Genomic DNA, 57,671 nt, shown 5'->3' with positions numbered 1-57,671 from the left:
GCTCGGGCGGGTCACGAACGACAACGCGGCCGGCGAATATTATCTGCCCGATATCGTCATGCTCGCAGGCGCGGACGGCCGGGCCTCGGCCGTGATCGAAACCGCGGCCGAAGAGGTTGCTGGCATCAACAGCCGCGCGGAACTGGCAGAGCAGGAACGTGCCTGGCAACAGCGCCGGCGCACCCAGGCGATGGCCGACGGTGCGACGCTGATCGAGCCCGAGACGGTCTGGTTCTCTTACGATACGAAGCTCGGCCGTGACGTGACGGTCGAGCCGAACGTCTGGTTCGGGCCCGGCGTGACGATCGAGGACGGCGTCACCATCCACGGCTTCAGCCATTTGGAAGGCGCGTATGTCGCGTCCGGTGCGGAGGTGGGGCCCTATGCGCGGCTGCGTCCCGGTGCGGAGCTTGGTCGCAAGTCGAAGGTCGGCAATTTCGTTGAGGTGAAGAAGGCGCGGCTGGGCGAAGGCGCCAAGGCCAACCACCTGACCTATCTCGGCGACGCGGAGATTGGCGCCGGTGCGAACATCGGGGCGGGCACCATCACTTGCAACTATGACGGATTCTTCAAATATCGGACCGAGATCGGCGAGGGCGCCTTCATCGGCTCCAACTCGGCGCTGGTGGCGCCGGTGAAGATCGGCGGCGGCGCGATCGTCGGCGCCGGGTCGGTGATCACGGGCGACGTCGAGCCCGACGCTCTCGCGCTCGGTCGCGGTGACCAGAAGGCGAAATCCGGCTGGGCCGCCAAATTCCGCGCGATGATGCAGGCCCGCAAGAAGGCTGGTTGAAATCTGATATCATGATGCGATATCATGATATCATGCGCACGATCGTCGACATTCCCGAGGAGGATATCCGCTGGCTGGACCAGAAGGCTGCCGAGACCGGCAAATCGCGGACGGCTCTCGTTCGGGAGGCCGTTTCGTTCTATCGTGCGGAGAAGCCGAAGGACTGGATCGGGCGCGGCCGCGGATATTGGAAGGATCGCGACGATATCGGCGACGGCGTCGATTATCAGCGTCGAATCCGCGAAGACCGCGGTTTCGACTGACCGCGCATGTCAGATCCGATCTTTGACACCAACATCGTGATCGACTGGCTGCGCGACCGGCCTGGAGCCGAGAGTGAGTTGTCGCGTTATCGACGGCACCGAATCAGCCGCGTCACCTGGACGGAGATTCTCGCTGGCGAGCCGCTTGAGACACGGGCTCATGTTCAAAGCCTCATCGCGCCATTCGAGGTCCTGGAAATCGACAGTCGAATCTGCATGGCCGCGGCAGACATTCGCTTTCGCACCCGGATGAAGCTGCTCGACGCGATCATTCTTGCGACCGCTCAAGTGAACGGCGCCATCCTGGTCACCCGTAACACCAAGGATTTTCCGGCCAACATGCCGGGCATCCGCGTTCCATACACACTCTGAACGAAGGCAAGTCTGATGTGCGGCATTATCGGCATTCTGGGCATGGACGATGTGGCGGAGCGGCTGGTCGAGGGACTGCGGCGCCTGGAATATCGCGGCTATGACTCGGCTGGCGTCGCGACGGTCCATGACGGCCGGATCGAGCGGCAGCGCGCCGAAGGCAAGCTCAACAACCTCGCCCGCAAGCTGGGGCAGGAGCATTTGCCCGGCCATAGCGGCATTGCCCATACCCGCTGGGCAACGCACGGCGCGCCGACCGAGGACAATGCCCATCCGCACATCGTCGGCGACGTGGTGCTGGTCCACAACGGCATCATCGAGAATTTCAAGCCGCTCCGCGACGAGCTGATCGCCGAGGGACGCACCTTCAAAAGCCAGACCGACACCGAAGTCGTCGGCCATCTGGTCGCGCGCGAGGTTGAGCGCGGCGCGTCGCCGGAAGATGCCGTCAAGGCCGTGCTGCCGCGCCTGCACGGCGCCTTTGCGCTGGCGATCATGTTCAAGAGCGATCCGGACCTGATCATCGGCGCCCGGCTCGGCGCGCCGCTGGTCGTCGGCTATGGCGAGAACGAGAATTATCTCGGGTCCGATGCGATCGCGCTCGCGCCACTGACGCAGCGCATCGCCTATCTGGACGAAGGCGATTGGGCGGTCGTGCGCCGCTCCGGCGTCCAGATCTTCGACAAGGACAATAATCCCGTCGAGCGGCCGATCACCATGTCCGGCATCACCGGCGCCCTTATCGACAAGGGCAATCACCGCCATTTCATGCAGAAGGAGATTTACGAGCAGCCGGTCGTCGTCGCGCAGACGCTGAGTTCGTATCTCCGCACGCTCGAAGCCAAGGTCGCGCTGCCCGACATGGAGTTCGACCTGGGTTCCGTCGAGCGCGTCGCGATCGTCGCCTGCGGCACCGCCTCGTACGTCGGTGCGATCGGCAAATACTGGATCGAGCAGCTCGCGCGCGTGCCCGTCGAGGTCGATGTCGCGTCGGAGTTCCGTTATCGCGAGCCGGTGCTGGGCGCGAACACGCTGGGCCTCGTGATCTCGCAATCGGGCGAGACCGCCGATACGCTCGCCGCATTGCGCCACATGAAGGCGTGCGGGGTCACGACCGCCGGCATCATCAACGTGCCGACCTCGTCGATGGCGCGCGAAGTCGACCTGCTGCTGCCGACGCATGCGGGCCCCGAAATCGGCGTCGCCTCGACCAAGGCCTTCACCTGCCAGCTCGCGGTGATGGCGGCGCTCTCCGCCAATCTCGCGCGCGCCAAAGGGCGCCTGAGCGAAGCAGAAGAAGCGGAGTTGGTCAGCCAGTTGACTGAAGTGCCCGCTGCGATGAACGCGGCGCTCGCTCATGACGCCGAGATCGAGGGCATGGCGCACACCATCGCCGGCGCGCGCGACGTGCTGTATCTCGGCCGTGGTCCCGACTATCCGCTGGCGCTGGAGGGGGCGCTGAAGCTCAAGGAAATCAGCTACATCCATGCCGAAGGCTATGCCGCGGGCGAGATGAAGCACGGCCCGATCGCGCTGATCGACGAAAGCGTGCCGGTGATCGTGATCGCGCCCTCGGGCCCGCTGTTCGACAAGACCGTGTCGAACATGCAGGAAGTCCAGGCCCGGGGCGGCAAGGTCGTGCTGATCTCCGACGCCGAAGGGCTGGCCCAGGCCGGCGAAGGCGCGCTCGCGACGATCGAGATGCCCAAGGTCCACCCGCTGATCGCGCCGCTGGTCTATGCCGTGCCGGTGCAGCTGCTCGCCTATCACGTGGCAGTGGTGAAGGGCACGGACGTCGACCAGCCACGCAATCTCGCGAAGAGCGTGACCGTCGAGTAAATCCGGCGGCATGGCCGTGCCGCTGCCCCGCAAGATCATCCATATCGACATGGACGCCTTCTACGCCTCGGTCGAGCAGCGCGATGACCCGGCTCTGAAGGGGCGGCCGGTTGCGGTGGGAAGTGCGCAGGTGCGGGGCGTCGTCGCTGCGGCGAGTTATGAAGCGCGGAAATTCGGCGTGCGCTCGGCGATGCCATCCTCGACGGCGCTGCGGCGCTGCCCGGAACTGGTGTTCGTTTGGCCGCGCTTCGACGTCTATCGCGCCGTGTCCAACCAGATCCGCGCGATCCTGCTCGATTATACCGATCTGGTCGAGCCGCTGTCGCTCGACGAAGCCTATCTCGACGTGACCGAGGATCGCCGCGGGCTCGGCTCGGCACGAGCAACAGCCGAGGAAATCCGCGCCCGCATCCGCGATATCACCGGCCTGACCGCATCCGCGGGCGTTTCGTACAACAAATTCGTCGCCAAGCTCGCATCGGACCAGAATAAGCCCGACGGCATGTGCGTGATCCCGCCGCACAAGGGGCCGGACTTCGTCGCGGGACTGCCGGTCAGCCGGTTCCACGGGGTCGGCCCGGTCACGGCGGCGAAGATGGAGCGGCTGGGCATCCGCACCGGTGCGGACCTGCGCGCGTGCGATCTTGCCTTCCTTCAGCAGCATTTCCGCAGCAGCGCCGACTATCTGTACGGGGCCGCGCGCGGCGAGGATCATCGCCCGGTCTGCCCGGACCGGCCGCTCAAGTCGGTCGGGGCGGAGCGCACTTTCGATACCGATTTGAAAGGCGAGGGCGAGCTAAGGGAAGCGCTCGACAGGGTGGCCGATGCGGCGTGGATGCGGATCGAGCGGCACGGCGCGCGTGGCCGGACTCTGACGCTCAAGCTCCGCTATGCCGATTTCCGCACGATCACGCGCGCGCGGACGCTGGCCTCCGTCTTCGCCGAGCGGACGAGCTTTGGCGAGGAAGGGTGGGCGCTGCTGGCTGCGCTGATGCCGGTCGAGCAGGGGATCCGGTTGCTGGGCCTGACCTTGTCAGGACTGCAGGGTGAGGACGCGGAAGCGGAGCGCCAGCCGGCGCTGCCGCTGGGCTAGGCCTTTACGACGGCCCCTCGCGCACCTAATTTCCCCGCATGGCACTTCTTCCGATTATCGAGACGCCGGACCCGCGGCTGCGTCAGATTTCCACGCCGGTCGAGACGGTCGGCGCCGAACTCGACAAGCTGATCGACGACATGTTCGAGACGATGTACGCGGCGCCCGGCATCGGCCTCGCCGCGATTCAGGTCGGGGTGCCGAAGCGGCTGCTCGTGATCGACCTGCAGGAAGAGCAGGACCCAGAGGGCAAGCCGGTCAAGGACCCTAAGGTCTTCATCAACCCGGAAATCCTGGAAACCTCGGACGAGCTGCAGGTCTATAGCGAAGGCTGCCTGTCGATCCCGGACCAGTATGCCGATGTCGAACGGCCGGCCGTGATCCGCGCCCGCTGGCAGGAGCGCGACGGCACCGTGCGCGAAGAACAGCTCGAGGGGCTGCTGGCGGTCTGCCTCCAGCACGAAATGGATCACCTGGAAGGGATCCTGTTCATCGACCATCTGTCGCGCCTGAAGCGCGAGATGGTTCTGAAAAAGCTGATGAAGGCCCGTCAGAAGGCGGCTTGATCCATTTTCGCGCGAATGGCGGTTGTGGGGTGGATTAAGCCCCGCTAAGTTCCCTCTCTGTTCCGGGAGGGAAATGTGGACCCGTTGCTGATCGTTGCCGTGTTGGCCCTGGCTTTTGCCGGGTTTGCGCTCTTCTTTGCCTTCCGCCTCTCCGGCCAGCTTCGCTCAGCGGAGACGAAGCTGGCCGGCGCAGACGAGCGGGCTTCGCAGGGCGACCTTGTCCGTATGCAGCTGAGCGAAGTCCTGCGCGAACGGGATGGCGCGCGTGAGGAAGCGGCGGCGCTGCGGCCACTCGCCGAGCGCTGTCCAAAGCTGGAAGACGAGCTCGCCGCATTGCGCGCAGAAAAGGAAGCGCTCGCTGCTGCCAAGGCCGCTTATGAGCGCGGTGAGGCGGAGCGGGCGGATGCCTTCGACAAGCAATTGGCGCAGGTGAAGGAGCTCGAAGCGAAGCTTGAGGCGCGCTTCGGCGACCTGGCCGGCCAGGCGCTCAAGTCCGCGCACGATGATTTCCTAAAACGCGCGGCCGAGCAGTTCGTGCAAGAAGGTCAGAAGTCGGAGCTGAAGCTTAAGGCGCTGATCGAGCCGGTCGAGACGACGCTCAAGCGCTACGAGCAGAAGCTGAACGATGTCGAGAAGGAGCGCGTCGACCATTATGCCGGGCTGCGCGAAGTCGTGCAGCAGCTTCAGGTCAGCCATTTGGGCGTGAAGGAAGAAACCGCACGGCTGGTCAACGCGCTGCGGTCAAGCCCTAAGGCGCGCGGGCGGTGGGGCGAGCAGAGCCTCAAGAACGTGCTGCTGCAGGCCGGGCTCGCCGAGGGCATCGATTTCGAGATGGAAGTCTCGGTGAATACCGAGGAGGGGCGGCTGCGGCCCGACGTTGTCGTCAGCCTGCCGGGCGGACGCAAGCTGATCATCGACGCGAAATGTTCGCTGAATGCCTATCTGGACGCGTCCGAGCAGGTCGATGACGAGCAGCGCAAATCGCACCTGAAAGCGCACGCCGCCTCGATCCGGAATCATGCCCAGCAGCTCGGCTCGAAAGCCTATTGGGCCCAGTTCGGCGATGCGGCCGACTATGTCGTCATGTACATTCCCGGCGAACATTTCCTGACAGCCGCGCTGGAGCAGGACGACGGGCTGTGGGAGTGGGCGTTCGAGCGAAAGGTGCTGCTGGCCACCCCTACCAACCTCGTTGCGATTGCGCGCACCGTCGCGTCGGTCTGGCGGCAGGAAAAGCTGGCGGAGCAAGCGGCCGAGATCGCGGCGCTCGGCAAGGAATTGCACGCGCGGCTGGCCACGATGGGCGGCCATGTGGCGCGGCTCGGCCGCAATCTCGAGCTGGCGAACGGCGCCTATAACAGCTTCGTCGGCAGCCTGGAGAGCCAGGTGATGAGCCAGGCCAAGCGTTTCGAGGCGCTTGAGGTCTCCGGGGCCAAGGAGATCGAAGCGCTGCCGGTGATCGAATCGTCGCCGCGGCCGCTGACGAAACTGGTTACCGGCGCGTCAGAGGAGGCAGCATGAGTTGCCTTTCGGCAACAGAGGTGCGCTTCTCTGTGGATAAGCCTCCATTTACGAGAGGAAAGCTGTTTCCTTTTGGTGCGGACTGACCCAAATCAGGGTTCCTCAAAGGGAGGGAATCGAATGCTTGAACCGAAATCCGCCAAGCCGAAGCGCGCCAACAACGCGCTCAGCAAGCCCGTTCAGCCATCGGCCGATCTCGCCGCCATCGTGGGCTCGGCCCCGATCGCGCGCAGCGACGTCGTGTCCAAGGTGTGGGACCACATCAAGAAGAACAACCTCCAGAATCCCGCCAACAAGCGCGAGATCCTGGCCGACGACAAGCTGAAGAAGGTGTTCGGCGGCAAGGACAAGGTGTCGATGTTCGAGATGAACAAGCACCTGTCCAACCACCTGAAATAAGCCGGCCGGCCGCAAGGCCTGCCTGGTCAATAGCAAAGCCCGGCCGTTGTGCCGGGCTTTGTCGTTCCTGGGCCGAGAGGCAGGCGCGAGTCTCGATTTGGCACTGGCTGCCCTTCCGGCGACGGCCAAGTTCCCGCTTGGGATATGGTTGACAAGACGTTATTGTCCCCGAGTCGCAAAAGCTTTCAGTCGACCGAAGAAGTCGGCGTATGCTCCCTTATGGGAGCGCTCTTGTACGAAGGGGTGATGTTATGAGGATGTACCTGATTGCGGGCGCGGTGTCGCTCGCGGCCATTGCTGCGCCAGGCGCGGCAACGGTCGTTATCTCGAACGTCATGTCCAGCGCCGGCAGCCCGGCTACCGATCCGGGCTTTGCGTCGCTTGGCCAGACGCTGATCTACGATTTCGACACCGTTTCGCCGGCGGCCGGCGCGCTGACGGGCGATTATCAGATCGCAACTGCACCCGGCACGCCCGGCGTGAGCGCGGCCCCGTCCGGCACCGCAGCGGGCACCCACTATCTGACCGTGCCGATCGCCGCGTCGAGCGGCAACGCGACGCTCGATCTGGGGGGCGAGTTCAAGAACGTCAGCCTCTATTGGGGATCTGTCGACACCTACAACACGATCACGCTGTACCAGGCCGATGGCACGCACACCGACATCACGGGCAGCATGATCGGCTTCGGCGTCGACCCCAACGGAAACCAGACCAACAACAACAGCAACGTGCGCGTGAACTTCACGGCGCTCGGCCGCGGGATCACGTCGATCGGCTTCGACTCGACCCAATTCGCGTTCGAGACCGACACGTTCGCCGGCACGGCTGTTCCGGAACCCGCGACCTGGGCGATGATGCTCGGCGGTTTCGGCCTGCTCGGCTTCGCCGCCCGTCGCCGCTCGGCGGTCAAGGTGGTCGCAGCCTAAACCTTTCGCGACGCTCAAATGCGCCGTCGGCTTTTCGGAGCCGGCGGCGCATTTTTGTCAGGCGTTGCCTTTGGCGCCTTTCGTCGCTAGATGCGCCAACGCATTCCGTAGGCACGGTAACGCATAGGGCTCTCGGGGAGAGCCAACGCTGGTCGGCGAGGTTTCGCCCGCCGGCGTTTTTCGCGTTTCGCGGCCCGACGGATTTGGAGTGACGTGATGTTCGAGAGTCTGAGCGAAAGGCTGGGCGGCGTTTTCGACCGCCTTCGCGGCCGCGGCGCGCTGAGCGAGAGCGATGTGCGTGCGGCGATGCGCGAAGTCCGCATCGCGCTGCTCGAAGCGGACGTCGCACTGCCGGTGGTTCGCGATTTCGTCGATAAGGTCACCGAACAGGCGGTCGGCGCGCAGGTGCTGCGCTCGGTCACACCGGGCCAGCAAGTCGTCAAGATCGTCCATGACGCGCTAGTCGATATGCTGGGCGCCGATGCCAGCGCGCTCGAACTGGACGTCACGCCGCCCGCCATCGTGATGCTGGTCGGCCTCCAGGGCTCGGGCAAGACCACGACCACTGCCAAGCTCGCCAAGCGCCTGTCGGAGCGCGACCGCAAGAAAGTGCTGATGGCCTCGCTGGACGTGAACCGTCCGGCCGCACAGCAGCAGCTTGCGACCTTGGGCGAGCAGGTGAAGGTTGCGACCTTGCCGATCGTCCAGGGCCAGCCTCCGGTCGAGATTGCCCGGCGCGCGCTGAATGCCGCGAAGCTGCAGGGCTTTGACGTGCTGATGCTCGACACCGCCGGCCGGCTGCACGTCGACCAGGCGCTGATGGACGAGATGAAGGCCGTCGCGGATGTCGCGCGGCCGCAGGAAATCCTGCTCGTCGTCGACAGTCTGACCGGCCAGGACGCGGTGAACGTCGCGCAGAGCTTTTCGGCCCAGGTTCCGCTCACCGGCGTGATCCTGACCCGGATGGACGGCGATGCGCGCGGCGGCGCGGCGCTGTCGATGCGCGCGGTCACGCAAAAGCCGATCAAGTTCGCCGGCACCGGCGAAAAGATGGACGGCCTGGAAGCCTTCCATCCGCAGCGCGTCGCCGGCCGCATCCTCGGCATGGGCGACGTCGTCAGCCTGGTCGAGAAAGCGGCGGAAAGCATCCAGGTCGAGGATGCCGAGCGCATGGCCGCGAAAATGGCCAAGGGTCAGTTCGACATGAACGACCTGCGCGCCCAGCTCGCCCAGATGCGGCGGATGGGCGGACTCGGCGCGCTGGCTGGCATGATCCCGGGCATGAAGGCGGCCAAGCAAGCAATGGCTTCGGGTGCCGTCGACGAGAAGATACTGCTCCGCATGGATGCCATGATCGGATCGATGACGCCGAAGGAGCGCGCCAAGCCCGAACTGATCAACGCCAAGCGCAAGATTCGTGTCGCCAACGGCTCCGGCACCACCGTGCAGGACGTCAACAAGCTCCTGAAGATGCACCAGGAAATGGCGAATGCCATGAAGAAGATCAAGAAAATGGGGGGGCTGAAGGGCCTGGCCGCAATGTTCGGCAAGGGCGGCGCGGGCGCAGCGGGCTTGCCCGGCGGCATGGGCGACATGCTGAAGGGGCCTCCGGGCGGCATGCCCGGTCTTGGCGGAGCAATGCCGCCGATCCCCGGCAATCTCCCGCCCGGTTTCGAGAATTTCCTGAAGAAAAAGTGATTTAGACGAAAGGACTGAAGACTATGGCACTTTCCCTCCGGTTGTCGCGTGGCGGCTCCAAGAAGCGGCCCTATTACCGCATCGTCGTGGCGGACGCGCGTTCGCCCCGTGATGGCCGCTTCATCGAGAAGATCGGCACCTACAACCCGCTGCTGGCGAAGGATTCGCCGGAGCGCGTGAAGCTCGACGCGGACCGCGCCAAGCATTGGCTGAGCGTCGGCGCGCAGCCAACCGATCGCGTCCTTCGCTTCCTCGACGCCGCCGGCGTCAAGGAGCGCGCCGCGCGCAACAACCCGAAGAAGGCCGAGCCGGGTGAGAAGGCCAAGGAGCGCGCCGAGGAGCGTGCGACGAAGGCTGCCGAGGCGGCCGAAGCTGCTGCCGCGGCGAGCGCTGCTCCGGCTCCGGCTGAAGAGGACGCGACCAACGAGGGCGTGTCGAGCGAGCAGCCGGCCGAAGGCGATGCCGAAGCGCCGACCGGCGCTGACGAGCCGCAGTCGGCCGACCAGCCGGCGGAAGGCTGAGGCTCTTAGCGGGTAAAATGACCCATTCGTTTCGAGCGAAGTCGAGAAACGCGTGCTCCGGCGCGGCCGCTTCTCGACTGCGCTCGAAGCGAACGGAGTCTCTTATTCCGCTGTTTTGCGAATGAAGCGCGTCACTCTCGCCGCGATCACGGGCGCGCACGGGCTGAAGGGCGAGGTGCGCCTCAAGCTGTTCACCGACAGTGCCGACAGCCTGAAACATTACGCTAGTTTCGACGCCGACGGACGCACGCTGACGCTCGTGTCCGTCCGACAAGCCGGGGCAGGGGCGATCGCGCGGTTCAAGGAAGTCGCGGATCGCACCGCCGCCGAAGCGCTGCGCGGCGTGGCCCTGACCGTCCCGCGCGAGGCGCTGCCGCCGCTCGAAGACGGCGAATATTACCACGCGGACCTGATCGGTCTGCCGGTCGTCACCGAGGCAGGTGATTCGGTCGGCACCGTCGTCGCGGTCGAAAATTTCGGCGCCGGCGACGTGCTCGATATCCAAAAGCCGGACGGCAAGAGCTTCATGGCACCGATGCATGCCGTAGCGGTCGAACCCTCCGCCCTGGTCATCGACGCTCTCTTCGTTGTCTGACCCGCGTTGACAAGCGGCGCGGCGCTCCCGCACTGTTGCAGTGCACAATATGGGAGGTGCCGCGTGGTCGATCGGGTCGAGCGTTCCGGGCTGCAGGTCGCGCGCGTGCTGGCCGAGTTCGTCGAGCAACAGGCGCTGCCCGCCACCGGCCATGATCCGGAAAACTTCTGGGCCGGCGTTGCCGAAATCTTCGCCCGCTATGTGCCCGAAAACACCATGCTGCTCGCCAAGCGGGACGCGATCCAGGCACAGCTCGACGACTGGCACGAAACGCGACGCGGGCAGCCGATCGAGCAAGGCGAATACCAGGCATTCCTGCACAAGATCGGCTATCTCGCCCCCGAACCGGCGCCGTTCGCGGTCGGCACGGACAATGTGGATGACGAGATCGCGCGGACGGCGGGTCCGCAGTTGGTAGTCCCGTCGCTCAATGCCCGTTTCCTGCTGAACGCGGCGAACGCGCGCTGGGGCAGCCTCTATGACGCGCTCTACGGGACGGACGTGCTGCCCGGCAGCCCGAAACCGGGCGGTTATGATCCCGAGCGCGGCGCACAAGTCATCGCGCGGGCGCGCGCTTTTCTCGACGACACGCTGCCCGGTTGGGAGGCGGCGCTGGGTGGCGGCACGCACGAGCTGCTGGTCGGCCGTCGCGGGGAATCGCTGCTGTTCCGCCATAACGGGCTGCACATCGAGCTGCTGATCGACCGCAGCCACCCGATCGGCCGCGACGATCCGCATGGCCTGGCCGATGTGATCCTGGAAGCTGCGCTCACTACGATCGTCGATCTGGAGGACTCGGTCGCAGCGGTCGACGCCGACGATAAGGTCGCGGCCTATGCGAATTGGCTGGGCGTGCTGCGCGGGGACCTGGAGGAGACGTTCGAGAAGAACGGCCGTCCGATGACGCGCCGCCTCAATCCCGACCGGACTTATGACGTGCCGGACGGGACCAGCTTCACGCTCCCGGGCCGCAGCCTGTTGTTCGTGCGCAATGTCGGACATCTGATGACCACGCCCGCGGTGATCCTGCCCGACGGGACCGAAGCGCCCGAAGGCATTCTCGACGCGATCATGACCAGCCTGTGCGGGGTGCATGACCTGAAGGGACTTGGAAGGTTCCGCAACAGCCGCGCCGGCTCGATCTATATCGTGAAGCCCAAGATGCACGGGCCCGACGAAGCCGCTTTCACCAACCGGCTGTTCGATGCGGTCGAAGACCTGCTCGGGCTCGCGCGCCACACGATCAAGGTCGGCGTGATGGACGAGGAGCGGCGGACCTCCGCCAACCTGGCCGCCTGCATCCACGCCGTGCGCGATCGCATCGTCTTCATCAACACCGGCTTCCTCGATCGCACCGGCGACGAGATCCACACCTCGATGCAGGCCGGCCCGATGATCCCGAAAGGCGAGATGAAGGCCAGCGCCTGGATCAAAGCCTATGAGGACCGCAATGTCCGTATCGGCCTCGCCTGCGGCCTGTCGGGCAAGGCGCAGATCGGCAAGGGGATGTGGGCGGCGCCCGACAAGATGGCCGACATGCTGGAGCAGAAGATCGGCCATCCGAAAAGCGGGGCCAACACTGCCTGGGTGCCGAGCCCGACCGCGGCGACGCTCCACGCGCTCCACTATCACCAGGTGGACGTGTTCGCGGCGCAGGAGGCGCTGAGGGGCGAGGCGCCGCCGCCGCTCGACGCGCTGCTGACGCTCCCGCTCGCGCTCGGGCGCAATTGGACCGAGGAGGAAGTCCGGCGCGAGCTCGACAACAATGCCCAGGGCATTCTCGGCTATGTGGTGCGCTGGATCGATCAGGGCGTCGGCTGCTCGAAAGTACCCGACATCAACGATGTGGGCCTGATGGAAGATCGCGCAACCCTGCGCATTTCCAGCCAGGCGATCGCGAACTGGCTGCTCCACGGCGTCTGCACGGCGGAGCAGGTCGATGCGGCGCTGCTTCGGATGGCGGCAAAGGTCGACGCGCAGAATGCGGGCGATCCGGCCTATGTGCCGATGGCGCCCGACCCGGAGGGAAGCCGCGCTTTCCAGGCCGCACGCGCGCTGGTGTTCGAAGGCCTCGTCCAGCCCAACGGCTATACCGAGCCGTTGCTGCACAGGTTCCGGGCCGAGGTGAAGGGACGTCATTAGCCGTCATTCCCGCGTTCGGGGGAATGACGATTGGGGGAGGCGGGCGTGAACGACTGGACGCACGGCTACAATATCGAGCAGGGCTATACCTATGGCGTCTATCGCGAGCTGGCGCCGGACTGGATCGACGTGTGTGCGATGCTCGCGGGCTTCGTCGCGCCGTCGGAGGCAGGGCAGGGGCGGCTGCGCTACCTGGAGCTGGGCTGCGGCCAGGGCTTCGGACTCGCGCTGATCGCATCGGCTTATCCCGACATCGAGTTTGTCGGCGTCGATTTCAGTCCCGAGCACATCGCCCACGCCCGCGGTCTCGCCCGCGCGGCCGGGCTCGACAATGTACGCTTCGTCGAGGCCGATTTTCTCGACCTGGCGCGGGCGTGGCCGCCCGAACTCGGCCGCTTCGACTATGCGGTGCTGCACGGCATCTACAGCTGGGTTCCGGCCGACCTTCGCCATGCGATCGTCGGCTGTCTGGGCGAAGCGCTCGTCTCCGGCGGCCTCGCCTATGTCTCTTACAACTCCATGCCGGGCTGGGCCGTGATGCAGCCGTTCCAGCACGTCGCCGCGCGGTTGCAGGCCCGGTCGGCGCTGCCGGGCGCGCAGGTGCTGAACCAGGCGGTGTCGCTGTTCCAGCGGCTGAGATCGGGCAATGCTGCATTGTTCGAGGCGCTTCCCGGCCTTGGCGGCCGGCTCGACGGACTGAAGGAACTCAGTTCGGCCTATCTGGTGCAGGAATATCTGCACGAGAATTGGCATCCGCTCTGGTTCAGCGAGGTGGCCGACGAAATGCGCGGGGCGAAGCTCGACTTCGTCGCCTCGGCGACCCTTCCCGAAAACCTGCTGCCGGCGATGCTGCCCGAGCCGGTCCGCGCGGTCATCACCGAGATTGCCGATCCGCTCGCGCAGGCCGACGTGATCGATTGCGCGATCAACCAGAGCTTCCGCCGCGACTTGCTGGCGCGGGGGCGCAGGCGGCGTTTTTCGGCCGCGCCCGGCGCCGCCGATCTGCTGGTCGAAGCGCTTGCCCGTCCCGCCGGCGCGACCGTCGCGATCAAGACCAGCTTTGGCGAGTTCACGCTGAAGGACCAGATCTACGGGCCGGTGTTCGACGCGCTCGAAAGCGGGCCGAAGCGGATTTCGGACCTGCTCGCGCGGCAAGGCGGCCAGTCCAATGTCCTGCAGGGCTTGATCCTGCTCGCGCATGGCGGGCATCTCGCAATCCTGAAGGAAGGACACCGGGATTTCGCTCCGGGCCAGCGGTTCAACCAGGCTTGCGCGGCAGCAGTGTTGACCGGCGCGCCCTACAATCATGTCGCTGCGCCGGCGATCGGCTCCGCGCTCGCGCTGCGCGATGTCGACCTGATGCTCCTCGCGCTCCGCGGTCAGGGCACGGCGCAGAACGAGCTCGCGCCGAAATTGCTCGAATCGCTGGGGCGGCTTGGGCGCAAGCTGCTGCGCGACGGCAAGCCGGTCGATGGCGACGAGGCGCAGCGGCTTGCCGACGAACTGATCGACGAGGTGGTCGCGAACCGCCTGCCGGTCTGGCAAAGGCTGGGTGTGGTTCCATAAACACTGGAACCTCGGGTCGAATTTCCTTAGCGGAGCGCAGATGGGTGTTGGGCGTACCGGATTGGGACGGATCGCGGCGTTGGCGCTCGCCGGTGCGTCGACGCTCGTTTGCGCCCAGACCTATGGACCGGCGGCCGATCCTGCGACTGCGGCACATGGTCCGTCGGTCGTCCCGGCCGGCGTCGCCCCGGAGCTTGCGGCCATCACCGAGCGTGCGATCGACGCGAACCCGGCGATGCGCGCCGCGCGGTTGAACACGCATGCCGCCGCTGTCGATGTAAGCGCAGCGAGATGGCAGCGGGCACCGAGCGTTTCGGTGGGCGCCTTTGCCTTTGCCGGCGGCAGCCAGATCGTGCGCGGCCAGAACGTCACCGCGAATCTGACCGTCGACCAGCCGATCTACGCCGGTGGCCAGATCGCAGGCGGGATCGAGCGCGCCAAGGCGTCGGTGCGCCAGAGCGAGGCAGTGACCGACGAGACCGCGCAGGACATCGCGTTGCGCGTGACCAACGCCTATTTCGATTACCTGCTTGCGACCCGCCGCATCCAGGCGCTCGAGCAGGGGCTGACGGAGCATCGCGCCCTGGTCGGCTCGATCGAACGGCGAGTCGAGCAGGAAGTCAGCCCTCAAGTCGACCTCGAGCTCGCCCGCTCGCGCACCGCGCAGCTGATGGAGCAGCAGACGACCGCGAATGCGCAGTCGGCCTCCAGCCTTGAGCAATTGCGCGTGCTGCTGAACGATCCTGGCTTCACGCCCGCGGCGCCGCCGCGATACGATCCGGCCGTGTATTATCCGAGCGACGCTCAGGCGGTCGAGGAAGCGACCACCTGCTCGCCGACCCGCCGGCGGCTGCAAGCAGCAGCGCTGGTCGCGCGTGCCGACCAGAAGCTCGCCACCTCTCAATATCTGCCGCGGCTGTCGGCGCAGTTCTCCAGCAACGAGGTCACCGGCGAGCGGGTCGGCCTTTCGCTCACTCAATCGCTCAATGGCGGTCTGGCGCCGATCGAGTCCGCGCGGGCCGCGCGCAGCCGGCGCCAGGCGGCCGAGGTGCAAGTCGGGGCGGCCGCGCAGGACGTGCAGACGCAGCTTGCCGCGGATTTCGCCGAGAACCGTGCTGCCGGCGCGCGTGTGGAAAGCAGTCACACGGCCGCAGCCGCCGCGCGCGGCGTCACCGATTCTTACCAGCGCCTGTTCGTCGTCGGCCGCCGCAGCTGGCTCGACGTGATGAACGCGGCGCTTGAATCCATCCAGGCCGACCTGGCGGTGCAGGACGCCGAAGTGAGCGCAATGGCTTCGGCCGCGCGCATTCAGCTTCGCACCTGCCGCTGGCAGCCCGAACCGCAGGTCAGCCGCCCATGAGTGCACCGCTTCCCGTACTGATTGAGCGCATTGCCCACGAGCGTGGCGCGGACCTTCCGCCCGATTGGATGGGGGCGCCGCTCGATCCGGCCACGCTGGGCGGTGAAGACGGCCTTGCGATCCTCGCCGGAAACGCCGGCTGGGACATGCCGCGTCGCGTGAGCGGCCGCGCGCGCGCCAATCGCTTTCCGCTGCTCGCCTTTTCGCCGGAGCTGGGCTGGCTGGTCGCCGAGCAGATCGAGGGCCATGCCCGCTTGCGCGTCTGGGACGGGACAGCGCACTCGATCCCGCTGAATCCCGAGATCGTGCTTTATGACGTGACCCTGCCGGAAGGCGCCGTCGCACGAACGCATAACTCGGCTTTCGACGTGTTCTGGCGGGCGCTGCTGGCCCGCAAGGACGTGCTGGTCGCGGCGACGGTGGCGACGATCGTCGCGAATATCATCACGCTCGCGACCTCGCTCTATTCGATGCAGATTTACGACCGCGTGATTCCTCGCGCCGGCTATTCGACGCTCTGGGTGCTGACGGTCGGCGTGATCGTCGCGCTGATGATCGATTTCTCGCTGCGCACAACGCGCTCGCTGATGATCGAGCGCGAATCCGCGCGGATCGATCACGACGTCTCCGAATATTTCTTCGCGCGCGCGCAGGCGGTGCGGCTCGATGCCCGGACCGGCGGCGTCGGCACGATGGCCGCGCAATTGCGCGGACTCGAACAGGTCCGGGCGATGATGTCGTCGGGCTCGCTGTTCCTGCTCGCGGACCTACCGTTCGCACTGTTTTTCGTGCTGGTGATTTTCGGCTTGGGCGGAGTGCTGGCGCTGGTGCCGCTGATCAGCCTTCCGATCGCGCTCGGCGTCGCGTGGGGGCTTGCCCGGATGATCCGCAAGGACACCGACCGCGCCCAGATCAGCGGCAATCTGAAGAACGGCCTGCTGGTCGAATCGATCGACGCGGCGGAAACCATCAAGGCCAATCGCGGCGGGTGGCAGCTGCTTGCACGCTGGAACCGCCTGATCGAGGAAATTCACGCATCGGAAGACCCGGTCAAGCGCTGGACCTCGACCGCGGGATCGATCTTCTCGACGCTGCAACAGGTCGCCTATGTCGCGCTGATTGCGTTCGGCGCGATCGAAGTGACGCACGGCAAGATGACGATGGGCGCGCTGATCGCCTGCGCGATCATTGCCGGCCGGGTCAACGGGCCGCTGGTCAGCCAGTTGCCCAGCCTGATCGTGCAATGGGGCTATTCACGGTCCTCGCTCCGCATGCTCGACAATATCCTGGCCCTGCCCGCCGACGAAGACCCGGACGTGCAGGGACTGCGGCCAAGCGCGCTGTCCGGCAGCCTCAAGCTGGAAGGCGTGCGCTTCTCCTATCCGGGCGCGCGCGAGGGCATCGATGTTGCGCAGCTGGAGATTCGGGAAGGCGAGCGCGTTGCGATCGTCGGCGGGATCGGCTCCGGCAAGACGACGCTGCTGCGGCTGCTGGCCGGTCTCTATCGCGCCCAGGCCGGGCGGGTGATGATCGGCAGCCTCGATTCCGCCCAGATCGCACCTGACATCCTGCGCCAGCACATCGGCTATCTGGCGCAGGACTATCGGCTGGTGAACGGCACGCTGCGCGAGAACCTGCTGCTGGGCTTGTCCAATCCGGGCGACGACGCGGTGATGCAGGCGGTCGGGCAGAGCGGGCTGATGCAACTGGTCAGCAGCCATCCGCGCGGGCTGGACCTGCCGATCTTCGAAGGCGGCCGGGGACTTTCGGGCGGCCAGCGGACGCTGGTCGGGCTCACGCGGCTGCTGCTCGCGAAACCGTCGGTGCTGCTGCTCGATGAGCCGACCGCCAATCTCGACGATCAGGTCGAAGGTCAGGCCCTGGGCGCGATCGCAAGCCAGCTCGGGCCATCGAACACCCTGGTCGTCGTCACGCACAAGCTGCGGCTGCTGTCGCTGGTCAATCGCGTGATCGTAATGACGAACGGCAAGGTGGTGCTGGACGGGGCGACCGCGGATGTCGTCAAGGCATTGCAGGCGCCGCCCGTGCGGCCCAAGGTCGAGGCAGGCGCATGACCCGGACCCGCAGCTCCCTTGTCGTCATCGCGCTGGCGACGCTTGCGGTGGTCGGCTTCCTCGTCTGGTCTGCCTGGGCGGAGCTGGACCAGATCACGCGCGCGCGCGGCCAAGTCATCCCGACCGGCCGCGTGCAGAGCGTCCAGGCCGCGACCGAAGGCACCGTCAATGCGATCCTGGTCAAGGAAGGGGACGAAGTAGCCAAGAACCAGCTGCTGGTCACCCTCGACAAGGTCAGCGTGGGCGCGGCGGTCGAGGAAGGGAAGGCGCGCGTCGCCGCCCTCAAGGCGACGATGGCCCGGATCGAGGCGGAACTGTTCAACAGGCCGCTCGCCTTCCCGCCCGAAGTGCTTGCATTTCCGGAGCTGGCCAACAACCAGCGGATGCTGCTCCAGTCGCGACGGGCCGCGCTCAATGCCGACATTTCGGCACTCGGCTCGCAATTGGCGCTGGCCCGGCAGGAGCTCAATCTCAATCGGCCGCTGGTCAAGTCCGGCGATATCGCCCGGGCGGAGCTGTTGCGGCTGCAGCGCAGCGTGTCCGACCTGTCGGGGCAGATCGCGAGCCGCCGGAGCCGGTATCTGGAGGATCTGCAGGCCGAATATGCGAAGACACAGGAAGAGCTGACCACGGCCGAGCAGGCGCTGACCCAGCGTGCCGACCAGCTCGCCAATGCCGAGCTACGCGCGCCGGTGGCGGGCGTGGTCAGCAATCTTCGCATCTCGACCGTCGGCGCCGTGCTGCGGCCCGGCGACGAGGTAATGCAGATCATCCCCGCCGGCGCGCGGCTGATCGTGGAGGCGCATCTGTCGCCGTCCGAGATCGCCTTTATCCACCCGGGCCAGGAGGCATCGCTGAAGTTCGATGCCTATGATTCGTCGATCTATGGCAGCGCGAAGGGCAAGGTGATCTTCGTCAGCCCCGACACCACCACGGTCGCCAAGCCCGATGGATCGGGGCAGGAAAGCTATTACCGTGTCCAGCTGGCCGTCGACACCAGCAGCATGCACCCCAAAACCGAAGGCGAGCGGATCACGATCCAGCCGGGCATGACCGCGACGGCAGAGATCAAGACCGGCCGCACGACCGTGTTCCGCTACCTCACCAAACCGATCCTGAAAACCGCGTCGGAATCGATGGGCGAGCGCTGACGCCGATTTCATCGAAGCTTAATGATATTTCGCCAAAGGAACGATGTGCGCCGCCCTGTTCCCAATGCAAGTTCAACGGGTTCGGGGACGCATGTTCGGACTTGTGTTCCAAGCTGGAACGGTTTTAGTCTTGTCTTGCCTGCGGAGAAATGCCAAAGGCGGCATGCGGACCATGATTAAAAAAGGGAGTGTCCTGATGAGTTTCCGTAAAGCAGCGACGTCGATCGTCGCGGCGATGACGATGATGGCTCTGCCGTCGATGGCGGCGGCGCAGACCGCTTCCGCTTCGAAATTGTCGGTTATCTCGTCGAAGCGCGCGAGCGCCGATTCGAAGGGCGACAAACTTGCCGGTGGCAGCCTGATCATCGCCGTCCTCGCGGCCGCTGCGGTCGTCGGGGGTATCATCGCCGCGGCTGACAGCGGCAGCAATAACCCGACCAGCGCGTAAGGGCTTGGAATTTCGGGGAAGAGGGCGGCTTTGGCCGCCCTTTTTTTTGGATCAGCCTTGCTTGGCAAATCGGTTCAGGGCCTTTAGAGCCCATCCCGGAAATCAAGTGGATCCCCCTTTGTCCTTCATGGTGAAATCGGCGACGTCGGTTTGCGTCGCTATACTCTTATCCTCCTGCGCTACCGGTCCCCTTCTGGAGTCGCGCCCGAGCCTGGTCGTTCTACCCGGCACCGAACTTCCGCCGCCCACCAACGTTCAGCTGGCGGGCGGCGCGCGCCCGTCGATCCTCGGGCCGGGCGACAAGTTGATCATCGACGTCTTCGGCATCGAAGAGCTGAGTAAAAAGAAGCTCCAGGTGGACGCGGGCGGCGCTATTTCGTTTCCGCTCGTCGGCTCTGTCGAAGTTGCCGGCAAGTCGCCGGCCGAAGCGGCGCAGATCATAGAAAGCGGTTTGGCCCGGTACGTTCGAGATCCCCACGTGGCAGTCAATCTGGAAGAGACGAACAGTCAGGTTGTGACTGTGGAAGGGGAGGTCAAGGAGCCTGGGCGGTATCCGGTGCTTGGTCATCTTACTCTGCTGGGCGCGGTCGCTTCGGCGAAGGGAACGACCGAGTTCTCGAGACTCAGTCAGGTGATCGTCTATCGTACCGTCGGAAATCAGCAGCTGGCGGCACTCTACGATCTGAAGGCAATTCGCACCGGGCGCTATGAGGACCCGGACATCTATGCGAACGATATAGTGGTTGTCGGTGAGTCGCAGGCGCGGCGCGTTTTCAAAGACGTGCTGCAGGCTGTTCCGCTCGTGACCACGCCAATCGTCGCTGCTATCACCTACAGGCGCTGATAAGCGGCAGCTTATCGAAGGAAATGTGAATGAACGACCTTTCTATAGGTCGGGATGTGGGTAGCGCGGCTCGAATTGCGGCCGTTCAACCATTCCGGCCCGATGCTCCGGCCAAGGATGCCGGGGGAGATCGAATCCCGCTGCTGACGCGCTACTTGCGCATTATCCTTCGCTGGCGCTGGGTTATTCTGGGCATCATCGCGGCGACGCTTGTCGTCGGCCTTGTCGCCACTCTGCTGATGACGCCGTATTATCGTGCGACGGTGCGTGTCGAAATCGCGCGTGAATCCAACAAGGTCGTGAATATCCAGGGCGTTTCTCCGGAATCCAGCCCGGTCGATCTCGAGTTTTTTCAAACCCAATATGGCCTGTTAAAGTCCCGGTCGCTCGCGGAAAAGGTCGCCCGACAGCTGAACCTGGCTGACAATCGTCAGTTTTTCACCATGTTCGGGGAGGAGCGCGCATACGAGCAGGCCAATAACAGCCGCGACTCTCGTGTGGTTCGCCCGACGCGACTGCGCAAGGCGGGCGAAATTCTGCTCGAGCATGTTGATATTGCGCCGATCCGCGGTTCCAGTCTCGTTGACGTGGATTTCACCAGCCCGGATCCGGTGCTCTCGCAGCAGATCGCCAATGCGTGGGCGGAAAATTTCATCCGGGTGAATCTTGAGCGTCGGTTCGACGCGAGCAGCTACGCGCGCCGGTTCCTGGAGCAACGGCTTGAGCAATTGCGGACAAAGCTCGAGGAGTCGGAACGTAACCTCGTAGCCTATGCGGGACGGCAGCGGATCATCAATCTCCCCGCGCAAGGGGGTGCAACCGGCAGCGCGTCGGCCGAGCGCTCGCTCGTTGCCGACGATTTGGCTTCGCTGAACCTAGAGCTGGCCAAGGCCACTGCTGATCGAGTGCGCGCGCAAAGCCAGCTCACCCGAACCCAGAACGGCGGCGCGACTGATCAAGGGCTGGAAAATCTCGCCATTTCGGGAATCCGCCAAAAGCGGGCCGAACTTGCGGGCGAATATTCGCGCATGTTGTCTCAATTCAAACCCGATTATCCGCCCGCGGTTGCGATCGCTTCTCAAATTCGAGACCTTGACCGCAGCATTGCCCGAGAGGAATCGCGGGTCGGCCAGACGCTTCGTACGAATTATGAGGCAAGTGTCGCGCGTGAAAGCGCATTGCAGGACCAGGTCGCGAAGCTCGAGGGCAAGCTGCTCGATCTGAAGCGGCGCAGTATCCAGTACAATATCTATCAGCGCGACGTGGATACCAATCGACAACTCTATGACGGGCTGCTGCAGCGCTACAAGGAAATCGGCGTCGCTGCCGGCGTCGGTACTAACAATATCGCGATCGTCGACCGGGCCGAAGTTCCGGAGCGTCCGGCCAGTCCGCGCCTCGTCCTGAACCTCGCAGTGGCGCTCCTTGCCGGCCTTGCGATGGCGGGTGGAACGGCTTTCGCACTGGAGCATATCGACGAAACGATCACCAATCCGGGCGATGTCGCAGACGAGCTAGACCTGCCGCTGCTGGGCACCATCCCCCGCCTGGCAGGGGGCGAAGATCCCATGCAGACGCTCCAGGATCGCAAGTCGGCGCTCGTGGATGCCTATCTGGCGGTGCAAACATATCTCGAGCTGTCGACCGAGCATGGCGTGCCGGCGAGCCTCTCGGTTGCGTCCACGCGGCCTGCCGAAGGTAAGTCCACGACGGCCTATGCGGTAGCTCTCCTGCTCGCCCGCGGGCACAAACGCGTGCTGCTCATTGACGGTGATATGCGGTCGCCTTCGGTTCACAGCATCATCGGCATTCGCAACACGGCCGGGTTGAGCAACTATCTTGCCGGGTCGGATGATTATCGTCCGAATATCCACGCGACTGCCAATGACGGTTTGTTCGCGATGAGCGCGGGCCCGACTCCGCCCAACGCTGCGGAGTTGTTGGGCGGCGGGCGGCTGCAGAGTCTGCTGGACGTCCTGTCAAAGGAATTCGACCACGTCGTCATCGACTCTCCGCCTGTGATGGGACTTGCAGACGCACTTTTGATCGCCAGCAGGGTCGACGGTACCGTTTTTGCTGTTGAGTCGCATGGGATCAGGGCGGGCCTGGTACGTGTCGCGATCGACCGCCTGCGGGGCGCCCATGCCCGCTTGCTGGGCGTCGTACTAACCAAGTTCGAGGCTAATCGCGCCCATTTTGGCTACGGATACGATTATGGCTACGGCTATGGTCGGGAGCGACCCGAAGCTCTGGCCGAATAGTACATGGCGGGGTTTGCAATGCGAAAGGACAGCGGGGCGGTTGCCCGAGTGGTGGGAGCCTCCCTGTTTCTGGTGTTGGGCCTCTGGTTAGTGCTTGCGGTCGGGGTGGCAGGCGTGTTGCGAGACGTACAACCCCGGCTCGCTTTGACATGGGCTCCCTGGGACGCGCGCGCCAAGGCCAAGATGGCAGAGGGCGTGATGGCGGGGAAACGCGATGGCGCGTCCCTGACGCGCGCGCGGTCTTTGTCGGAATCGGCTTTGGCCCGGGACCCGATGAGCATCGTCGCGCTTCGTAACATCGGGCTTATCGATGGTCTTACCGGCCATATCGCGGAAGCTCGAAGGACGCTTACGCTGGCGAACAAGTTGTCCAAGCGCGATCTGGGTGTTCACCTGTGGCTGATCGAGGACGCGGTCAGCCGCAACAATATCGACCAGGCGCTGCTGCAGTATGACGAGGCGCTCAGAACATCGTCGTCAGCCCGTGACCTGCTCATTCCGATCTTGGTCAAAGCGACCGATGATCCGGCTATTTCGGAACCTCTTCGACGCTTCGTGGCGCGACGCCCGTCCTGGGCCCCGGATTTCTTTTCGAGGCTTGCGGATAATGGTCCCTCGTCAGCTCCGATATCTGCCTTCGCGCAGAGCTGGGGTGCGTATCGGGAACGCGACAATTGGGGCGTGGTTCAAAAGCTGATCAATCGGCTTTACCGAGACCGGCGCTTCGGTGAGGCGCACGGGTTGTTTTTGGCGACGGTCGGGATCCCGCCTGCGCGAGCGCCTTTGGTTTACAACGGCGATTTCGAAACGACACCCTATTTTTCGCCTTTCGACTGGCAGCTCATCAACGATGAGGTCAGCAATGCCAGCATCGATCGAATGGAAGGGCACGGGGCTCTATTTAGCACGATTCAGGGCAGCCGCGCGAATGCAGCGACGATTACCTTAGTGCTTTCCCCAGGGTCCTATGCGATCACCTCGACTGCTCGTTCTCTCGACTCTTCCCAGGGCGCGAACGGCCGCTGGCTAATCCGCTGCGAGGATGCTGTGCGGGACGAGTTGGTTTCGGCCCCGTTTGAGAGTTCCAACCTGTCCGGTGATCTTGGTGCGTCTGCTCGCTTCAAGGTGCCGCCGCAAGGATGCAGGGCTCAGACTCTCGTCCTTGAACGAAGCACCGCGAATGGCAGTGAGGATCCAGGGCTGGCCGTCAAGGCCGTCTCGATCCGCCGACTTGGATCATAGCGGCGTTCATCGCTTCGTAGCAGGCAAGCATCTCGTCGACGCACTTGCCCCATTCATAGTGCGCCTGGACGTGGTCGCGACCGGCGCGGCCCATTCTGGCCCGGAGATCCTTATCGTCGACCAGCCGGCTAATTGCATCGGCTAAAGCAGCGGGGTCTTCCCGTGGGACGATAAGCCCGGTCGTGCCGTCTTGCACCACTTCCGGGAGACCACCTGCATCCGAGACGATCACTGGTACGCCGCACGCGCTCGCCTCGATGACGGCGACGCCGAAGCTTTCGCTGTCCAGTCGGCTTGCGGCCACGTAAATGTCGAATGTTCCAAGCGTGCGCGGAACTTCGCTGTGCGGCACAAATCCGCTGAACTCGACCTGGTGATCGATGTCCAGGTCGCGGGCGAGCCGCTGATAGGTCTCCAGATACTCTCCACGTCCGACAATCCTGAGCTGCAGACCTGCCTTGTGAAGGTCGGGCCGTATCCGGCTCAGCAGCGCGAATGCTTCGATCAGCGTGTCGATCCCGTATTTTGGGTGAAGCGTCTTGACCGTGCCGATCACGATCTTGCCGGCGACGGGCCGAGGTTCTGGGACGAAGAGAGTGGTGTCGACGCCGAATGGCACCACACGGATCGGCCTGCCCACGCCAAGAGCGCGCGTCTGTCGCGCCATGACTTCGCTTGTCGAACTTATCAGCCGAGCTCGCTGGAGGATCGCGCGCACCAGCCAGCGATGAATTGGGGACCGTTCGGGCACGTCATAGACATCAGCTCCCCAGACGGACATCATCACCGGCTCCACGCCGGACAGGAGCGCGGTCAATCCATAGCCGCCGACATAATGAACATGCAGGAAATCTGCGCCGCTTGAGGTGAAGGCGCGGCGGACCGCAGCCGCGTTTCGCGCATAGCCGAGCATGCCGGCATATGGCAGAAGATGGACCTCCACCTTCTCGCCGGCCAGTTCCGGCGCCGGGGGGTGTTGCGAGAAAAGACTGACCCGTACGCCCCGACGCGCAATTGCTGTTGCCCAGCGGACAGTGTGGATATTGGCAGCGCTGGCCAGCATCGCGACGTTCATGCGTCAGGTCGCCGTAAGCGTCTGGCGCGGCGCGAATATACGCTTGGCCTGCAACAATCCTAACGAGAACAGGATCGGGATGAGCATAATGACGACGCCGATAAATACATTCCCGCGCACCACGTAAATAAGGCCAGGTGCTCCAACGGCCGCCGACATTCGTCCCAGGAAGCGATCCGGGCGCGCCATGATCAGCCGCTCCAACCCAATGAGCAGAGCCGCAAACAAGGCCGGCCAGATCAGGCAGCCCAACCATCCTGCATTCAACAGCGCATCTCCCCACAAAATGGGGTGCAGCGAACCATTCTGGCCGAGAGAATAGGATTCCACCAAGCTTCTGAAGTAGAGGTCCTGGTCGAAATATCCGGACTCGATCCCATAGCGCCAAAGCCGGTAAGTGATGTCGTCGGGTTTGAATGGAACCACGGTAGAAGGCAGAGGCAGCAGCAGAAGCCGGGTGATCGTCGCCAGGGGAGCCGTCACAATCGCTTGATCCCGCACTCCCTGCATGGCGAGTACAAATCCTTCGCCTATCGAGCCATCTCCGCCAGTCAGATCCTGCGAATCCGCGAGCGCCTCGGCGATAGGCGTGAAATCGCCGTTCAGCAGGCTGAGAAGGCTGACGCTGCGCAGCACGCGAGTCACGACGTGCAGCGCGATGAAGCCAATTCCCGCAAGGCCGCCGAAGACAATGATCTGTCGCCGGCTCAGCTTTCGCAGAGAGAACAGCCAGAATGCTCCGAAGAGCACCATGAAAATGACTCGGGCGCCCGTTGATAAGAATATCAGGGCGAGGACCGGAAGGAGGACTACTCGCAAGGAGATTCTCTTCAGGATCGTCCATAGCCCAAAAATCAAGAATCCGCAGTAGGATATGATCGGGCCATAGAGACTGAAATAATTCTCTTCACGTCTGGCCCAAGTATTTTCATCCAAATCCAGGCCGCTCTGATTCACGACATAGAGAACGAGGCCGACAAGTGCGAACAGGAGCAATACAGTCGCTGTCTGGCTTATATCGAGGCCAGGCCTATATGGAACCGGAGCTGGCATCCGGTATTCAACAGACAGCAGGATGATCGTAAGTACGGAATTGCAGCATAGAATATATAGTACGCTGGCATAAATGTCTGATTCGATAAAAATCGACATATTTCCAAGCATTAGAGGAACTTGGACGCAATAGTAAAGTAAGACTAAAAGAAACGGGAAGTAATATCGGCGCTTCCTGAAGGCGACGATACAAGCCGGAGCCAGCGATAACACGGTCAGTATGGTGAGCAGTACAATCATGCTTTACTCGCGTGGACTGGCGGCCTGCCGTTTTCCGGCGCTCTGTGACGTATGTGCGCTCCGCCGATCCACGCGGCGCCGGCGATTTCAACCGCCGCGAACGCGATCGAGGCCGCGATCAAGACGGGGGCTCCCGACTGGCAGAGGAGCCATAGGGCAGGAGCAAGCAGCAGCACTCGAAGAAGGGATGAACCGGTCACGGGCGCTGGTCGTCCCGCAGCGAAAAGAGCGGGTATGATCAACCGCGAATAAAGAATGGCCGGCAAGGCAGCGCAAAGCACCAGCGCAGGGATCTTGACCTCTGCCGCAAGGCGCACATTCAACTCTATCGCGCCGAACAACGCGAGGCTGGTCAATGCTGCAAGCGCAGCCGCACCCAGTAGTGATGTGAGCGCGATTTGTGCGCTCAACTGGCCGAGCCGCCCCGAATGGTCCTGTTTGCTCCAGCGGTTGTAAAGCACGGGCGAAATCATTGTACACAGGACGTTCACCGCGCTGACGACTAGCAGGGCGACGCTCATCAAGCCAACCTGGGCAAGGTCGGCGCCAAGATATCGCATTGTCGCATACAGCACGACGATCTGGGCCGATCCGAGCACGGACACGATGAAGCTATGGACGGACTGCCGGACAATGCTCCGCCAAATGTCGCGTGATATCTCCCCATCGCGTGCAAAGCCGATCCGGCTTGCGGAGAATGCGGCGACGATCGCCACTCCGGCGGAGGAAAGCATGAAAATGGAATAGAAATTCGGAAGCGACCCGATTCTCGCGGCCACGCTCAGTGCCAGCAGGAGCGCGGGAGCAATGCTGAAAAGCGAGAAGGCGAGGCCGTCATTTTGGGTGAGCAGAATGCTCCGGATCAACCCATGATAGGTGTAACTTACCAGCGAAAATGCGAGTATCCCCGCGCTCAGAATCGGTTGTGCATCCGGCGCATATCCCAGCCAAACTGTGACCCCCGCGCCGAACACCGCGAACGGAAAGCTCAGCAGGCAGTAGGTCAAGGAGAACCGGCTCAGGGCCGAGGCCGAGGCGCTATGCCGGTTGATCGCGAATACATATCCCTGCGGCAGCCCGGCAAGGGCGACCAACGAGCCGAATTCAACCCAACTTTTTATAAGAGCAAACTGCCCCTGCGCGGGAGCGCCCCAAAGAAACGTGATTCCAAGCGCCAGCAGAAAGGAAAGCGCTGCGCCAAACGATTGGACGACAACGTTTATTCCTAATGAATCTCGGAACGAAGAGGCCATTTCAACAGCGGCTCAGGTAACTTCGCTTCAGGCTCTCTTGTACAGGAACAAGTCGCAAAACGAAGTCTCTTCATGATCACCGTTGAAAGGAAACGGATTTGAGATGCGGCTTTCAAGAACAAACTCAGGAGCGTTCTTTCCTACCCAGCGCTTGAAATCTCGATTCTTCACGTGCGCGCCAAACTCTCCCGAGTCGTCGAAATCGCTCGAATAGATTAGAACGTACTTATCGGACGCGGAAAATAAGTTTGCCATATATTTATGGAATACGTCATCTTCCACTAGATGAAAGATGACGTCCAAACTCATCGACAGATCGAATTTCTCGCCGCTGTAGCTAGATGCGTGTCGAAAAGAGAAATTCTTCTTCTCCTTGAATTTTACTCTGCAGCTCTGCAGAACAGTCTCACTTACATCGAAGCCGACATAAGACGGGTAGTCAGCCAAAAGGAGCTGATTGCCGTCTCCGCATCCAAACTCGGCGACCGTCCGAATACCTTTCTCGGCAACAATCGCATTAATCTTTCGAGCCTTGAACTCTGCGAGCCTGCCATAGGAGCCGGGCCCGGAGTTTCCGCCGGTCCGATACCGCTCTTCCCAATAGTCCTCGGAAGTATCAAACTTCTTCGCATCTAACCACCGGTTGAGGTGGCTAAGAGACGGACCGACGATCGGCGTCTGACGAATGAGCTTCTTGATCGCGCGCATGATGATGTTCCGTTACTGACGCGTTGCCTGAGCCGCACCGAACCGTCGGCTATTCGGCTCGCTTATGCAGCTCAAAGGTGAAGATCCACGCCATCCAGTTGACGCCCGGTACTTTTTCGAAGAGGCGATCCAGCCGGTCCAGTAAACTGGCGACAGCGGTCAGCTTACCCCCGGCATAGCCGACGACGTGCCAATATCTGACATTGCGGACATCGAAGAATCGACGCGCAAAGCGCAAGTCCTTGAAGCCAAGAATATGTGCCTTTTCATAGTCGGTACGCATGTCCGGCGTCAGCATCCGATACAGTTTGATGGCCGGATTATACTCCAGGGATTCCAGGCAGAGGATCTTGCCGCCTGGCTTCAGGATGCGGCGCAATTCGGGAAAGGCGTAGGAAAGATCCAAGTGATGCAGCATGCCCGAGCACATGATCGCGTCGACCGAGTTATCGGGAAGCTTCGTGTTTTCGGCATCCGCCTGAAAGAAACGCGTGTTGCTCAGGCCCTGTTCGGCCGCGAAGCGCCGGCAATTCTGGACGGAAACATCGCTGACGTCGAGTCCGAGTGCGAGCTTCGCACCCGATCGTGCCGCATGGAGGGCATTGTGGCCATTGCCACAGGCGTAGTCCAGAAACACCTTTCCACGCGCATTCTCGGCGATCCAGTTGTCAACATACGCTTTCGACCGTTTGATCGTGTCGTAATATTTCTTGTTTCCGTAAAACCTTTCGAACGAGTCTTCGGATTCCGCCGCTTTGGCGCGGAACTCGGGGTCACGGTCGCGGTTGTGAAATTCGAGCTCAGCAATTTTGCGTTGATTGAGCTCGCCCAACCATGCCTTGTTTTCGATCAGGTCGATCTCGTCGATGCGTTCAAGCAACGCGTCGATGTTATCGCTCGCCATCAATGTGCTCCGTTCAAACAATTCTTCAGGATCAGGTCAATGTGATCCGCATAGGATCGGTAAACCATTTCGGACGAGTAACTATTCTCGAATAAGCGTCCGCTGTTAAGCGCCTTCTGTCGGCGCAAACGTTGGTCTGCTGCCGCGTCCGCCAGGACCGACCGCAGCTGATTGCCATCTTCCGCGGCATAGTTCCAGCCGATATCTGCAGTCTGGACAAGTTCCGATGCCTCGCCAGGAATGCTGTTGAGCACCGGCAGGCCGAAGCTCATATATTCAAACAGCTTGTTGGGCAGGGCGACGTGTGACCCGGCCTTGTAGCAGACCAGTCCAACGTCGGCGAGAGCGGCCTTTTCACGGATTGTAGCGGCGTCGACCCATCCTGCGAATTCGATCCGGCGATCGCCCGCCGCAAGCGCACGCCAGCTCTCGCTGTATTCGCCGTCACCGCAGATGATCGCGCGGAGCTCAGGGCGATCGACGCTTCGGAAGGCGCGAATAAACGTGGGCAGGTCAACGCTGTTGTTGAAGCTGCCCGAAAACAGGAATGTCACCTCGGACTTTTCGCCATCCGCAAACCGCCCCGCGCGCATGGCGGCCGAGCCGGGGTGGTCCGGATAACCGAGCGGGATCTCCTGGTCGCGGTCGTCGTTCGGGCGGCCGGCCTTGGCCGCTGCCCAAATCAAATATTGCCGCGAGACGCCCACAAGCGACCGGGCCGACGCGAACGAGCGGGAGACGGACCGTTCCATCATCGCGATCGCCGGAGCTGCCGCGGGCGCGAGCATCGACGGGATGCGCGATCGAAGCTCGTCCGGCCAGAGGTCCCTTACGTCCACGATCAGAGGAGCGCCGATCCGATCGGCGAAACGGGCGACGGCTGCGGACAATTCGATCGGCGGAAAGGAGCAGACGATCGCTGCCGGTCTATCCTGCGTGCGGGCCTTGCGCTCGAAGTCTCGGGCGATCTGCCAGTGATTGAGCTGGCGTGCGAACGAGAGATTCCGGCGATACCCGACGCCATCAAGGAAACCGAGGGTATAGCCTTCGCCAGTGTCGACGAAGTCGGCCGGTTCCTCGTGGTGGCGCTTGGCGAAGTGATCGAAGCGTGACGTCCACCAAACCACTCGGTGACCACGCTGCGCGAGTTCGCGCGCGAGCAGTCGCGTCCGCAATGCTCTGCTGCCGTTCTCGATCGGCAAAGGCTCGCCGATCGTCACCAGCCAGATTGTGGTCGGAGCGTGCATTGCCGGCTTGTGCAGATTCAGGCGTGCGCTTCGCGCGCATACACGGCGAGATCGCGGTCCCTGCGGCAAATTTCGACAAGCCGGTCAGGGGCGCCGAGCTCCTGCACAATCGGGACGATGCGGCGCAGCGCGCCCGGCTTGTCGACAATCGCCACTATCGTCAGCCAAATCAGCTTAAGATCGAGCACGAGACCGGCATGCCGCACATACAGCAATCCGAGCTCGCTCTTCCAGGGACGGATCAGTCGATCATAGGCCGCGTCGGGATCGGTGGAATCCTTGATGATCTCCCCTTCATCCGAAAACACTATTGACGACAAATCCGTGATCCCGGGCCTGGTGGCCAAGAGCCCGCGTTCGGCCTCGCTGTAGCTCGCAACGGCCTTCATCGTGTTGGGCCGAGGCCCTACCAAGCTCATGTCGCCGACGAGCACATTCCAGAGCTGCGGAAGCTCGTCGAGCTTGTAGCGCCGCACGAATGCTCCGAGGGGCGTTATCCGGGCATCGTCAGCACCGGTGGATTCAACGCCCGTTCGATCGGCGTTCACCACCATCGACCGGACCTTCACCATGCGGAACGGGCGGTCGTCACGCCCTGCGCGTTCGCCGAAGTAAAGTGGGGATTTGCGGTCCTGCCCCCACACCAGAGCCAAAATTACGGCCAGCGGCAGGGCAAATATGGCCAGTCCGATCGCAGCCGCCAGGACGTCGAGAGCACGTTTCGTCATGTGCTCTTCTTGACGATGTCCAGGGCGGCTGCGGCGACGCTGTCGGCGGTCGGGTAATAAGCAGCCTCGAGCGGCTTGCTGGTGGGAGCAGGCGCATGAGGAAGCGTGACTCGACTGGGCATCGCGCGCCACTCATCAGGCCTCGTGCCCTCGACAGCGCTTGCGATCAGCTCGCCCGCGAAGCCGCAATTGCTCCAACTGCCGTCAATGGCGAGAAGGCGCCCGGTCTTGCGCACCGAGCGGCGAAGCGCGGCCGGGTCGAGGGGATTGAGGATGCGCATGTCGACGACATCGCACGTCACTCCGTGTGTTTGCAGGATCTCCGCGGCATCCAGCGCCAGCTTCACCGAATAGCTCGCGCCGGCCAGCGTGATTGCGTCGCCCTCACGTCGGAGGACGCCGCCAACCGACTCCAAATCAACATCGGCCGCTGGCGCCATCTCTTCTTCCCACTCGTAGAGCCAGCGATCGTCGATGTAGAGAACGGGGTCGGGCGATTGCGTCGCCGCAATGAGCAGGTCGCGCGCATCGGTCGGTGTCGCGGGCATCACCACGCGCAGGCCCGGTATATGCGCGTACCAGCTATGCAGTGCCTGGCTATGCTGAGCGCCCTGTTCGCCGCCGCGATTGACGATTCCCCGAATCACCATGGCGGGGGAGCAGTGGCCGCCAAGCATATGCCGCCACTTTGCGGCTTGGTTCACGATTTGGTCGGTCGCCAGGATCATGAAATCCATCCGCGGATGGATGACAATAGGCTTATAGCCGTGCAGGGCTGCACCGACGGCGATGCCCGTCGTGGCGCCTTCCGACACAGGCGTGTCGATCACGCGTTCCTTGCCGAAGCGGCGGTCAAGACCGTCCATCGACCGTCCTACGTACCATGGGCTCCACAGGCCCTGGCCGATCGCCAGGCACTTGGGATCGGATTCCATGACGAACCCGAATCCCTGGCGGATGGCATCGCAATAAGCGACCGAACTCATGACGTCTGCCCCCCGTTGGCATAGACCATGTCGAGAAGTGCCGCCTCCGGCGGATATGGCGCTGCACGGGCGGCCTCAACGGCATCCCGCAGCTCGGTCCGAATTTCTTCCTCGATCAGCGTGAAGCTGTCGGGGGCGACACGTTTGGCATTGATCAGCGCCGATCGAAGCCTGCCGATCGGGTCCCGCCCTTTCCATGCGGCCAGTTCATCGGGGCTTCTTCGCACACCCACGTCGATATCCTCGTTAGGGCCGACATGGCCTCGCCAACGGAAGGTCACGGCTTCGATGAACCCAGGCCCGCGGCCCTCTCGACTGGCGCGAACCAAACGCTCGGCCGCCCGGGCAACTTCGACCACATCGTTGCCGTCCACCAACTCGGCTTCGACCCCGTTCGCGCGCGCGAACCGTGCGACTGAGTCGAGCGGCTGGCGCAGCTTGATGTCCAGATGACTTGAATAAAGGTTGTTTTCGGCGACGAACAACACCGGCAGGCGCATCACCGATGCCATGTTCAAGGTTTCGTGGAGAATGCCCTCTTCGCACGCCCCGTCACCGAAGTAGGCGACTGCCACATCCCCACGACCGTCCATCTTGGCGGCCAGAGCGGCGCCCGCGGCGATTGGTATCGTGGCGCCGACGATCGGAACCGAACCGTGGAAGCCGACCTCGGGAGCATAGAGATGCATGGATCCGCCCATGCCCGCCGAAGCACCTGTCCCCTTGCCGAAGATCTCGGCAATCATGGCCGCGGGGTTTCCGCCGACGGCCAGATAGTGGGAGTGGCTGCGGTGGCCGCCATATACCCGGTCGGTCGGGCGCAAAGCGGAAGACACGCCGACCGCGACCGCCTCCTGGCCAATTCCGAGATGGCATGGGCACCGCACTTCGCCAGCCACATACAGATCGGCCACCACTTCTTCGGCGAGCCGGATCTTGAGCATGGATCGATAATAGCCGAGCAGCGCATCCGTTGCGCCATTGCCCAGGTCGAGCGGCTCATTGAACAGCTGAGGGTCAGCAAGCGGCCCGAGCCGCATGTCCGAAGTGGTGCTATGCACAAAAACTCCTGACGCTCTGAATTACATGCGCAACCTGCTCGTCCGAAAGCACATGATTCATCGGCAAGAGCAGCGATTCTTTGAAAAAGCGATCTGTGATCGGCAGGTCTTGATTAAATCCAAGCCCCCGCAGCTGGTGAATGCCGAATCCTCCCCACTGGACTATGGTCCCGACGCCCTGTTCGGAGAGGTGGGCACGCAATTCATCTCGCCGGTCACAGCAAAGCTCGTAGTTTTGAAAGACGTCGAAATATCGGCCGTCTTCCGGCGGGGGAGGGAGACGCAGTCCGTCCAGCTCGGCAAAGGCCTCATCATATTGTCGCGCGATTTCGCGCCTGCGCTCGATGGCTTCCGCATAGTAGGTGAGCTTGTATACGAGAATCGCCGCTTGCACATTATCCAGGCGGCTGTTCGTGCCCCAGATGGTGACGTCGCGTGGGATCACCTTGTCGCGATTGGCTCCATGATTGCGCATTGCCCGCACGCGTTCGGCGATTTCGTCGTCGTTCGTGACGAGCGCGCCTCCATCGCCAAAACAGCCGAGAGTTTTGGACGGATAAAAGCTGTAGGTTCCCCACCGGCCGATCGCACCCGCGGGCTTGTTGTCGAGGCGCGCGCCCGCGGCCTGAGCCGAATCTTCGAACACCTCGAGGCCATGACGGGCCGCGATGTCCATGATCGCGTCCATCTGGCACGTTCGCCCGTTCACGTGGACTGGCATGATGGCGCGTGTCTTGGGTGTAATCGCCGCCTCGATTGCCTCCGGCGATACCAGCCAATCACTTTCATCCAGCTCAACCGGGATGACAGTTCCGCCCGCATGGTGCACGGACTGGGCAGCGGCGATGAACGAGTGGGACGGAAGAATAACCTCGTCGCCTGGGCGCAAGCCACTGGCGCGCAGGCCCAGCAGGATCGCGTTCGTGCCATCGGCAACGGCAATGACGTGCTTCACTCCGATGAAGCGGGCCAGCGCGGCCTCGAATTCGTCGACATCCTTTTGCAGGATGAACCGGCCCGCACCGGCAGTTTCAGTCAAGATTCGGGCAAACTCGTCGGCGCGCTCGTTGAAATAGGCGGCCCAATCAAAAAATGGTACTTTCATGTTGAACCTGGGATTTCCTGATTGAAGCTGGTGGCGATGCAGTAGATCACTTTGTGACGTGTGTCGGCACGGCCAGCTTCGACCGGGACCGGTGGGGTCAGTCTATGCTGCACCGTATCCAGCGCCGGCGGCATGGGGATGAGTTTGCCGAACACCAGGCGCTTGAGCCAGGCCTTTCCCGCCATGCTCTTGGGAATTAGGCCGAACTTTGCGGCGACAAATTTGAGCGGGCGCAAAATTCGTTGGCGGGCGCTCACCGCCTCTACATTGTGTGAGGCGGAGAATGACGGGCTGAACCCGTGCTTGGCAAGCATTTGCGTCAGTTCGCCGACTCCCAGATAACCGTGCGAAAAGGGGCTGGGATTGAAATCGTACAAATCCTTGTTCGCCGTCACGATCAGCAACCGTCCGCCGGGACGCAGCACACGCTTGGCCTCGCTCAGGAACCGATCTTTGTCGGCGATGTAATAAATCGCCTCGAACAAGAGGACGTGGTCGAAGCTCGCATCGGGAAACGGGATGCGCTCGGCCCCAAACACCTCCAGGTGGACATCGTCCGCCGCGATATCGCGCGCCGCCGACAAGACTTCCGGCGAGATGTCGCCTGCGGCCAAGGACCGCGCGGCCGCGCGCAAGATGCCAAGCCCCTGGCCGGCTCCGCAGCCGACTTCGAGAACATCCGTTCCACGGACGAGCTCCGCAGCCCAGTGATACCGGTCACAGGTCCGTTGCAGTTGCTCTGTAGAGATCATCTGCCCGCCCATTTCCGTCACGTCGACAAAGTGGCGGGTCATGGCGAAACCATATCGAGAGGCGGGACGAGCAAACACATTCTCCGCGCGTCAGCACGTTAGGTTGGACAACAGGACCGAAATCCAGGCCAGCGCGGCCCCCGGCCGTCGCGCTCTAGGTCGGCGATGTGCGGTTTACAACCCTGTTTGGCGCTTGGACTGGGGATGAAGGCTCTGCTAGAACGCGGACAACCACGTGTTTTCATTGCAGTTCGGGACGGTAGGGATGCGGCTTGGTCGGGGGCGGACATGATCGGCTGGCTGCTGGCATTGCCGAGATTGTTCAAACGCTTGATCGTGCTGAGCGTCGACGTCTGCCTCTGCGTTCTCACGGTCTGGCTCGCCTTCTACTTAAGGCTCGGGGAATGGGTGAGCCTCGCTGGCGGCCCGTGGATTGCGGCTGTGGCGTCGATGCTGATCAGCATTCCGCTATTCGTTTCATTTGGCCTGTACCGGGAGGTTTTTCGGCATGTCGGCTGGTCCGCGCTGGCGTCGACGGCACAGGCTTGCCTCATCTATGCGATCTGCTTTGGGACGATATTCACGGCATGGTCGATCCCAGATGTTCCCCGCACCATCGGGTTGGCCCAGCCCGTGCTGCTGTTCGTCGCGGTCAGCGCAGCCAGACTGCTTGCAAAATATTGGCTGGGCGGCGCCTACCGACACGGACTTGGTCGAAAGCAACGCCGGAATGTTTTGATTTTCGGCGCGGGTGCCGCCGGCCGTCAGCTGGCGACGGCCCTGGCCAACAGCGACCAGTTCAGGGCGGTCGGCTATATCGACGACGACACCAGCATGCATGGCAGCATGCTGGACGGTATAAGGGTGTGGGGGCGCAACAGAGTCGAGTGGGTCGTTTCCGACTTTAACGTCACTGATGTCTTTCTTGCGATTCCGTCCGCCTCGAAGCGGCGGCGGAATGAAGTTGTGGATTTTCTGCAGCCTTTTTCGGTCTCAATCCGAACAGTGCCCGGCCTGATGGATTTGGCCCATGGCCGAGTCCAGGTGACCGATCTTCGCCCCCTCGCAATCGAGGATCTGCTCGGTCGCGATCCGGTTTCGCCGCATCCGCTGCTGCTTGGACGGAATATCACCGGGAAGACTGTCCTGGTCACTGGGGCGGGGGGATCGATCGGGAGCGAACTGTGCCGTCAGGCAGTCCAGCTGGAGCCCGTTCGTCTCGTGCTGGTGGATGCAAGCGAGTACGCTCTCTATTCGATTCATCGGGAATTGAATGCTCTCGACGGCGCGCAATCGGCGGAAATCGTTCCATTGATCGCGTCGGTTCAAAATCGCGAGCTGATGCGGCAGGTGTTCGAAGCATGGCGGCCGAACACCATCTACCACGCCGCGGCGTACAAGCATGTTCCGCTCGTCGAACAGAATGTCTGCGAAGGCGTTCTGAACAACGTTTCGGGCACGATGATCTGCGCATCGGCTGCCGAGGCAGCGGGGGTGTCCGATTTCGTACTGATCAGCACTGACAAGGCGGTCCGTCCGACGAATGTGATGGGGGCAAGCAAAAGGCTTGCAGAGATCTGCCTGCAGGCCTTGGCGGAACGCAGTTCGACACGATTTTCAATGGTACGTTTCGGTAACGTGCTTGGATCCAGCGGTTCGGTCGTGCCGCTGTTCAGGGAGCAGATCGCCAGCGGCGGGCCCATCACTCTCACCCACCAGGACATTACCCGCTATTTCATGACCATTCCCGAAGCGTCGCAGCTTGTGATTCAGGCGGGAGCGATGGCCACCGGCGGCGAAGTTTTCGTATTGGACATGGGCAATCCGGTCCGCATTCTCGATTTGGCCCGACGCATGGTCGAGCTCTCGGGCATGACCGTGAAGGACGCGGAAAATCCCGATGGCGATATCGAGATCACGTTTGTCGGGCTAAGGCCGGGTGAAAAACTCTATGAGGAGCTGCTGATCGGCGACAATCCGCAGCCGACGATGCACCCGCTGATCATGAAGGCAAACGAGGCGTTTCTTCCCTGGCATGTTTTGAAGGGTGAGGTTGAAGCGATCGAAGCCTTCGCGCGGGCTGGGAACGCGGAGCAGGTCCGGACACGTCTTACCAGCGTCGTTTCCGGCTTCACGCCCGACGCGCGCATGGTCGACGCAACCTACAACCGGCAACGTGCGCGGGCCTGATCAGTCGGTCTTCTGGGTTCGCCCTGTCGGTTCGAGGTGCATCCAGCAGGCAGCGACGAAGAAAATGCAGCCCAGCAGCGGGGTTCGCAGCGGATAGTCGACCAGGCTCGCTACGAACAGGATGCCGATGACCACGGATCCGAGCCGCCCAAATCGACGCGCAGAGCTGTCCCGCGACATGTCGCGCCAATAATGAGCGGCACGCGTCGCCCACCAGCCGAGCAGGACGGTCAGCACGATAAAGCCGAAAGCGCCAGCCTCGATCGCCAACTCCAGCGCGTCATTGTGAGCGTGATTGAAGTAAGTTCGTAAGAGCGCTTCGCTCGGCTCATAGCTGCGGAACACCGAATCAAACGAACCGAACCCCGATCCGACGGGGAAAAAATCTGCCGTCATATGGGTCATCTGGGGAATGAACTGGAAGCGCTGATCTTCGGCAGTAGTGGCGCTTGAAATTCGCGTAATTGCGTCATTTCGCGAATAAAGCGCAGCCGCACCGACAAGGACTACCCCCGCAAGCGCGGCCGCTCCGGCACTGAGACGCCAAGCGCGCGAACGGGTCAGGGACGACCATGCGCCCTGATGGCCCGCGTAGAGGATCAGCCCAGCTGCAAGGCCAGCAATGGCCAATCCCAATCCGGCTCGCGATCCGTTCGCTAGTACAAAGGGGAGCAGCGCAATCGCAGCGACCGCGGCGAATGCCGCCTGTAGCTTGGCACCCGCGCGAGCCCCTTGGCGCAAGCCGGCAAAGACGCCCAGCATCGGCAGCATGCAAGCAACCAGCGCGGCCTGGTGGTTGCGATTGGCGAAGACGCCTACCGGATAGCCGGGATTGGTGATGCGGAAGAAATAGAGGTCGCGGCTGGTGATCTGGACCAGGCCGATGACCACGCTGACGCCGCCGCCGACAAGGATTACAGAGAGCAGCCGCATCCGATCTTCGCGTGCGATCGATGCTATGCCGACAAGAATAGCCGCAGGCGGCAGCAGCGACAGCAGCGTGTTGAGTGTGAGATCCGGCGTAAGCGAAATCGGCCGCCACGGCTGCGTCGATCCGATGACGTCAGCGACGGTTCGAACGGAGCTCCGGCCGGGCAGCGAGGTCCAAAGCGCCGGCGGCAGCGGGATGAGCTGCAGGGCCACGACTGCTGCTGCAGCCGCAAGGAGAAGCGCTGGCACGCGAACCGCGGACCAGTCCTTTGGGGCGCCTGTTCCGATGGATGCCGCGATGAGCAGGACTGCGGCCGATCGAACGAGCATGGGTTGGAAAACGTCCACCCTGGAAGAGCCGCCGAAGGCAAAGCAGCAGGCAAGGAACCCTACAAGGACCCAGAACATGAATCGCTGGCGAGGAGAACGATCGGCATTTGGAAACACGAGGGGCATTATCCCGACAGGAAACGGAAGCCTCAGCATTCGCGCGCGACCTATTGTCGCAGGCGTCGGCTTGAGCCAAAGGCGTTGCTAACGGGCAGTGCTGATAGGAGCAAGCAATTGCGGGAGATCGCAACCTTCGCGGGTGGGTGCTTCTGGTGCACCGAGGCCGTTTTCAAGGATGTCGTCGGAGTCGAAAAGGTTGAGAGCGGCTATACCGGCGGGACGATGCCCGATCCCGATTATAAGGCGGTCTGTTCCGGCTCCACCGGCCATGCCGAAGCCGTTCAGCTCTCGTTCGATCCGGACTCGATCTCCTATGCCGACCTATTGGACATATTCCTTCACACCCATGATCCCACGCAGCTTAACCGGCAGGGGAACGACGTCGGAACGCAATATCGATCAGCGATTTTTACTCATTCACCCGAGCAGGAGCGGCTCGCACGAGCTGCACTTGAGCGAGCCCAGGCGGCATGGCCGGATCCGATCGTCACAAGCATCCAAGAGGCGGGTATTTGGTACCCAGCTGAGGATTACCACCAAGAATACTACGATCGTGTCGGTTCGCAAAACGCCTATTGCAACGTAGTAATTTCGCCTAAGCTGGCCAAATTTCGGAAGGCATATGCATCGAGGCTCAAATCAGGAAATTGATGGCAGGAGCGCAACGTGCGCCGATTCGGGTTCTACTTCGAATTGTGAAGTTCGTCTGCTCGAGGACATCAGGCGATTATTGAAGATCGATACGTTCTTGAAGTTACCGCGAACAAATCGAGTGAGGCTGGTCATTTTACTGGATGTGCTGAATGTGTTTCCAGATATTTTGATGTTGTCAGATGCGCCATCGGTCGTCGCGTCGAGCTCAAGGAAATAACGATCGAGAGTTCCGTTGCCTGTGTTGTTCAGAATCGTTACGTTTGAAGACGGCTGATAAATACTGATGCAGTCGAATCCCTTCGGTTTGGGCAGTTTTGAGTCCTCATTCCCGATGTCCGCGATGCCGTTGCCGGACACCGTCAACTCGCCGATACGCGAAAAAGCGAGCGCACCGATTACATATCCGCCTGATGACAGGCCGGGCACGGCATTCGCGCCGCTCACCAGATTTTCGGATACGTTCACGTTTCTGATGAACGGCACGCCGGGATCGGCGGCGACGGATATCCCGAAGTGAGCAGCCGACCGCCCCCGCCAGGGATCGGATCGCGTGTGGAAGATACGGTTTCGGCTGACTCGCACATTCGCGATGCGGCCGGACGGAGACGTGATGTCGATTCCATTCCTGACGTCACGAAACTCGTTATCCTCGACAATCAGGTCGTCGACTTCATGGGTCATGAAGCCGTCCCATGACGGCACCCCGCTGACCATGTTCCGCAGAAACCTGAGACGCCTCTGAGGATAACCTCGGCGCTCGTCACCGGTCGCCGAAAATGCATAAGCCGTGTAGCCGCGCGCTTGCGCGCACTGCTCAAAGCGGTTCCCGATAACGGTCACATCCGAGCTCCCGGAGCAGAGAGCCGCGTAGAGCATCCAGTTCGAAAAATGGCAGTTCTCAACACGGACCCGCTGGGCGCCCCTGACACACAGCAGATTGTATCCGTCGGACATGGTCAGATTCTGGACAGCAAGATCAGAGGAAGCGCCCGAAGCCGAGGAGAGAAAATGGATCAGGCCGGCATCGGTGACCGTTCGTGGCGCTTCTCCGTCGACGTCCGTCCGGCGCTCAGGCTCAAACAGCGCTTGTGGACCAGCGCCCCGGACGGCGAAGCCGGAAAGCGTGACGCTATGGATATCTTCGCCCACAAAAAGGCGTAGGCCAGGCTTGGTCTGGCGGATCAGGCAGCTTGAGTCGCCGACCAGCGCCAGGTTGGATAAGAGCCGGATTTCCTCATCCAAAACCAGGGTGCGGTTGGCAGGCAATCTGATGCGGCCTCCGCCTTCGCGGCGAACCCAGTCCAGAGCACGAACGAATGCGGGTACGGCCGATCGTTCCTGTCCCGTCTCGAAATTGGCGAAATCGCGTTCAGGGTAGGAGGACGAGGCACAAGACGCGCTACTGATGTCAAGGCCGAGAGCGCCCAGCCCGGCCATCATTTGTCGACGAGACAACATCGAACGACCATAAACGCGGGACTTGGCGAAAGCCATGTACGACAAGACTTTGCGCGATCATCTGCGCTCGCTAGGAGGCTCCTCCAAATTGAAGGAGCGAAATCCATGCAGCCTTTGCGCAAGGCAGTGTTTCCGGTTGCGGGTCTCGGCACGCGCAATCTGCCCGCGACCAAGTCGGTGCCGAAGGAAATGCTTCCCGTCGTCGACCGGCCGCTGATCCAGTACGCCGTCGACGAAGCGCTTGCCGCCGGGATCGAGCAGCTGATCTTCGTAACCGGTCGCGGCAAGGGTTCGATGGAGGACTATTTCGACATCTCCTATGAGCTTGAGGCGACGATGAGGGAGCGCGGCAAGTCGCTGGAGGTGCTGAACGGCACGCGGCTCGCCCCCGGCGACATCGCCTATGTGCGGCAGCAGGAGCCATTGGGTCTCGGCCACGCGGTGTGGTGCGCGCGCCACCTGGTCGGTGACGAGCCGTTTGCGGTCCTTCTGGTCGACGAGCTACTATGGAACCCGGCCAACCCCTCGATCAGCCAGCTTGCCGAGACCTATCGGGAAAAGGGCGGTAACGTGATCTCAGTACTCGAGGTGCCGGAGGATCATACGCATCGTTATGGCATCATCGATCCCGGCGCGCGGCACGGCGACGTGACTGAAGTCCGCGGCTTCGTCGAGAAGCCCGCGGCCGGGACGGCGCCTTCGCGGCTGGCAGCAATCGGCCGCTATGTGCTGCAGCCTGACGTGATGGAGCTTCTCGGCCAGGGCGAACGAGGCGCCGGAGGAGAAATCCAGCTCACCGACGCGCTCGCCAAGCTGGTCGGGCAGCAGCCGTTCCATGCGCGGACATATCGCGGTGCCCGCTACGATTGTGGTGACAAGACCGGCTTCGTGCAGGCGAATCTGGCACTGGCGCTGGAGCGCGAAGACATCGGGTCCGATGTGCGCGGCTTTGCAATGGAATTGCTTGCCAAATCCGCCGGGCGGGTCTGATGCTTGGCGCGGTCTGACCCGCTCGCAATCCCGCCTGGATTAGGACCCGTTCGCTGAGATCATCCCGGATGCCGGAACCGGAAATCTGATCGGTAGTTTCATTGATTTCTCGAAACGATGAAATCTTTGGGACAAGAGGGGTCAGATCAGTATGGCACGGTATGCGGCTCGGGGTTCCCGATTGGACTTCTCTGCTGGGGATTCGCAGTTCGCCCAGGGAGGGATACGCGTCGCTGGACTTTCCGACGGCGGTTTCAGTGTTGTTTGGGCATCGGACGACAATGACCGAAGCACGCTTGACGGCGATCTGTACGGTCTGACGTTTCGTGCCGATCTGAGCGCGACGACGGCTGGTGCGCGAAGCCTGATCACAGATACCGGCCCGACCAGCAGCTATCCGCTCAATCAAGCGATCTCGGGACTGAACACAGGCGGATTCGCGATCATTTCCAGCGATGATGCCCGTTTCTCCTTGGCTCAGGCGGGTCAAAATCAGGAGGCTGCACTTCGCCTTTATGATGCGTCGGGAGCTAGCGTTCACTCGCCGATCTATTTGGGCACCGCAGGCGGCGTCGGAGAGACAGTCACCACCCTGAGCGATGGGCGATTGGTTGCCGGCTGGGTTGACCAGCAAGGGGCCTTGAAGGCGCAGTACCTTTCGTCGGATGGCACTCTGATCGGCAGCAGTTTTGTCGTCGCACACCCGTCAGGCGATTTTGCGAGCCGGCCTGTTTTCTCGGCGCTCGGCCAAGGCGGCTGGGTCGCCACATACGTCGCCTCCAACGCGGCGGCTGGGCACGCGATCTTTTATGATGGGGCAGGCCAGGCCTCGACCGATCAGGTGATCGCGAGCAGCGTCACCGCTCTTCAGGGCGTGCAAGTGACGCAGCTCTCCGATGGGCATGTGGTCGCGATGTGGGCTGCCCCGGATCAGGCCAACGTGGTCGATATCCATGCGCAGATCTATGCTCAGGACGGCTCGAAGGTGGGCAGCGATATCCTGGTATCCTCCGACTCATCGTCCGTCACCAGTGTGGCCGCGCTCGCCGACGGCGGCTTCGTAACGGCACTGGAGCCCCGCCAAGCCGGGCCGACCGAGGTGAAGGTCTATGATGCGGCGGGCCATCAGACCGGCCCTGAAATCAAACTGGATGGTGCCATCGGCCCCGACGTTGCCTCCCTCACTGATGGCGGTTTTGTTCTCGCCTGGAAGGATTCGGGCGGTACATTCCACGCGCAGGCCTATTCGAATAACGGCCCGCCGGTGCGGGGCGATCTGAATGGCGACGGCCTTGCCGATATTCTTTGGCGAAACGACGACGGGTCGCTTACCAACTGGCTCGGCCGTGCGGATGGCGGCTTCACCGGAAACGACGCGATTGGCCGGATGCCGGGGATCTCCACGAGCTGGAAGATCAACGGCTTCGCCGACCTCAATGGCGACGGTCGATCTGATATTCTGTGGCGCAATGACGATGGGTCACTGACCGACTGGCTTGGAACGGCCAATGGCGGCTATGTGGCCAACGACGCCATTGCGCGTGTCGACCACATTTCGACGAGTTGGAAAGTCGCCGGCGTGGATGATTTCAACGGCGATGGGCATGCCGACATTCTGTGGCGCAACGACAGTGGCGCACTGACCGACTGGCTGAGCCGAGCCGATGGTGGCTTCACCGCCAATGACTCCGTCGCACTTATCTATGACATTCCAACGAGCTGGAAAGTCGCGGGCGTCGGCGACTTCAACGGCGATGGCCGCGCCGACATTTTGTGGCGCAACGACAGCGGTGCACTGACCGATTGGTTGGGCCAGGCGAATGGCGGCTTTGTCGCCAATGACTCGGTGGCCTTGATCTACGATATCTCGACGAGCTGGAAAGTCGCGGGCGTGGGCGACTTCAATGGCGATGGCCGCGCGGATATTCTGTGGCGCAACGACAGCGGCGCGCTGACCGATTGGCTTGGTCAGGCGAATGGCGGTTTTGTCGCCAATGACCCTGCCGCACTGATTTACGACATTCCGACCAGCTGGAAGGTCGCGGGTGTCGAGGATTTCAACGGTGACGGGCGCGCGGATATTCTATGGCGCAACGATAGCGGCGCGATGACCGACTGGCTGGGTCAGGCGAATGGCGCCTTCGTTGCGAACGATTCTGTCGCGCTCACGTATGACATATCCACGAGTTGGCATACGCAAATACAGAGCTTTAGCATCGCATAGGAATGGTGTCGCTAACGCGAGCAGCCGGATAGTCTTCGGTGTGGCGCCCCGGACTCCATAGGCGCGGCAGCATCTAGTCAGCAAAGGCAGTTGCTGCTGCGCCATAGTCGTGCGTTTTGGCAATAATCTCGACGATCCGATCCGCGGCGCGACCGTCGCCATAGGGACTGTGCGCGCGGGCCATGCGGGCGTGCGCGGCGGGATTGTCGAGCAGCAGGCAGGCTTCTGAAACGATCCGCTGCGCACGCGTGCCGACCAGTCGCGCAGTGCCGGCGGCGACGCCCTCGGGCCGTTCCGTTACGTCGCGCATCACCAGCACCGGTGTGCCCAGCACCGGCGCTTCCTCCTGCACGCCGCCGCTGTCCGTCAGGACAAGGTACGCCGCGGACAGCAGGGACACGAACGGAGCGAAGTCGAGTGGGTCCAGCAGCGCGACGTTCGGCGTGTCCCGCAGCGCGTTCTCCAGAGGGTGGCGGATGGCCGGGTTGGGGTGGAGCGGCAGCGCGACGAGCACGTCCGGGCGCGTCGCGAGCGCGCGGATCGCGGCGGCAATTTCGGGCGCGGCGCCAAAGCTTTCGCGGCGGTGGCAGGTGACGAGGATCAGCCGCCGGCCTGCGCATCGATCGAGAAGGTCGCGAGCAGGGCCGGCGAGGACCGGCGCACGGCGCAAGCGTGCACGGACGGCATGAAGTGCGTCGACGACCGTGTTGCCGGTCAGATGAATACGTTCGGCTGCGATGCCTTCGTTGCGCAACGCGGCTGCGGCGGCCGCCGTCGGCGCGAAGTGCATGTCGGCGACGGCTCCGATCATCCGCCGGTTGCCTTCCTCCGGATGGGGCGCATCAAGATCGCCGGTGCGCAAACCCGCTTCGACATGGGCGATCGGAATGGCCCGGAAATATGCAGCCTGCGCGGCGGCGAGCGCGGTCGCGGTATCGCCCTGGACGATGACCCGCTCCGGCTGCTCCGCCGCGAATACCCGATCGAGCGCGGCGACCATTCGTCCGGTCAGCACGGCCAGCGACTGGCCCGGCCGCATCAGGTTCAGGTCGATGTCGGGCGTCAGTCCGGAGCCGAGCGCCCGATCGAGCAATTCGCGGTGCTGAGCGGTCACACAAATCCGCGTCGGAATGCCGCGCGAGCGCAAGGCCGCGACGACGGGCGCCAGCTTGATAGCCTCCGGGCGCGTGCCGAACACGACCAGAATCCCGGCCATTTGAGCTCCCCCCTGTTGCCCCACCTCCATCAGGGCACAGGTTCGATCGTTTCGCAAGCGCTTCGAAAGCTCAGAGGGCGGCGTAATCCCGGAACCAGCGGACGAAACGCGGGATGCCTTCGTCGAGAGTCGTGCGGGGCGTGAACCCCAGATCGGCCTGGATCGCTCCGATGTCGGCGTAGGTATCCTTCACATCCCCCGGCTGCATCGGCTGCATTTCGCGGATCGCCTTGCGGCCGCACGCCGCCTCGATCACGTCGATGAACCGGGTCAGCTCTTCGGAGCGGTTGTTGCCGATATTGTAGATGCGGTGCGGCGCGATGCTGCCGCCCGGCTTCGGCGCGCCGTCGTCGGGCGGCGGACTGTCGAGCGTCGCGATGACGCCGTCGACGATGTCATCGACATAGGTGAAATCGCGGCGCATATCGCCGTTGTTGAACACCTTGATCGGCTTGCCGCTCAGGATCGCTTCGGTGAACAGCCAGGGCGCCATGTCGGGCCGCCCCCAGGGGCCATAGACGGTGAAAAACCGCAGGCCGGTCAGCGGGATCCGGTAGAGGTGCGCATAGGTCTCGCTCATCAGCTCGTCCGCCTTTTTGGTCGCGGCATAGAGCGAGACCGGGCGGTCGACGCGGTCCTCCACCCGGAACGGCAGGCTGTCATTGCCGCCATAGACCGAGGACGACGAGGCATAGACCATCGGCAGCGCCCGCGCGCGGGCGAGCTCCAGCATGTTCAGATGCCCGGTCAGATTGGCGTGCGCATAGGCGCGGGGATTCTCAATCGAGTAGCGCACGCCCGGCTGGGCGCCCAAATGGGCGAGGCGGTCGAAGCTGTGGGGCTCCAGCGCGCGGTCCAGCGCCTCGTGATCGGCGAAATCGACCCTCAGCGGCGTGAATGCGTCCGGGTATCGCCGCTGCAGGTCGGCAACGCGATCCTCCTTCAGCTGCGGCAGGTAATAGGGAACGAAATTGTCGATCCCGATCACGCGTTCGCCGGCGGACAGCAGCCGGTCCGCCAGATGATAGCCGATAAAACCCGCTGCTCCGGTGACGAGAGTCGCCATTAGTTCCCCCTGTGCGCCGCGCGTCGAAGCCGGTCGCGGATCGCCAAACCCAGACCTTCGGGCGGGATCGGGGCGACGGCCATGGCGTCCGTGTCCGCGGCGTCGGCCTGGTGGAGCAGATCGAACAGCCGCGCAGCCGCTTCGACCAGGTCGCCCGACGGGCTGAGCGAGGCGTCTCCCTGCACCGGCCCGAAGCCGATCAGATACTCGCCGGGCCGGGCCTCGGTCGCCTCCAGCCGCAGCGGCTTCGAGGGGGCGTAGTGGCGCGCGAGCATGCCCGGCGCCTGAACCTTGTCGCCGGCAGCCATCGGCAGGCCGAGATCGATCGGGCCCAGGCGGAGCAACCGCAACTGATCGCCATCGACGCCGACGATCGTCGATTCGACGCCGACCTGGGTCGGCCCCGCGTCGAGGATTAGCGGGATGCGGCCCCCGAGACTCTTCATCACATGCCCGGCGCGCGTCGGGCTGATCGACCCGCTCGCATTGGCGGAGGGCGCGGCGAGCGGGCGACCGCTGGCGCGCAGCAGCGCCTGCATTGCCGGATGGCGCGGGACTCGGATCGCGACCGTCGGCAATCCGGCCGTCACGATCGAGGCGAGCGGCGCATCGTCGCGCCTGGGCAACACCAGCGTCAGCGGTCCCGGCCAATATTGCTCCGCCAATGCCCGAGCTCGGGGCGGCAGCTCGGCCAGCTGCTCGGCTGCACTCAGGTCCGGCACATGGACGATCAACGGATTGAAGCTTGGCCGCCCCTTGGCGGCGTAGATGCGGGCGACGGCGTCCGCGTTGGTCGCATCGGCAGCAAGGCCGTAGACGGTTTCGGTCGGCACCGCGACCGGCTGACCGGCGCGGATCAGACCGGCGGCCTCGTCGATCGCCGCGTCCGAAACGGGCAGCATGCGTGTGTTTGAGGCGTCCACCGGCCCGCGCTATAACCGGAGCCGCCGTTTCTCAAGGAGGCCCATGACCTACACGCCCCCCGCCGCCGAGCAGCGCTTCGTGCTGGATCAGGTCGTCCGCATCGGCGAGCTTGTCGACGACTCCGATCTGGTCGACGCGATCATCGACGGCGCCGGCGCGTTCGCCGCGGGCGAATATGCGCCGCTCAATCGCATCGGCGACGAAATCGGCGCGCGCTGGGAGGACGGCCGGGTCGTCATGCCGGAGGGCTTCCGCGCGGCCTATCGGGCCTTCGTCGAAAGCGGCTGGGGCAGCATCAGCGCGCCCGAGGCGTTCGGCGGGCAGGGCCTGCCGTTTTCGCTCGCGACCGTCGTCATGGAAGACCTCGGCACGGCGAACATGGGCTTTTCGCTGATCAATATGCTGACGCCGGGCGCGATCGAGGCTTTGGTCTCGCACGGATCGCCGGAGCTGCAGGCCGGCTATCTGCCGAAGCTTGTGACCGGCGAGTGGAACGGCACGATGAACCTGACGGAGCCGCAGGCGGGATCGGATGTCGGCGCGCTCCGCACGTCCGCGACGCCGGCCGCCGATGGGAGTTGGCGGATCAAGGGCACGAAGATATTCATCACCTTTGGCGAACACGATCTGACCGACAACATCGTCCACCTGGTGCTTGCCCGCACGCCCGGTGCGCCGGCGGGGACCAAGGGCATTTCGCTGTTCCTGGTCCCCAAATTCCGGCTCAACCCGGACGGCACGCCGGGCGAATTCAACGATGTTCGCTGTGTCTCGATCGAGCACAAGCTCGGCATCCACGCATCGCCGACCTGCACGCTTTCGTTCGGCGATCATGGCGATTGCCATGGCTGGCTGATCGGCGACGAAATGGGCGGCATGCGCGCCATGTTCACGATGATGAACAATGCGCGGCTGAACGTCGGCCTTCAGGGCGTGCAGATCGCCGAGCGGGCGACGCAGGCGGCGCTCGCCTATGCGCAGGAGCGGGTGCAACTCGGGCGTCCGATCGTCGAGCATCCGGACGTGCGCCGGATGCTGATGCGGATGCGCGCGCTGACCCAGGGCGCGCGGGCGCTGATCTACTACGCGGCCGGTCAGGTGGACCGCGCGCACTTGGGCGACGCAGCGGCCAAGGCACGGCTCGACCTGCTGACCCCGCTTGCAAAGGCATGGGGGACCGACGTCGGCTGCGAGGTCGCGTCGCTGGGCGTGCAGGTGCATGGGGGCATGGGCTTCGTCGAAGAAACCGGGGCGGCCCAGCACTACCGGGACATCCGGATCGCCCCGATCTACGAAGGAACGAACGGCATCCAGGCGGCCGACCTCGTCAACCGCAAGCTGCCGATGCAGGGCGGCGAGGTGCTGGCGTCGCTGCTGGCCGATATCAGGGCGGAAGCGGAGGACGAAGCCGCGCTGATGGACCTGGTCGACCGGGTCGAGGCGGTCGCGCGCTGGATGCTCGGCAATGAAGCGACGGCGGAGGACCGGCTCGCCGGCAGCTATCCGCTGCTGACGATGCTGTCGGTGGCGGTCGCGGGCTGGCTGCTTGCACGGCAGTCGCGGGCGGCGGCGGGCGACACGCCGTTCGAGCAGATGAAGCGCGCGGTGGCGCGGTTTTTCCTGCACCGGATCGTTCCGGAGGCGGCTGGACTGGCGGCGTCGGCGCGGGGCGGAGCGGGTGAGTTGTACGCAGTCAGCGCCGAGGTGCTCGCGGCCTGAAAAGGGCCGTTCGTATCGAGCGCAGTCGAGATACGCTTCTCGACTTCGCTCGAAGCGAACGGAGCATCTACGTGCTCAAATACCACCTCTCGCCGGCTTCAAGGCCGAGCGCGGTCAGGCGGCCGCTGGCGAAGGCGCCGGTGTCGATGCCGATGCGGTTCGGGCGTTCCTCGACCGCGTCGGTGATGGTGTGGCCATGGACTATCACCGCGCCATGATCGCCGCGGAAATCCAGGAATTCGGAGCGGATCCAGCGCAGGTCGCCGCCGGATTGCTCGTCGATCGGCACGCGCGGACGGATGCCCGCATGGACGAACAGATAATCGCCGATCGCGATCCGGTCCTCGAAGCTCTTGAGGAAGGCGACATGCTCGGCCGGCACGCGCGCGATCAGCTCCGGCATCAGCGCGTCGTAATCGAGCCGGTCATATTCCGCTTCGTCGAAACCATAGCTGAGGATCGTCGCCCGGCCGCCGATCTTCACGAAGAAGCGCAACGCCTCGAGGCTGCCGCCGAGCGCCTTGAGGAAGACTTCCTCGTGATTGCCCATCAGGAAGCGAGCCGCGCGGCCACTTTGCCTGACTTCGAGCGCCCGTTGGACGACGCCCGCGGAATTCGGGCCGCGATCGACTAGGTCGCCAAGGAAGATGAGCTGAGTCTCGGCGCCTCCGCGCGCCTGATCGTCGGTGTCGATGCGGAACAGCAACTGATCGAGCAGGTCCAGCCGGCCGTGGATATCGCCGATCGCATATATGCGCGTGCCCGCCGGCACTTGCGCGGCGGACGGAGCGGGTTCGATGGCGCGGCGGAGAAGCTTCAGGACCATGTGAGTCGATCGATGGGAGGCGTGCGATATAGGCGTTTGGTCGCTGAACGCCAGATGATCAGGCCCGGGCCGGGCCCGAATAGGCCAGCAATGCGGCGGCCCGAAGGTCGAGGCGGATATCGGCGCGGCCGGTCACCGACCAGCACTGTCCCGCCTCGAATGGCTGGTCGTCGATACGCCCGTTCCCGGTCACCGGCACCAGCCACCCAGTCGCGTCTCCCAAGTCTACGGTACGGGCGCCGGCCTCCAGCCGCTCGACCGTGAATTTTGGTCCGCTGGCGAGCAGGTCCGGGCGCGCCGGCTGCGGCGGCGAGTTGAACGGCGTCAGCGTCGACACGGCAATTCCCTCGTCGAGGTGCAGCGCGCGCGGGCGGCCATAGTCATAGAGCCGATAGGTGAGATCGAGGTTCTGCTGGACCTCGATCACGGTCAGACCGGCGCCGATCGCGTGAATGGTTCCGGCCGGCGAGTAGATGAAGTCGCCGGCCTTGACCGGCCGCCAGTCGAGCAGGTCGACGATGCTTCCATCGAGCGCGGCGGTGCGGAGCTGGCCGGCGGAAAGGGGGTGCTTCGGCCCCAGCGCGATTTTCGACTCCGGCTCGGCCGCGAGCACCAGCCACGCCTCGTCCTTGCCGCGCGCATGGCCGCGGGCGCGGGCGGCTTCGTCATCGGGGTGAACCTGGACCGACAGCCGGTCGCTGGTGAACAGATATTTGATGAGCAGATCGGGGTCATTCCCCGGAGGGGAAGGGAACCAGATTTCGCCGATCGGCTCCTCGCCGGGCGCGGGGTCGCCGAAGCCGGGCCACAGCGAGTGTCGGCCCCACGGCTTGGCGACGCGTTTGGTGGAAAGCAGGACGGCAGTCATGCGCGGCCCCTAGCGGGCTCAGGCGCGCTCGAACAGTTCGGCGGGATCGATGTGCAGCCGCTCGATCACCTGGCGGATGCGCGGCCATTCTTCGTCCAGGAAGGCGCGGCGCTCGCGGTCGAGCAGACGCTTGGTCGCGCCGTCCGCCACGAACATACCGACGCCGCGCTTCACGACGATCAGCCCTTCCTCCTGGAACAGCTGGTAAGCCTTCGCGACCGTCAGCGGATTGGCGCCCTGCTCGGCCGCAAAGGCGCGCACCGACGGCAGCATATCGCCTTCGCGATAGCGGCCTTCCAGGATCGCTTCGGCGATGCGGTCGCGGAGCTGAAGATAGACGGGACGATCGGCGGCAGCCATGCTGGATTAGTGCCCTAACACAGCCGTGCACGTCAAGGCCAATGATGCACCACTTCGTCGTAAACAGGGCGGGGACGCTCCTCCAGCTCGCGGCCGGGCGAGCCGATGAAGATGAAGCCGGCGATACGGTCGTTGCCGCCGCCGCCGAGCGCCTTCAACACGTGCGGATCATAGGCGGCCCAACCGGTCAGCCATCCGGCGACGAAGCCGTGCGCGGCCGCGGCGGCGACCAGGTTCATGCAGATGGCGCCCGAGGACAATTGCTGTTCCCAGAGCGGAATCTTGCTCGGCTCGACCGGGGTCGACAGAACCGCGACGAGCGTGGGCGACTGCCTGGCGAACTGGTCGATCGCACGAACATCCTCGGTGTCCGGCGCGCCGCGCTGGGCGCGGAAGGCGTTCTGCAGCAGCACCGCGAACGAATCGCGATCGTCGATGACGACGAAGCGCCAGGGCGCCAATTTGCCGTGATCGGGCACGCGCATCGCGGCGGAAAGAATCGCGCGGAGCTGGTCCGGACCCGGGCCCGGCGCGACCATGTCGCGGGGCTTGCCGGAACGGCGCGTGGACAGAAAGGCTGCCGGCGAGGAGAGATCGTTGAACATGCCGGCCATCTGGGCGGCTGGCGGGCCGCGATCAAGCCGCTAAGGAGGGGCCATGGTGTTTGCGTTGATGCTGGCCGCCGCGGCCCCGTCGGTCGACCCTGCATCGCTGAAGGCGTTGGCCGCGGCCGATGCGCGGCTTGTCGCGATCGGGCGCAGGCTGGCGCGGGGCGGCGCCGGACTATGCGCCGGCACGGTCAGCAATCCGGGCTGGACGATCGAGGACGCGGAGCAATACGCGCCCGCGCTGCGGGACGAGGTCCGCGCGGCGCTTGGGCTCGGACGGAACCCGACCATTGTCGCGGTCGAGCCTGGAAGCGCGGCGGCCAGGGCCGGCGTGCAGGTCGGTGATGAACTGGTGTCGGTGGATGGACGCTCACTGCCGGCTGCATCCGGGGGCGCCGCGCGCGTGCGCCAGGCCGCGATCGAGATGGCGCTCGCACGCGGAGCGACCCAGCTGACCCTCCAACGGAACGGCCGTCCTGTTCCGGTGCAGCTCGCGCCCGAGCCGGGCTGCGCCAGCGAGTTCCTGATCGGGCGCGATCATGGGCTTCGCGCGGCGAGCAGCGACGGTCTGCGGGTGACGGTCTCGGCGGAGATCATCGACTTTGCCGCGAGCGACGATGAGCTCGCGCTGATCCTGGCGCATGAGTTCGCGCACAACATCCTCGGCCACAACAAGGGATATCCGCCGCAGCGGATCGCAGGCGCGGACCGGAGCGGGAAGGGGACGCGCAATCGCGAGCGCGAGGCGGATCGCTGGGCGCTCTACCTGATGGCGCGCGCCGGATATGATGTGAGCGTCGCGCCGGGCTTCTGGCGGCGCTGGGGCCCGAAGACCGGATTCGGCATCCTGAGCGACGGCAGCCATCCCGACTGGCGCGACCGGGCCGCGCAGGCCGAGGCGGAGATCGCGCGGATACGAGCGGAGCAGGCGGCCGGGCGGCTAGCTGTGCCGTAACAACTGGTACTTCACAGCGCGGATTTCGGCGTTAGGGTCGCGCGCAATCGGGTCGCCCGAGCGGCCCTCCTGCCTTTGGAAGAGGATCTGCATGGTCAACGTCAACGCGGACGAGACGTTCGAGCCGCAATCGCCGCATGTGAGCCGAAGCGACCAGGAAACCTGGTTCGGCCATCCGCGACAACTCGCGCGCCTGTTCACCACCGAAGCGTGGGAGCGGTTCGGCTATTACGGCATGCGGGCGCTGCTGACGCTCTATCTGACCACGCATTTCCTGTTCAACGATACCGTCGCCACCGGCCTTTATGGCGGCTTCACCGCGCTGGTTTACCTGACGCCGCTCGTCGGCGGGCTGCTGGCGGACCGCTACCTGGGCTCCAAGAAGTCGGTGAAGTTCGGCGCGATCCTGATGTCGCTTGGGTATTTCACCCTGTGTTTCGGCGGTCCGGCAGCCAAGCCCTATGCGATGATCGACGGCCAGCGCTACGAAGTGCAGGTCGCCGGCCACGGCGCGGAACGTACCCAGTATGTCGTCGCCGGCGATCAGCGGCTGCAGATCAAGGGCAATGACGACAAGAGCGTGTCGCTGCTCGGAACGAACGGCGCCGAAGTGCGGCGGATCGCGCCCGACAAGTTCGAATCCGGCGGCGACCGGTCGTCCTTCTTCACGATGCTGATGCTGATCGCGCTGTCGATGGTCACGGTCGGCAACGGCTTCTTCAAGCCGAACATCTCGACGATCGTGGGTTCCTTGTACGAACAAGGCGACCGGCGGCGCGATGCCGGCTTCACGATCTTCTATATGGGCATCAACCTGGGCTCGATCTTCTCGCAGATCCTGTGCCCGATCCTGGCGGTCGCGTTCGGCTGGTGGGCGGGCTTCGGCCTGGCCGCGGTGGGCATGCTGATTTCCTGGGCGCTGATCCAGTTCGATGGCGGCAAGCTCGCCGGCTATGGCGAAGCGCCGGCGAACCAGCCGGCCGACCGGTCGATCCCGATCTATATCGGCGCGATCCTTGCCATTCCGATCGCGTGGTTCCTGTTCGTCAACGTGATGAACGCGTCGGCCTCGCACCAGGCGGGAGCGGGCATCCTCGCCTACCTTGCCGGGCTGTCGATCCTCGGCAAGGTGCTGTTCTTCACCTTCATCCTGTCGGTGATCGCGATCCCGCTCTGGTCGGCTAAGGTCGGAAGTAAGGTCGAGTTCCAGATGATGCTGGCGGCGATCGTACTGGTCGTCTTCAACGTCGTCTTCTGGACCCTGTTCGAGCAGGCGGGCTCGTCGCTCACGCTGTTCGCACAGCGCAACACCGACCTGTCGGTGTTCGGCCTGTTCTCGATCAGCGCCGCGCAGACCCAGTTCTTCAACCCCTTCTCTATCGTGATCCTCGCGCCGATTTTCAGCATCATGTGGACGTCGCTGGCGAAGCGGGGCCTGGAGCCGTCGATTCCGGTCAAGTTCGCTATCGCCCTCGCGGGCGTTGGCGTCGGCTTCCTGTTCCTTGTCTGGGGCGCGCAGTTCGCCGGACCCGATTTCAAGGTGGGCCTGTGGTGGCTCGCCGGCCTGTATCTGATCCACTCCGCCGCGGAACTGTGCATCTCGCCGGTCGGGCTCAGCATGATCACCAAGCTGTCGATCGCGCGGATCGTCGGCTTCATGATGGGCGTGTGGTTCCTGTCGATCTCGTGCGCGCAATATGTGGCCGGCGTGGTCGCACAGTTCGCCAGCGTCGAAACGGTCGGCGGCCAGGTCACTAACCTGAAGGTCAGTCTGGAAACCTATGTCGGCGTGTTCTGGACGATCGGCCTTGTCGCCGCGGGCATCGGCGTCGTCCTCCTGATCCTCTCTCCCGTCATCAAGAAGTGGATGCATGGTGTTCAATAAGGGTGTTTTCGCCGCGCTGATCCTCAGCACGGCGCTGGCCGGCTGCGCGACTGCGAAGGCCAAGCCGCAAACGGCTTCGACGGAGAGGGTGCCGCTTCCCTACAAGCAGGACCCGTATCCCTCGACCTACCACGCCTACCCGGGCGTGCCCACGCTCGTCACCAACGTCACGATCTATGACGGCGAGGGCGGGCGCATCAACAATGGTCAGGTGCTGTTCGCCAACGGCAAGATCGTCGCGGTCGGGCAGACGATCGACGCGCCGGCGGGCACGACGACGATCGACGGCACCGGCAAGTGGGTCACGCCCGGCGTGATCGACATCCACAGCCATCTGGGCGACTATCCCTCGCCGTCGGTGCAGGCGCTGTCGGACGGCAACGAGGCGACCGGCCCGGTGCGGCCGGAGGTCTGGGCCGAGCACAGCGTGTGGCCGCAGGATCCCGGCTTCAGCCGCGCGCTCGCCAATGGCGGCGTGACCACGCTCGAAATCCTGCCGGGCTCGGCCAATCTGTTCGGCGGTCGCTCGGTGGTGCTGAAGAACGTCGCCGCCCGCACGGTGCAGGCGATGAAATTCCCCGGCGCGCCGTACGGCCTCAAGATGGCGTGCGGCGAAAATCCGAAGCGCGTCTATGGGTCGCGCAACCAGATGCCGTCGACGCGGATGGGCAACATCGCCGTCGACCGCCAGACCTGGGCGAGGGCGCAGGAATATAAGCGCAAGTGGGACAAGTATGAGCGCGATGGCGGTGAGCCGCCCGCCCGCGACATCGCGATGGATACGCTGAGCGGCGTGCTTGCCGGCGACATCCTGGTCCAGAACCACTGCTACCGCGCCGACGAAATGGCCATCGTTTTGGATATGGCGAAGGAGTTCGGCTACAAGGTAACTGCGTTCCACCACGCGGTCGAGGCATACAAGATCGCTGACCTGCTGAAAGCGAATGGCGTCTGCGCCGCCGTCTGGGCGGACTGGTGGGGCTTCAAGATGGAAGCCTATGACGCGATCAACGAGAACATGCCGCTGCTCCAGAAGGCGGGCGTGTGCACGATCACCCATTCGGACGACGCGAACGGCATCCAGCGGCTGAACCAGGAAGCGGCCAAGGCGCTCGCGAACGGCCGCCGCATGGGCATCGACATTCCCGATGAAGTCGCCTGGGAATGGCTCAGCATCAATCCGGCCAGGGCGCTGCACATCGACGACCGGACCGGCAGCCTGAGGCCCGGCAAGATGGCGGACGTGGTGTTGTGGAACGGCAATCCGTTCAGCGTCTACACGCGGCCCGAAAAGGTCTGGATCGACGGTGCGCTGATGTACGACGCGCTCGATCCGAAGCGCCGCCCGGTCAGTGATTTCGAGCTCGGCCAGCCGGGCGAGGGAGATGTGAAGTGAAGGCGTTGCAGGTTTCAGGGGGCCGCTCGTCCCGAGCGAAGTCGAGGGGCGCGCGTGCAGAGGCCGGGGCAGTCGCCCCTCGACTTCGCTCGGGACGAGCGAGCCTCGTGGCTGCGCTTGCCTTGCTGCTTACGACCCCCGCGCTCGCCGAGACTGTCGCGATCACCGGCGGCACGGTCGCGATCGGGGACGGCTCGGCGCCGATCCCGGGCGGGACAGTCGTGATCCGCGACGGGCGCATCGTCGCGGCCGGGCAGGGCGTCGCCGTGCCCGCGGGCGCCCGGACGATCGACGCGACCGGCAAGTGGGTCGCGCCCGGCTTTGTCGCCGGCTTCACCCGCGTCGGCCTGGTCGAGGTCGATGCCGTCGATCCGACCAACGACACGGTCGCGCGCCGTTCGCCATATTCGGCGGCGATCGACGTGGTGCCCGGCATCAATCCGCGCGTGTCGGCGATCGCCGTCAGCCGCGTCGGCGGCGTCACGCGCGCGATCGTCGCGCCTTCGACGGCGAACATGATCTTCGCCGGGCAAGGCGCGGTGATCGACACCGGCGCCGATCCGGACGCGGTGACGGTGCCGCATGCGTTCCAGTTCGTCGAGCTGGGCGAGGACGGGGCGCAGGCGGCGGGAGGCAGCCGTCCGGCCGCCTATCTCCAATTCCGCCAATCGCTTGAGGCCGCGCAGCGTTATGCCCGGAATCCGGCGGCCTATAACGGCGACAGCAAGGATGCGCTGCTGACCCGCGCCGACGCGGCCGCGCTGGTGCCTGTCGTGACCGGCAAGATGCCGCTGCTGATCCATGTCGAGAGCGCGAGCGACATCCGCAATGTCCTGAAGCTGAAGCAGGAATATCCTGCGCTGAAGCTCGTAATCGTCGGCGCGGCGGAAGGCTGGACCGTCGCGCGCGAGATTGCGGCCGCTGGCGTGCCGGTGATCGCGAACGCGCTGACCGACCTGCCGGCAGCGTTCGAGCAGCTTGCCGCCACCCAGTCGAACATCGGGCGGATGAAGGCGGCGGGCGTGCGCGTGTCGATCGGGATGAACAACGAGGATGACGCGCGGCAGGCCCGCTACGCGCCGCAATATGCGGGCAACCTGGTTGCGCTGACCAAGATTCCGGGCGCGACCGGCCTCAGCTGGGGTGACGCACTGGCCGCGATCACCTCAGGACCCGCCGACGCGCTGGGACTGGGCGGCGAGCTCGGGTCGCTGCGGCCCGGCCGGCGCGCGGACGTTGTGCTGTGGGACGGCGATCCGCTTGAGCTGTCGAGCCATGCCGATCGGGTGTGGATCGACGGCGTCGAACAGCCGCTGGTCGATCGCCAGACCAAGCTCCGCGACCGCTATGCGCAGCCGGAAGAGGGCAACCTGCCGAAGGCGTACGAATACTGACGCCCTCCGTCATGCCGAACCTGATCCGGCATCCACCTTTCTTTCCCGCGGCGGACAAGTAAGGTGGCCCCCGGATCAAGTCCGGGGTGACGGAATGGGGGCGCTCACAGAAGTTCTGGCAGCCACCGCGGCGTTCGTCGGCACGCACCTGCTGATGTCGCATCCGTTGCGCGCGCCCTTGGTCTCACGGCTGGGCGAGCGCGGGTTCCTGGGCGTCTATACGCTGGTCAGCTTCGCCACGCTCGGCTGGTTGATCTGGGCGATGCTGCATGTCGGGCCGGAGCCGTTCCTGTGGGCCGCGCCGCTCTGGGTCTGGTGGCTGGCCGGCGCGGTCATGCTGGTCGCGAGCATCCTGCTGGTGGGCTCGCTGATCGGCAATCCGGCGCTGCCGGGCATGCCCGCGCTCAAGCGCACGCCCCGGGGCGTGTTCGCGATCACGCGGCACCCGATGATGTGGAGCTTTGCGCTCTGGGCCTGCGCCCATGCGCTGGTCTGGCCGCAGCCATCGGTGCTGGTCCTGACCGCCGGCATCGCCTTGCTCGCGCTCGCCGGCGCGGCGGGGCAGGATGCGAAGAAATCGCGGTTGCAGCCGGATTTCTGGCCGGCATGGCGGGCTCAGACGGCGTTCGTGCCGTTCACCGGCCCGGCATCGTCGCGCGACTGGTGGCCCGGTTGGGGCGTGATGCTGGGTGGCCTGGCGCTGTGGCTCGTCGCGACGTGGCTGCACCCAGTGTTTGGTGGACCGGCGGTGGGGGTTTGGGGATAACAAGC

General features: G+C 63.9%; 51 protein-coding genes (1 of these 51 running past the window's edge). 31 read left to right on the top strand and 20 right to left on the bottom strand.

Going from position 1 to position 57,671, the window contains the following annotated elements; all coding sequences use genetic code 11:
- The 21 genes from glmU to SCH01S_RS06045 form a co-directional block, all read left to right on the top strand.
- Positions 1-793 carry the 3' portion of a bifunctional UDP-N-acetylglucosamine diphosphorylase/glucosamine-1-phosphate N-acetyltransferase GlmU gene (glmU, locus tag SCH01S_RS06145; protein ID WP_084689427.1) on the top strand. The gene continues 563 nt to the left of window position 1, outside the view, so only the last 793 of its 1,356 coding nucleotides appear in the window; the start codon falls outside the window, past its left edge; the stop codon is at positions 791-793.
- An 11-nt stretch (positions 794-804) separates the two neighbouring features.
- Positions 805-1,056: a ribbon-helix-helix domain-containing protein gene (locus SCH01S_RS06140; RefSeq protein ID WP_245612170.1), complete on the top strand. Its 252-nt coding sequence runs from the start codon at positions 805-807 to the stop codon at positions 1,054-1,056.
- 6 nt (positions 1,057-1,062) lie between these two features.
- Entirely contained in the window at positions 1,063-1,428 is a 366-nt protein-coding gene (locus SCH01S_RS06135) for a type II toxin-antitoxin system VapC family toxin (protein WP_046347903.1), read from the top strand.
- A 15-nt stretch (positions 1,429-1,443) separates the two neighbouring features.
- On the top strand, positions 1,444-3,267 hold the full coding sequence (glmS, locus tag SCH01S_RS06130) for a glutamine--fructose-6-phosphate transaminase (isomerizing) (protein WP_046347902.1): 1,824 nt from the start codon (positions 1,444-1,446) through the stop codon (positions 3,265-3,267).
- Between the two features lie 10 nt (positions 3,268-3,277).
- On the top strand, positions 3,278-4,360 hold the full coding sequence (gene dinB, locus SCH01S_RS06125; RefSeq protein ID WP_046347901.1) for a DNA polymerase IV: 1,083 nt from the start codon (positions 3,278-3,280) through the stop codon (positions 4,358-4,360).
- 38 nt (positions 4,361-4,398) lie between these two features.
- Entirely contained in the window at positions 4,399-4,926 is a 528-nt protein-coding gene (gene def, locus SCH01S_RS06120; RefSeq protein ID WP_046347900.1) for a peptide deformylase, read from the top strand.
- Between the two features lie 75 nt (positions 4,927-5,001).
- Positions 5,002-6,447, top strand: coding sequence for a DNA recombination protein RmuC (locus SCH01S_RS06115; protein WP_046347899.1), 1,446 nt, complete (start codon positions 5,002-5,004; stop codon positions 6,445-6,447).
- 120 nt (positions 6,448-6,567) lie between these two features.
- The gene (locus SCH01S_RS06110) at positions 6,568-6,846 is read left to right on the top strand and encodes an SWIB/MDM2 domain-containing protein (RefSeq protein ID WP_046347898.1); all 279 of its coding nucleotides are present in this window, start codon (positions 6,568-6,570) and stop codon (positions 6,844-6,846) included.
- A 251-nt stretch (positions 6,847-7,097) separates the two neighbouring features.
- A complete protein-coding gene (locus tag SCH01S_RS17085) occupies positions 7,098-7,772 on the top strand; it encodes an Npun_F0296 family exosortase-dependent surface protein (RefSeq protein ID WP_169746363.1) in 675 nt (224 codons plus the stop codon).
- A gap of 216 nt (positions 7,773-7,988) precedes the next feature.
- On the top strand, positions 7,989-9,470 hold the full coding sequence (gene ffh / locus SCH01S_RS06100) for a signal recognition particle protein (protein WP_046347897.1): 1,482 nt from the start codon (positions 7,989-7,991) through the stop codon (positions 9,468-9,470).
- A gap of 23 nt (positions 9,471-9,493) precedes the next feature.
- Positions 9,494-9,991, top strand: a complete 498-nt coding sequence (rpsP, locus tag SCH01S_RS06095) for a 30S ribosomal protein S16 (protein WP_046347896.1) — start codon at positions 9,494-9,496, stop codon at positions 9,989-9,991.
- A gap of 121 nt (positions 9,992-10,112) precedes the next feature.
- A complete protein-coding gene (gene rimM / locus SCH01S_RS06090) occupies positions 10,113-10,586 on the top strand; it encodes a ribosome maturation factor RimM (RefSeq protein ID WP_046347895.1) in 474 nt (157 codons plus the stop codon).
- 63 nt (positions 10,587-10,649) lie between these two features.
- On the top strand, positions 10,650-12,728 hold the full coding sequence (locus SCH01S_RS06085) for a malate synthase G (protein WP_046347894.1): 2,079 nt from the start codon (positions 10,650-10,652) through the stop codon (positions 12,726-12,728).
- 45 nt (positions 12,729-12,773) lie between these two features.
- Positions 12,774-14,294 carry a methyltransferase regulatory domain-containing protein gene (locus SCH01S_RS06080; RefSeq protein ID WP_046347893.1) on the top strand — a complete coding sequence of 507 codons (1,521 nt, stop codon included), beginning with the start codon at positions 12,774-12,776 and terminating at the stop codon, positions 14,292-14,294.
- Between the two features lie 40 nt (positions 14,295-14,334).
- Positions 14,335-15,654 carry a TolC family protein gene (locus tag SCH01S_RS06075; RefSeq protein ID WP_084689418.1) on the top strand — a complete coding sequence of 440 codons (1,320 nt, stop codon included), beginning with the start codon at positions 14,335-14,337 and terminating at the stop codon, positions 15,652-15,654.
- Positions 15,651-17,729 (top strand): ATP-binding cassette domain-containing protein, encoded by a 2,079-nt coding sequence (locus SCH01S_RS06070; RefSeq protein ID WP_084689417.1) that lies wholly within the window; start codon positions 15,651-15,653, stop codon positions 17,727-17,729. Before SCH01S_RS06075 ends, SCH01S_RS06070 begins: the two co-directional genes overlap by 4 nt.
- Complete coding sequence (locus tag SCH01S_RS06065; RefSeq protein ID WP_046347891.1) at positions 17,726-18,880, top strand: HlyD family type I secretion periplasmic adaptor subunit; 1,155 nt, start codon at positions 17,726-17,728, stop codon at positions 18,878-18,880. The genes SCH01S_RS06070 and SCH01S_RS06065 overlap by 4 nt, the downstream gene beginning before the upstream one ends.
- 163 nt (positions 18,881-19,043) lie before the next feature.
- Positions 19,044-19,328: a hypothetical protein gene (locus tag SCH01S_RS06060; protein ID WP_245612169.1), complete on the top strand. Its 285-nt coding sequence runs from the start codon at positions 19,044-19,046 to the stop codon at positions 19,326-19,328.
- Between the two features lie 127 nt (positions 19,329-19,455).
- Positions 19,456-20,172 (top strand): polysaccharide biosynthesis/export family protein, encoded by a 717-nt coding sequence (locus SCH01S_RS06055; protein WP_046347959.1) that lies wholly within the window; start codon positions 19,456-19,458, stop codon positions 20,170-20,172.
- 29 nt (positions 20,173-20,201) lie between these two features.
- Positions 20,202-22,433, top strand: a complete 2,232-nt coding sequence (locus tag SCH01S_RS06050) for a GumC family protein (protein ID WP_084689416.1) — start codon at positions 20,202-20,204, stop codon at positions 22,431-22,433.
- Positions 22,434-22,481: 48 nt separating this feature from the next.
- Positions 22,482-23,675: a tetratricopeptide repeat protein gene (locus SCH01S_RS06045; RefSeq protein ID WP_169746362.1), complete on the top strand. Its 1,194-nt coding sequence runs from the start codon at positions 22,482-22,484 to the stop codon at positions 23,673-23,675.
- Here the strand turns inward: SCH01S_RS06045 and SCH01S_RS06040 are convergent.
- Genes SCH01S_RS06040 through SCH01S_RS15740 form a run of 11 tightly spaced genes read right to left on the bottom strand, consistent with a single transcriptional unit; the run spans position 23,641 to position 34,829 of the window.
- Positions 23,641-24,750 carry a glycosyltransferase gene (locus SCH01S_RS06040; protein ID WP_046347888.1) on the bottom strand — a complete coding sequence of 370 codons (1,110 nt, stop codon included), beginning with the start codon at positions 24,748-24,750 and terminating at the stop codon, positions 23,641-23,643. The genes SCH01S_RS06045 and SCH01S_RS06040 overlap by 35 nt on opposite strands.
- A gap of 3 nt (positions 24,751-24,753) precedes the next feature.
- The gene (locus SCH01S_RS06035; RefSeq protein ID WP_157032828.1) at positions 24,754-26,043 is read right to left on the bottom strand and encodes a hypothetical protein; all 1,290 of its coding nucleotides are present in this window, start codon (positions 26,041-26,043) and stop codon (positions 24,754-24,756) included.
- Complete coding sequence (locus SCH01S_RS06030; RefSeq protein WP_157032827.1) at positions 26,040-27,296, bottom strand: hypothetical protein; 1,257 nt, start codon at positions 27,294-27,296, stop codon at positions 26,040-26,042. Before SCH01S_RS06030 ends, SCH01S_RS06035 begins: the two co-directional genes overlap by 4 nt.
- 27 nt (positions 27,297-27,323) lie before the next feature.
- A complete protein-coding gene (locus tag SCH01S_RS06025; protein WP_052733808.1) occupies positions 27,324-28,004 on the bottom strand; it encodes a class I SAM-dependent methyltransferase in 681 nt (226 codons plus the stop codon).
- 49 nt (positions 28,005-28,053) lie between these two features.
- On the bottom strand, positions 28,054-28,908 hold the full coding sequence (locus SCH01S_RS15745; RefSeq protein WP_052733807.1) for a class I SAM-dependent methyltransferase: 855 nt from the start codon (positions 28,906-28,908) through the stop codon (positions 28,054-28,056).
- Complete coding sequence (locus tag SCH01S_RS06015) at positions 28,908-30,155, bottom strand: glycosyltransferase (RefSeq protein ID WP_046347885.1); 1,248 nt, start codon at positions 30,153-30,155, stop codon at positions 28,908-28,910. The genes SCH01S_RS15745 and SCH01S_RS06015 overlap by 1 nt, the downstream gene beginning before the upstream one ends.
- Before the next feature lie 17 nt (positions 30,156-30,172).
- A complete protein-coding gene (locus SCH01S_RS06010; RefSeq protein WP_046347884.1) occupies positions 30,173-30,883 on the bottom strand; it encodes a sugar transferase in 711 nt (236 codons plus the stop codon).
- Positions 30,880-31,869 carry an alpha-ketoacid dehydrogenase subunit beta gene (locus SCH01S_RS06005; RefSeq protein WP_052733806.1) on the bottom strand — a complete coding sequence of 330 codons (990 nt, stop codon included), beginning with the start codon at positions 31,867-31,869 and terminating at the stop codon, positions 30,880-30,882. Before SCH01S_RS06005 ends, SCH01S_RS06010 begins: the two co-directional genes overlap by 4 nt.
- Positions 31,866-32,930, bottom strand: coding sequence for a thiamine pyrophosphate-dependent dehydrogenase E1 component subunit alpha (locus SCH01S_RS06000; protein WP_217995417.1), 1,065 nt, complete (start codon positions 32,928-32,930; stop codon positions 31,866-31,868). Before SCH01S_RS06000 ends, SCH01S_RS06005 begins: the two co-directional genes overlap by 4 nt.
- A complete protein-coding gene (locus tag SCH01S_RS05995) occupies positions 32,923-34,035 on the bottom strand; it encodes a DegT/DnrJ/EryC1/StrS family aminotransferase (RefSeq protein ID WP_046347883.1) in 1,113 nt (370 codons plus the stop codon). The genes SCH01S_RS06000 and SCH01S_RS05995 overlap by 8 nt, the downstream gene beginning before the upstream one ends.
- Positions 34,032-34,829 (bottom strand): class I SAM-dependent methyltransferase, encoded by a 798-nt coding sequence (locus SCH01S_RS15740; RefSeq protein ID WP_052733804.1) that lies wholly within the window; start codon positions 34,827-34,829, stop codon positions 34,032-34,034. The genes SCH01S_RS05995 and SCH01S_RS15740 overlap by 4 nt, the downstream gene beginning before the upstream one ends.
- Before the next feature lie 246 nt (positions 34,830-35,075).
- On the opposite strand from SCH01S_RS15740, the gene SCH01S_RS05985 reads away from it, so the two are divergent.
- Positions 35,076-36,977 (top strand): polysaccharide biosynthesis protein, encoded by a 1,902-nt coding sequence (locus tag SCH01S_RS05985; RefSeq protein WP_046347882.1) that lies wholly within the window; start codon positions 35,076-35,078, stop codon positions 36,975-36,977.
- Here the strand turns inward: SCH01S_RS05985 and SCH01S_RS05980 are convergent, their stop codons facing one another.
- The gene (locus SCH01S_RS05980; protein WP_169746361.1) at positions 36,978-38,315 is read right to left on the bottom strand and encodes an O-antigen ligase family protein; all 1,338 of its coding nucleotides are present in this window, start codon (positions 38,313-38,315) and stop codon (positions 36,978-36,980) included.
- Positions 38,316-38,471: 156 nt separating this feature from the next.
- Between SCH01S_RS05980 and msrA the strand changes: the two genes are divergently transcribed.
- Positions 38,472-39,008, top strand: coding sequence for a peptide-methionine (S)-S-oxide reductase MsrA (msrA, locus tag SCH01S_RS05975; protein WP_046347952.1), 537 nt, complete (start codon positions 38,472-38,474; stop codon positions 39,006-39,008).
- On the opposite strand, the gene SCH01S_RS05970 is transcribed toward msrA, so the two are convergent.
- Positions 38,997-40,505 (bottom strand): right-handed parallel beta-helix repeat-containing protein, encoded by a 1,509-nt coding sequence (locus SCH01S_RS05970; RefSeq protein WP_084689413.1) that lies wholly within the window; start codon positions 40,503-40,505, stop codon positions 38,997-38,999. The genes msrA and SCH01S_RS05970 overlap by 12 nt on opposite strands.
- A gap of 69 nt (positions 40,506-40,574) precedes the next feature.
- Here SCH01S_RS05970 and SCH01S_RS05965 point away from each other — a divergent pair, with 69 nt between their 5' ends.
- Positions 40,575-41,459, top strand: a complete 885-nt coding sequence (locus tag SCH01S_RS05965; RefSeq protein ID WP_046347879.1) for a UTP--glucose-1-phosphate uridylyltransferase — start codon at positions 40,575-40,577, stop codon at positions 41,457-41,459.
- A gap of 181 nt (positions 41,460-41,640) precedes the next feature.
- On the top strand, positions 41,641-43,683 hold the full coding sequence (locus SCH01S_RS05960; protein WP_169746360.1) for an FG-GAP repeat domain-containing protein: 2,043 nt from the start codon (positions 41,641-41,643) through the stop codon (positions 43,681-43,683).
- Positions 43,684-43,756: 73 nt separating this feature from the next.
- On the opposite strand, the gene wecB is transcribed toward SCH01S_RS05960, so the two are convergent.
- The 3 genes from wecB to SCH01S_RS05945 form a co-directional block, all read right to left on the bottom strand.
- Entirely contained in the window at positions 43,757-44,899 is a 1,143-nt protein-coding gene (gene wecB / locus SCH01S_RS05955) for a non-hydrolyzing UDP-N-acetylglucosamine 2-epimerase (RefSeq protein ID WP_046347877.1), read from the bottom strand.
- A gap of 70 nt (positions 44,900-44,969) precedes the next feature.
- Positions 44,970-45,965 carry a GDP-mannose 4,6-dehydratase gene (locus SCH01S_RS05950; protein ID WP_046347876.1) on the bottom strand — a complete coding sequence of 332 codons (996 nt, stop codon included), beginning with the start codon at positions 45,963-45,965 and terminating at the stop codon, positions 44,970-44,972.
- On the bottom strand, positions 45,965-46,867 hold the full coding sequence (locus tag SCH01S_RS05945) for an L-threonylcarbamoyladenylate synthase (protein ID WP_046347875.1): 903 nt from the start codon (positions 46,865-46,867) through the stop codon (positions 45,965-45,967). The genes SCH01S_RS05950 and SCH01S_RS05945 overlap by 1 nt, the downstream gene beginning before the upstream one ends.
- Positions 46,868-46,931: 64 nt before the next feature.
- On the opposite strand from SCH01S_RS05945, the gene SCH01S_RS05940 reads away from it, so the two are divergent.
- The gene (locus SCH01S_RS05940) at positions 46,932-48,608 is read left to right on the top strand and encodes an acyl-CoA dehydrogenase family protein (RefSeq protein WP_046347874.1); all 1,677 of its coding nucleotides are present in this window, start codon (positions 46,932-46,934) and stop codon (positions 48,606-48,608) included.
- A 67-nt stretch (positions 48,609-48,675) separates the two neighbouring features.
- Here the strand turns inward: SCH01S_RS05940 and SCH01S_RS05935 are convergent, their stop codons facing one another.
- Genes SCH01S_RS05935 through SCH01S_RS05920 form a run of 4 tightly spaced genes read right to left on the bottom strand, consistent with a single transcriptional unit; the run spans position 48,676 to position 51,267 of the window.
- Positions 48,676-49,434, bottom strand: coding sequence for a metallophosphoesterase family protein (locus SCH01S_RS05935; RefSeq protein WP_046347873.1), 759 nt, complete (start codon positions 49,432-49,434; stop codon positions 48,676-48,678).
- Between the two features lie 58 nt (positions 49,435-49,492).
- Positions 49,493-50,302, bottom strand: coding sequence for a class I mannose-6-phosphate isomerase (locus SCH01S_RS05930; RefSeq protein ID WP_046347872.1), 810 nt, complete (start codon positions 50,300-50,302; stop codon positions 49,493-49,495).
- An 18-nt stretch (positions 50,303-50,320) separates the two neighbouring features.
- Positions 50,321-50,662, bottom strand: a complete 342-nt coding sequence (locus tag SCH01S_RS05925) for a GntR family transcriptional regulator (protein WP_046347871.1) — start codon at positions 50,660-50,662, stop codon at positions 50,321-50,323.
- A gap of 32 nt (positions 50,663-50,694) precedes the next feature.
- Positions 50,695-51,267, bottom strand: a complete 573-nt coding sequence (locus SCH01S_RS05920; protein ID WP_046347951.1) for a nitroreductase family protein — start codon at positions 51,265-51,267, stop codon at positions 50,695-50,697.
- Between the two features lie 52 nt (positions 51,268-51,319).
- Here SCH01S_RS05920 and SCH01S_RS05915 point away from each other — a divergent pair, with 52 nt between their 5' ends.
- From SCH01S_RS05915 to SCH01S_RS05895, 5 genes are all read left to right on the top strand, one after another.
- Positions 51,320-52,225, top strand: a complete 906-nt coding sequence (locus SCH01S_RS05915) for a M48 family metallopeptidase (RefSeq protein WP_046347870.1) — start codon at positions 51,320-51,322, stop codon at positions 52,223-52,225.
- A 91-nt stretch (positions 52,226-52,316) separates the two neighbouring features.
- Positions 52,317-54,110 (top strand): peptide MFS transporter, encoded by a 1,794-nt coding sequence (locus SCH01S_RS05910; protein WP_046347869.1) that lies wholly within the window; start codon positions 52,317-52,319, stop codon positions 54,108-54,110.
- Complete coding sequence (locus SCH01S_RS05905; protein ID WP_046347868.1) at positions 54,097-55,506, top strand: amidohydrolase; 1,410 nt, start codon at positions 54,097-54,099, stop codon at positions 55,504-55,506. Before SCH01S_RS05910 ends, SCH01S_RS05905 begins: the two co-directional genes overlap by 14 nt.
- Positions 55,507-55,613: 107 nt before the next feature.
- Positions 55,614-56,900 (top strand): amidohydrolase family protein, encoded by a 1,287-nt coding sequence (locus SCH01S_RS05900; protein ID WP_046347867.1) that lies wholly within the window; start codon positions 55,614-55,616, stop codon positions 56,898-56,900.
- 94 nt (positions 56,901-56,994) lie between these two features.
- Positions 56,995-57,666: an NnrU family protein gene (locus SCH01S_RS05895; protein ID WP_046347866.1), complete on the top strand. Its 672-nt coding sequence runs from the start codon at positions 56,995-56,997 to the stop codon at positions 57,664-57,666.
- Positions 57,667-57,671 lie beyond the last annotated feature (5 nt).

The sequence above is a fragment of the Sphingomonas changbaiensis NBRC 104936 genome (assembly GCF_000974765.1).
Taxonomy (GTDB): Bacteria; Pseudomonadota; Alphaproteobacteria; order Sphingomonadales; family Sphingomonadaceae; genus Sphingomonas_B; species Sphingomonas_B changbaiensis.
This window is presented reverse-complemented; position numbering and strand designations above follow the sequence as displayed.

Bases quoted from the DNA above. Each gene is read 5' to 3' on its own strand.
- SCH01S_RS06140 (WP_245612170.1), top strand. From the start codon at position 805: ATGATGCGATATCATGATATCATGCGCACGATCGTCGACATTCCCGAG.
- SCH01S_RS06135 (WP_046347903.1), top strand. From the start codon at position 1,063: ATGTCAGATCCGATCTTTGACACCAACATCGTGATCGACTGGCTGCGC.
- glmS (WP_046347902.1), top strand. From the start codon at position 1,444: ATGTGCGGCATTATCGGCATTCTGGGCATGGACGATGTGGCGGAGCGG.
- dinB (WP_046347901.1), top strand. From the start codon at position 3,278: ATGGCCGTGCCGCTGCCCCGCAAGATCATCCATATCGACATGGACGCC.
- def (WP_046347900.1), top strand. From the start codon at position 4,399: ATGGCACTTCTTCCGATTATCGAGACGCCGGACCCGCGGCTGCGTCAG.
- SCH01S_RS06110 (WP_046347898.1), top strand. From the start codon at position 6,568: ATGCTTGAACCGAAATCCGCCAAGCCGAAGCGCGCCAACAACGCGCTC.
- SCH01S_RS17085 (WP_169746363.1), top strand. From the start codon at position 7,098: ATGAGGATGTACCTGATTGCGGGCGCGGTGTCGCTCGCGGCCATTGCT.
- ffh (WP_046347897.1), top strand. From the start codon at position 7,989: ATGTTCGAGAGTCTGAGCGAAAGGCTGGGCGGCGTTTTCGACCGCCTT.
- rpsP (WP_046347896.1), top strand. From the start codon at position 9,494: ATGGCACTTTCCCTCCGGTTGTCGCGTGGCGGCTCCAAGAAGCGGCCC.
- rimM (WP_046347895.1), top strand. From the start codon at position 10,113: ATGAAGCGCGTCACTCTCGCCGCGATCACGGGCGCGCACGGGCTGAAG.
- SCH01S_RS06075 (WP_084689418.1), top strand. From the start codon at position 14,335: ATGGGTGTTGGGCGTACCGGATTGGGACGGATCGCGGCGTTGGCGCTC.
- SCH01S_RS06070 (WP_084689417.1), top strand. From the start codon at position 15,651: ATGAGTGCACCGCTTCCCGTACTGATTGAGCGCATTGCCCACGAGCGT.
- SCH01S_RS06065 (WP_046347891.1), top strand. From the start codon at position 17,726: ATGACCCGGACCCGCAGCTCCCTTGTCGTCATCGCGCTGGCGACGCTT.
- SCH01S_RS06060 (WP_245612169.1), top strand. From the start codon at position 19,044: ATGCGGACCATGATTAAAAAAGGGAGTGTCCTGATGAGTTTCCGTAAA.
- SCH01S_RS06055 (WP_046347959.1), top strand. From the start codon at position 19,456: ATGGTGAAATCGGCGACGTCGGTTTGCGTCGCTATACTCTTATCCTCC.
- SCH01S_RS06050 (WP_084689416.1), top strand. From the start codon at position 20,202: ATGAACGACCTTTCTATAGGTCGGGATGTGGGTAGCGCGGCTCGAATT.
- SCH01S_RS06040 (WP_046347888.1), bottom strand. From the start codon at position 24,750: ATGAACGTCGCGATGCTGGCCAGCGCTGCCAATATCCACACTGTCCGC.
- SCH01S_RS06035 (WP_157032828.1), bottom strand. From the start codon at position 26,043: ATGATTGTACTGCTCACCATACTGACCGTGTTATCGCTGGCTCCGGCT.
- SCH01S_RS06030 (WP_157032827.1), bottom strand. From the start codon at position 27,296: ATGGCCTCTTCGTTCCGAGATTCATTAGGAATAAACGTTGTCGTCCAA.
- SCH01S_RS06025 (WP_052733808.1), bottom strand. From the start codon at position 28,004: ATGCGCGCGATCAAGAAGCTCATTCGTCAGACGCCGATCGTCGGTCCG.
- SCH01S_RS15745 (WP_052733807.1), bottom strand. From the start codon at position 28,908: ATGGCGAGCGATAACATCGACGCGTTGCTTGAACGCATCGACGAGATC.
- SCH01S_RS06015 (WP_046347885.1), bottom strand. From the start codon at position 30,155: ATGCACGCTCCGACCACAATCTGGCTGGTGACGATCGGCGAGCCTTTG.
- SCH01S_RS06010 (WP_046347884.1), bottom strand. From the start codon at position 30,883: ATGACGAAACGTGCTCTCGACGTCCTGGCGGCTGCGATCGGACTGGCC.
- SCH01S_RS06005 (WP_052733806.1), bottom strand. From the start codon at position 31,869: ATGAGTTCGGTCGCTTATTGCGATGCCATCCGCCAGGGATTCGGGTTC.
- SCH01S_RS05995 (WP_046347883.1), bottom strand. From the start codon at position 34,035: ATGAAAGTACCATTTTTTGATTGGGCCGCCTATTTCAACGAGCGCGCC.
- SCH01S_RS15740 (WP_052733804.1), bottom strand. From the start codon at position 34,829: ATGACCCGCCACTTTGTCGACGTGACGGAAATGGGCGGGCAGATGATC.
- SCH01S_RS05985 (WP_046347882.1), top strand. From the start codon at position 35,076: ATGATCGGCTGGCTGCTGGCATTGCCGAGATTGTTCAAACGCTTGATC.
- SCH01S_RS05980 (WP_169746361.1), bottom strand. From the start codon at position 38,315: ATGTTCTGGGTCCTTGTAGGGTTCCTTGCCTGCTGCTTTGCCTTCGGC.
- SCH01S_RS05970 (WP_084689413.1), bottom strand. From the start codon at position 40,505: ATGGCTTTCGCCAAGTCCCGCGTTTATGGTCGTTCGATGTTGTCTCGT.
- SCH01S_RS05965 (WP_046347879.1), top strand. From the start codon at position 40,575: ATGCAGCCTTTGCGCAAGGCAGTGTTTCCGGTTGCGGGTCTCGGCACG.
- wecB (WP_046347877.1), bottom strand. From the start codon at position 44,899: ATGGCCGGGATTCTGGTCGTGTTCGGCACGCGCCCGGAGGCTATCAAG.
- SCH01S_RS05950 (WP_046347876.1), bottom strand. From the start codon at position 45,965: ATGGCGACTCTCGTCACCGGAGCAGCGGGTTTTATCGGCTATCATCTG.
- SCH01S_RS05945 (WP_046347875.1), bottom strand. From the start codon at position 46,867: ATGCTGCCCGTTTCGGACGCGGCGATCGACGAGGCCGCCGGTCTGATC.
- SCH01S_RS05940 (WP_046347874.1), top strand. From the start codon at position 46,932: ATGACCTACACGCCCCCCGCCGCCGAGCAGCGCTTCGTGCTGGATCAG.
- SCH01S_RS05935 (WP_046347873.1), bottom strand. From the start codon at position 49,434: ATGGTCCTGAAGCTTCTCCGCCGCGCCATCGAACCCGCTCCGTCCGCC.
- SCH01S_RS05930 (WP_046347872.1), bottom strand. From the start codon at position 50,302: ATGACTGCCGTCCTGCTTTCCACCAAACGCGTCGCCAAGCCGTGGGGC.
- SCH01S_RS05925 (WP_046347871.1), bottom strand. From the start codon at position 50,662: ATGGCTGCCGCCGATCGTCCCGTCTATCTTCAGCTCCGCGACCGCATC.
- SCH01S_RS05920 (WP_046347951.1), bottom strand. From the start codon at position 51,267: ATGTTCAACGATCTCTCCTCGCCGGCAGCCTTTCTGTCCACGCGCCGT.
- SCH01S_RS05915 (WP_046347870.1), top strand. From the start codon at position 51,320: ATGGTGTTTGCGTTGATGCTGGCCGCCGCGGCCCCGTCGGTCGACCCT.
- SCH01S_RS05910 (WP_046347869.1), top strand. From the start codon at position 52,317: ATGGTCAACGTCAACGCGGACGAGACGTTCGAGCCGCAATCGCCGCAT.
- SCH01S_RS05905 (WP_046347868.1), top strand. From the start codon at position 54,097: ATGGTGTTCAATAAGGGTGTTTTCGCCGCGCTGATCCTCAGCACGGCG.
- SCH01S_RS05895 (WP_046347866.1), top strand. From the start codon at position 56,995: ATGGGGGCGCTCACAGAAGTTCTGGCAGCCACCGCGGCGTTCGTCGGC.